At 70.0% G+C, this 47042-nt stretch carries 39 protein-coding genes; 20 read left to right on the top strand and 19 right to left on the bottom strand.

Annotated elements, in window-relative coordinates:
* Positions 1-10 precede the first annotated feature (10 nt).
* A complete protein-coding gene (trpD, locus tag VJ976_RS06850; RefSeq protein ID WP_414693586.1) occupies positions 11-1093 on the top strand; it encodes an anthranilate phosphoribosyltransferase in 1083 nt (360 codons plus the stop codon).
* On the opposite strand, the gene VJ976_RS06855 is transcribed toward trpD, so the two are convergent.
* Positions 1074-2786 (bottom strand): DEDD exonuclease domain-containing protein, encoded by a 1713-nt coding sequence (locus VJ976_RS06855; RefSeq protein ID WP_324099375.1) that lies wholly within the window; start codon positions 2784-2786, stop codon positions 1074-1076. The two genes, trpD and VJ976_RS06855, sit on opposite strands and share 20 nt — an antisense overlap.
* Before the next feature lie 166 nt (positions 2787-2952).
* On the opposite strand from VJ976_RS06855, the gene VJ976_RS06860 reads away from it, so the two are divergent.
* Complete coding sequence (locus VJ976_RS06860; protein ID WP_324099376.1) at positions 2953-3219, top strand: hypothetical protein; 267 nt, start codon at positions 2953-2955, stop codon at positions 3217-3219.
* 148 nt (positions 3220-3367) lie between these two features.
* The gene (locus VJ976_RS06865) at positions 3368-4162 is read left to right on the top strand and encodes a hypothetical protein (protein WP_324099377.1); all 795 of its coding nucleotides are present in this window, start codon (positions 3368-3370) and stop codon (positions 4160-4162) included.
* On the opposite strand, the gene VJ976_RS06870 is transcribed toward VJ976_RS06865, so the two are convergent.
* Positions 4147-5985 carry a long-chain fatty acid--CoA ligase gene (locus VJ976_RS06870; protein ID WP_324099378.1) on the bottom strand — a complete coding sequence of 613 codons (1839 nt, stop codon included), beginning with the start codon at positions 5983-5985 and terminating at the stop codon, positions 4147-4149. The genes VJ976_RS06865 and VJ976_RS06870 overlap by 16 nt on opposite strands.
* Before the next feature lie 104 nt (positions 5986-6089).
* On the opposite strand from VJ976_RS06870, the gene VJ976_RS06875 reads away from it, so the two are divergent.
* Together VJ976_RS06875 and VJ976_RS06880 are read left to right on the top strand one after the other, a co-directional pair.
* Positions 6090-7055, top strand: coding sequence for an ROK family glucokinase (locus tag VJ976_RS06875; protein ID WP_324099379.1), 966 nt, complete (start codon positions 6090-6092; stop codon positions 7053-7055).
* Positions 7045-8028, top strand: coding sequence for an ROK family protein (locus tag VJ976_RS06880; protein ID WP_324099380.1), 984 nt, complete (start codon positions 7045-7047; stop codon positions 8026-8028). Before VJ976_RS06875 ends, VJ976_RS06880 begins: the two co-directional genes overlap by 11 nt.
* A gap of 7 nt (positions 8029-8035) precedes the next feature.
* On the opposite strand, the gene VJ976_RS06885 is transcribed toward VJ976_RS06880, so the two are convergent.
* Positions 8036-8386 (bottom strand): hypothetical protein, encoded by a 351-nt coding sequence (locus tag VJ976_RS06885; protein ID WP_324099382.1) that lies wholly within the window; start codon positions 8384-8386, stop codon positions 8036-8038.
* A 126-nt stretch (positions 8387-8512) separates the two neighbouring features.
* On the opposite strand from VJ976_RS06885, the gene VJ976_RS06890 reads away from it, so the two are divergent.
* The 3 genes from VJ976_RS06890 to VJ976_RS06900 are packed head-to-tail and all read left to right on the top strand — an operon-like array spanning position 8513 to position 11924.
* A complete protein-coding gene (locus VJ976_RS06890) occupies positions 8513-9475 on the top strand; it encodes a lysophospholipid acyltransferase family protein (RefSeq protein WP_324099383.1) in 963 nt (320 codons plus the stop codon).
* Entirely contained in the window at positions 9472-10872 is a 1401-nt protein-coding gene (locus tag VJ976_RS06895; RefSeq protein ID WP_414693584.1) for a class II 3-deoxy-7-phosphoheptulonate synthase, read from the top strand. The genes VJ976_RS06890 and VJ976_RS06895 overlap by 4 nt, the downstream gene beginning before the upstream one ends.
* On the top strand, positions 10869-11924 hold the full coding sequence (locus VJ976_RS06900; RefSeq protein ID WP_324099385.1) for a threonine aldolase family protein: 1056 nt from the start codon (positions 10869-10871) through the stop codon (positions 11922-11924). The genes VJ976_RS06895 and VJ976_RS06900 overlap by 4 nt, the downstream gene beginning before the upstream one ends.
* A 38-nt stretch (positions 11925-11962) precedes the next feature.
* Here the strand turns inward: VJ976_RS06900 and pknB are convergent, their stop codons facing one another.
* Positions 11963-13912: a Stk1 family PASTA domain-containing Ser/Thr kinase gene (gene pknB / locus VJ976_RS06905; protein ID WP_324099386.1), complete on the bottom strand. Its 1950-nt coding sequence runs from the start codon at positions 13910-13912 to the stop codon at positions 11963-11965.
* A 51-nt stretch (positions 13913-13963) separates the two neighbouring features.
* On the bottom strand, positions 13964-15187 hold the full coding sequence (locus VJ976_RS06910) for a LysM peptidoglycan-binding domain-containing protein (protein WP_324099387.1): 1224 nt from the start codon (positions 15185-15187) through the stop codon (positions 13964-13966).
* Positions 15188-15389: 202 nt separating this feature from the next.
* Between VJ976_RS06910 and VJ976_RS06915 the strand changes: the two genes are divergently transcribed.
* Positions 15390-15713, top strand: a complete 324-nt coding sequence (locus VJ976_RS06915; RefSeq protein WP_324099388.1) for an Rv2175c family DNA-binding protein — start codon at positions 15390-15392, stop codon at positions 15711-15713.
* Positions 15714-15721: 8 nt separating this feature from the next.
* Here VJ976_RS06915 and VJ976_RS06920 read toward each other — a convergent pair whose 3' ends face one another.
* The gene (locus VJ976_RS06920) at positions 15722-16852 is read right to left on the bottom strand and encodes a polyprenyl synthetase family protein (RefSeq protein WP_324099389.1); all 1131 of its coding nucleotides are present in this window, start codon (positions 16850-16852) and stop codon (positions 15722-15724) included.
* A 180-nt stretch (positions 16853-17032) separates the two neighbouring features.
* On the opposite strand from VJ976_RS06920, the gene VJ976_RS06925 reads away from it, so the two are divergent.
* The 5 genes from VJ976_RS06925 (at position 17033) to VJ976_RS06945 (ending at position 23395) form a co-directional block, all read left to right on the top strand.
* A complete protein-coding gene (locus VJ976_RS06925; protein WP_324099390.1) occupies positions 17033-17374 on the top strand; it encodes a DUF6504 family protein in 342 nt (113 codons plus the stop codon).
* A gap of 64 nt (positions 17375-17438) precedes the next feature.
* Entirely contained in the window at positions 17439-17852 is a 414-nt protein-coding gene (locus tag VJ976_RS06930) for an SAV_6107 family HEPN domain-containing protein (RefSeq protein WP_324099391.1), read from the top strand.
* Positions 17849-21613 carry a DNA polymerase III subunit alpha gene (locus tag VJ976_RS06935; RefSeq protein WP_324099392.1) on the top strand — a complete coding sequence of 1255 codons (3765 nt, stop codon included), beginning with the start codon at positions 17849-17851 and terminating at the stop codon, positions 21611-21613. The genes VJ976_RS06930 and VJ976_RS06935 overlap by 4 nt, the downstream gene beginning before the upstream one ends.
* Entirely contained in the window at positions 21610-22839 is a 1230-nt protein-coding gene (gene dinB / locus VJ976_RS06940; protein WP_324099393.1) for a DNA polymerase IV, read from the top strand. The genes VJ976_RS06935 and dinB overlap by 4 nt, the downstream gene beginning before the upstream one ends.
* A gap of 124 nt (positions 22840-22963) precedes the next feature.
* On the top strand, positions 22964-23395 hold the full coding sequence (locus VJ976_RS06945) for a DUF3040 domain-containing protein (protein WP_324099394.1): 432 nt from the start codon (positions 22964-22966) through the stop codon (positions 23393-23395).
* A 9-nt stretch (positions 23396-23404) separates the two neighbouring features.
* Here the strand turns inward: VJ976_RS06945 and VJ976_RS06950 are convergent, their stop codons facing one another.
* Both VJ976_RS06950 and VJ976_RS06955 read right to left on the bottom strand, forming a co-directional pair.
* Positions 23405-23887 (bottom strand): DUF456 domain-containing protein, encoded by a 483-nt coding sequence (locus VJ976_RS06950; protein WP_324099395.1) that lies wholly within the window; start codon positions 23885-23887, stop codon positions 23405-23407.
* A 51-nt stretch (positions 23888-23938) separates the two neighbouring features.
* On the bottom strand, positions 23939-24154 hold the full coding sequence (locus VJ976_RS06955) for a DUF7455 domain-containing protein (protein ID WP_324099396.1): 216 nt from the start codon (positions 24152-24154) through the stop codon (positions 23939-23941).
* A gap of 148 nt (positions 24155-24302) precedes the next feature.
* On the opposite strand from VJ976_RS06955, the gene sigK reads away from it, so the two are divergent.
* The 4 genes from sigK to VJ976_RS06975 all read left to right on the top strand — a co-directional run bounded on the left by sigK (position 24303) and on the right by VJ976_RS06975 (position 30205).
* Positions 24303-24863: an ECF RNA polymerase sigma factor SigK gene (gene sigK, locus VJ976_RS06960; protein ID WP_324099397.1), complete on the top strand. Its 561-nt coding sequence runs from the start codon at positions 24303-24305 to the stop codon at positions 24861-24863.
* Positions 24860-25687, top strand: a complete 828-nt coding sequence (locus VJ976_RS06965; protein WP_324099398.1) for an anti-sigma factor — start codon at positions 24860-24862, stop codon at positions 25685-25687. Before sigK ends, VJ976_RS06965 begins: the two co-directional genes overlap by 4 nt.
* Positions 25688-26325: 638 nt before the next feature.
* Entirely contained in the window at positions 26326-28350 is a 2025-nt protein-coding gene (locus VJ976_RS06970; RefSeq protein ID WP_414693585.1) for a DNA gyrase/topoisomerase IV subunit B, read from the top strand.
* Positions 28351-28858: 508 nt separating this feature from the next.
* Positions 28859-30205, top strand: a complete 1347-nt coding sequence (locus VJ976_RS06975) for a DEAD/DEAH box helicase (RefSeq protein WP_324099399.1) — start codon at positions 28859-28861, stop codon at positions 30203-30205.
* Here the strand turns inward: VJ976_RS06975 and VJ976_RS06980 are convergent.
* From VJ976_RS06980 to VJ976_RS07010, 7 genes are all read right to left on the bottom strand, one after another.
* Positions 30202-31287 carry a LacI family DNA-binding transcriptional regulator gene (locus VJ976_RS06980; RefSeq protein ID WP_324099400.1) on the bottom strand — a complete coding sequence of 362 codons (1086 nt, stop codon included), beginning with the start codon at positions 31285-31287 and terminating at the stop codon, positions 30202-30204. The genes VJ976_RS06975 and VJ976_RS06980 overlap by 4 nt on opposite strands.
* A gap of 31 nt (positions 31288-31318) precedes the next feature.
* Positions 31319-32299, bottom strand: a complete 981-nt coding sequence (locus tag VJ976_RS06985; protein WP_324099401.1) for a carbohydrate ABC transporter permease — start codon at positions 32297-32299, stop codon at positions 31319-31321.
* On the bottom strand, positions 32296-33279 hold the full coding sequence (locus VJ976_RS06990; RefSeq protein WP_324099402.1) for a sugar ABC transporter permease: 984 nt from the start codon (positions 33277-33279) through the stop codon (positions 32296-32298). The genes VJ976_RS06985 and VJ976_RS06990 overlap by 4 nt, the downstream gene beginning before the upstream one ends.
* A gap of 111 nt (positions 33280-33390) precedes the next feature.
* Positions 33391-34779, bottom strand: coding sequence for an ABC transporter substrate-binding protein (locus VJ976_RS06995; RefSeq protein ID WP_324099403.1), 1389 nt, complete (start codon positions 34777-34779; stop codon positions 33391-33393).
* 165 nt (positions 34780-34944) lie between these two features.
* Positions 34945-37059 (bottom strand): choline BCCT transporter BetT, encoded by a 2115-nt coding sequence (gene betT / locus VJ976_RS07000; RefSeq protein ID WP_324099404.1) that lies wholly within the window; start codon positions 37057-37059, stop codon positions 34945-34947.
* The gene (gene betA, locus VJ976_RS07005; protein WP_324099405.1) at positions 37056-38849 is read right to left on the bottom strand and encodes a choline dehydrogenase; all 1794 of its coding nucleotides are present in this window, start codon (positions 38847-38849) and stop codon (positions 37056-37058) included. The genes betT and betA overlap by 4 nt, the downstream gene beginning before the upstream one ends.
* Before the next feature lie 81 nt (positions 38850-38930).
* Positions 38931-40424 (bottom strand): aldehyde dehydrogenase family protein, encoded by a 1494-nt coding sequence (locus VJ976_RS07010; protein WP_324099406.1) that lies wholly within the window; start codon positions 40422-40424, stop codon positions 38931-38933.
* 134 nt (positions 40425-40558) lie between these two features.
* Between VJ976_RS07010 and VJ976_RS07015 the strand changes: the two genes are divergently transcribed.
* Entirely contained in the window at positions 40559-41968 is a 1410-nt protein-coding gene (locus VJ976_RS07015) for a GH1 family beta-glucosidase (RefSeq protein WP_324099407.1), read from the top strand.
* Positions 41969-42006: 38 nt separating this feature from the next.
* The gene (locus VJ976_RS07020; RefSeq protein WP_324099408.1) at positions 42007-42360 is read left to right on the top strand and encodes a GntR family transcriptional regulator; all 354 of its coding nucleotides are present in this window, start codon (positions 42007-42009) and stop codon (positions 42358-42360) included.
* A 21-nt stretch (positions 42361-42381) separates the two neighbouring features.
* Here VJ976_RS07020 and VJ976_RS07025 read toward each other — a convergent pair whose 3' ends face one another.
* The 4 genes from VJ976_RS07025 to VJ976_RS07040 form a co-directional block, all read right to left on the bottom strand.
* Positions 42382-43170: a 3-oxoacyl-ACP reductase gene (locus VJ976_RS07025; RefSeq protein ID WP_324099409.1), complete on the bottom strand. Its 789-nt coding sequence runs from the start codon at positions 43168-43170 to the stop codon at positions 42382-42384.
* A gap of 27 nt (positions 43171-43197) precedes the next feature.
* Positions 43198-44556, bottom strand: coding sequence for an aldehyde dehydrogenase family protein (locus VJ976_RS07030; RefSeq protein WP_324099410.1), 1359 nt, complete (start codon positions 44554-44556; stop codon positions 43198-43200).
* Positions 44553-45935 (bottom strand): glutamine synthetase family protein, encoded by a 1383-nt coding sequence (locus tag VJ976_RS07035; RefSeq protein WP_324099411.1) that lies wholly within the window; start codon positions 45933-45935, stop codon positions 44553-44555. The genes VJ976_RS07030 and VJ976_RS07035 overlap by 4 nt, the downstream gene beginning before the upstream one ends.
* A gap of 54 nt (positions 45936-45989) precedes the next feature.
* Positions 45990-47042, bottom strand: a 1053-nt coding sequence (locus VJ976_RS07040) for an amino acid permease (RefSeq protein WP_324099412.1), incomplete at its 5' end; no start/stop codon positions are given.

Raw genomic sequence — 47042 nt, forward strand, 5'->3', positions numbered from 1 at the left:
TCGCCCCACGGTGACCGGCTCGAGTCAGGCCCCCGCACCAACCTGGGCCCAGGTCACCGAACGGCTGATCCGCGGGGAGGACCTGCCCGAGGAGTACATCCGGGAGGTCATGGACCGGGCCATGGAGGGCTTGGCCACGCAAGCAGCCCTGGCCGGCTTCCTGGTGGCACTCAGGGCCAAGGGGGAGAGCATCACCGAGCTGCGGGTGATGTCGGAGCGGATGCTGGCGCACGCCGAGCCGTTCGCGGCCCCCGAGCTGGCCGACCAGGCTCTGGACATCGTCGGAACGGGAGGGGATGGCTTCGCTACGGTGAACGTCTCCACCATGGCCTCGGTGGTGGCCGCGGGAGCAGGTAGCACGGTGATCAAGCACGGCAACCGCGCCGCCTCGTCGCCGGCCGGTTCGGCGGACGTGCTCGAGCGCCTGGGTGTCGCCGTCGACCTGACCGCCGAGCAGGTGGCCGAGGTGGCGCGCCGTTGCGGCATCACCTTCTGCTTCGCCCGCACCTTCCACCCGGCGATGCGCCACGTGGCGCCCGTGCGCGGGGCCATGGGCATCGTCACGGCGTTCAACTTCCTCGGGCCCCTGACCAACCCGGCACAACCGGGGTTCTCGGCGGTGGGCGTGGGGTCGGCGAGGATGGCTCCCATCATGGCGGGGGTCTTCGCCGAAAGGGGTCGTCGCGCGGTGGTCTTCCGCGGCGACGACGGGTTGGACGAGGTCACGCCGGCGACGACCACCTCGGCCTGGTGGGTCACGCCCTCGGGGGTGGCCCCGGTCAGGCTGGACCCTCGCCGGGTCGGTTTCGACTACCGTCCCGTCGACGAGCTGCGCGGCGCGGACCCGATGGCCAACGCCGACGTGGCACGGTCGGTCTGCGGCGGCCAGCCCGGGCCGGTCCGCGACGCAGTCGTCCTCAATGCAGGACTGGCTCTCGCCCTGCAGACCGAGGACACCGAGCGGCCGGTGGACGCGGAGGAGCTGCACGCGCGGTGGGCCGACGGCATCGCACGCGCTCGAACGTCCATCGACGAAGGGCGGGCGCAGGCCACGCTCGAGAAGTGGGTCGAGGCTACCCAGACGTGGTCGTGAGCTCTTCCCGGGACACCGGTGGGGCGCCCAAGAGCGGGCTGTCCGTTCGGGAGGCTGCGCCCCCTACAGGACAGGTCCACTGACCCTCGACGTCCACCAAACGGGTGCCAGGTGTCTCCAGCCAGTCCAGGATCAGCTCGCTCTCCTGCGGCAGTGCAGCACCACCGACCGCTCCCGGGTCGGGGACCGCCTCGGCGCTGCGCCGCAGCGCCTCGATCTGCGGCATCGGGTCACGGCCGGGGGTGGTCCGGCAGACGCCGGCGAGCCGGCCGTAGCGCACACAGACCACCTCCCAGCCGCCCTCGGGGTGGCGACGAGCGGCCACGATCTCGGGGCTGGCGCAGACCGGTCGCAGCCGCTGGGTGCGGGCGGCCCCCGTCATCAGCGCGGCCGCCCGGTCCCGTGTGGTCGCGGCCTCCTCGTAGCGTTGCGCCGCGGCGAGGCCCTCCATCCGAGCTCGCAGTCGCAGCACCACCTGTTCGCCGTTGCCCACGAGTGCCGAGCGTGCCTGGTCGGCGACGGCGGCGTACTCGGTGATGCTCTGCCGACCCGCGCACGGGGCACCACAGCGCCCCAGCTGCTCCAGGATGCAGGGCACGGAGTCACCGCGCTTGCTGAGCCGCGACGTGCACTGGCGGATCGGCACCACCTCGTGGACGGCCGCGATGGCCAGCTGTGCCTCGTCGCGGCGCGCGAAGGGCCCCACATAGTCCGCGCCGTCGCTGCGCGCGGCTCGCACGATGGACAGACGGGGGAAGGCCTCCCGCGTCAGCTTGACCCACACGGCCCGCTCGGGATGCCGTGAGCGCTTGTTGTAGGCAGGCTTGTGCTCTGCGATCAGCCGCAGCTCGCGCACCTGGGCCTCCAGCCGCGTCTGGCAGACCACGGGGGTGATCGACTCCGCCAGGCGCACCATGTCGCGCATGCGCCGCCGGGTCTCAGAGGCGGTGAAGTAGCTTCTCGTGCGACGGCGGATGTTCACCGAGGTCCCGACGTACAGAGCCCGACCTGCGTGGTCCTTGAACACGTAGACACCGGGAGCCTCGGGCATGGTGTCGGCCAGGAAGCGCTTGCGCCGGGTAGCGCTGGGGACGCGGCTGGAGTAGCTCACCAGCTCCTCGATGGTGCGGACCCCCTGGTTGCCGATGCGTGCGATCAGCGCGTGCAGCACGTCCACGGTGGCGCGGGCGTCGTGCAGCGCGCGATGGTCGGGAGCGGTGTGGGCGCCGAACAGGCGCGCCAGGGTAGCCAGCCGATGGTTGGGCGCTTCGCCGCCGCCCACCAGCTGTCGGGCCAGGGCTACGGTGTCGATCACGACGAACGCGGGCCACGGGTACCCCGACCGGCCGGCGGCGACCTTGAGGAACGAGACGTCGAAGGCGGCGTTGTGGGCCACCAGGACACTGCCGCGCGCGAACTCGAGGAAGGCAGGCAGCGCGGTCTCGATGGGCGGTGCCGAGGCGACCATGCTCGAGGAGATGCCGGTCAGCACCGTGATGAAACCGGGGATGGGGACGGTGGGCCGCACCAGGGACTGGAACTCGGCGAGGACCGCCCCACCGCGCACCTTGACGGCGCCGATCTCGGTGATCTGGCACTCCGAGGCCGATCCTCCCGTGGTCTCGAGATCCACGACCACGAAGGTGACGTCGTCCAACGAGGTACCCAGGTCGTCGAAGGTGGGCTGAAGCATGCCTTCACGCTAGGAACGACCCCCGACAGAAGTGGTGCCCGCGCAGGTGTGTCGGTGCCTGCTCCTACCGTGGCACACGTCACCAGCACGACGACGCGACCGCCCACGCGGCGGGAACGCCGGTGGACCGGTGACGACACGCTGAACTTCGACGGAGGTGAGCCCGATGACGATCATCGACTGCCACACGTGTCCGGTGCGCGGGCAGCACTGCGCCAGCTGCTTCGTGCCGGTGGTGGCCGCGCCATGGCTGCAGGCCGAGGGCGTTCAGGTGCGTGAACGCCCGGCCGAGGGGCCGACGCGGCCGCTCACCGATGCCGAGTGGGACGCGGTCGACGTCTTCGTCGCCGCCGGGATGGTCAACCCGCTCGACGTGGTGGACCTGGTCGCGACGGCTGAGGTGGCACCAGGGCCTTGGGGTCAGGTGGGTTGAGCGCGACGTCGGCTGCTACCAGCAACCATCCGACCCGCTCGTATGCTCGTCGCGTGTTCACTCCGGCCGAATGTGCCAGGGTCTCGGGGCCCCAGCACAGTGCTGCCCAGCGGCGGCGGCCGTGACCGTGGTGACGCGCCGCAGCGTCGTGAGCTGGACGTTAGCGGCCACGGCCGGCGGGGCCACCCTGGGGGTGACCGGCTGCTCCGACCGGCGGACGGTGGTGGTGACCGGCCAGGTGGACCCCTCCCGGGCCGCGGCATACCGCGCGGTGGCCGTGCGCGGTGTGGAGCGGACCCGCCAGCTGTGGGGACGCGACCGTGTCTCGCTCCCCGTGCGGTTGCATCTGCCGCGCTCGGTGTCGCAGTGGGCAGAGGCGACCGGAAACCCGGCTTCGGCGTCCGGCTACGCCGGCAGCACGGTGCGCCGACCAGGCCGCGAGCCGGTGGTGGTGCTTCACCCGAGCGCCTGGCAGGCCCTCACCCCGGAGGGGCGGGCGGGGGTGGTCACGCACGAGATCGCTCATCTGGCCATGGGACCCGACCGGGCCGCGCCGTGGTGGCTGACCGAGGGCCTCGCCGAGTACACAGCTCACCGCGGCGCCGATGACCGCCCGGGGCGCATTGCCGGGTCCGCGTTGCCCCGCCTGCGGGCCGACCCGCCCGACGGTTGGCCCCGGGCACCGGCCGACGCCTCCCACTCACCCTGGCCGAGGTATGCCGCCGCATGGCTGGCCTGTGTGTTCCTCGCCGACGAGGTCGGGGAGCGCGCCCTCCTGCAGGCGTACGCGGCGACCCGGGCCGGCAGCTCGTGGGAACGGGCCTGCCGGTCCACACTCGACCGACCCGCCTCCCGGCTGCACCGGCACTGGCTGCGCTGGCTCGAGGATCTCGATGAGCCGACCACCGAGGCAGCGGCCACGGAGCGTCAGGACGGCGTGTAGAGGGTCTCCACGTCGTCGGCCATGTCGGCCAGCACCCGGCCGCGGCGGAGCTTGATCGAGGGCGTCAGGTAGCCGTTCTCCTCGGTGAAGTCACCGGCCAGGATGTGGAACTTGCGGATCGACTCGGCGCGGCTCACGGCCTGGTTGGCGTGGTCGACGGCGCTCTGAACCTCGGCGCGGACGGCTTCGTGGGTTCGCGCCTGCTCCACCGTGATGCCCTCGAGGTCGTGGTTGGCGGCCCAGATCGGCAGCATCTCCTCATCCAGGGTGATGAGCGCGGCGATGAACGGCCGCCCATCGCCGACCACGATGCACTGGGAGACGAGCGGGTTGGCCCGCAGACGATCCTCCAGGACCGCCGGCGAGACGTTCTTCCCGGCCGCCGTGACCAGGATCTCCTTCTTCCGCCCGGTCACCTTGAGGAAGCCGTCGTCGTCCAGCTCACCCAGGTCACCGGTGTGAAACCACCCGTCCCGCATGACCTCCTCGTACGCCTCCGGGTTGTTGTGGTAACCGCCGAAGACGTTGTTGCCCTTGATGAGGATCTCCGAGTCCTCGGCGATCTTCACCGCCACGCCGGGCAGAGGGCGGCCTACGGTGCCGATCTTGATCAGGTCCGGGGTGTTGACGTTGCTCGGTGCGGTCGTCTCCGTGAGCCCGTACCCCTCGAGCACCACGAGGCCGACGCCGCGGTAGAAGTGACCGAGGCGGTCCCCGAGGGCCGCGCCGCCGGAGACGGCGTACTTGCACCGTCCCCCGAGGGCCTGTCGCAGCTTGGAGTAGACGAGCCGGTCGGCCAGGGCGTGCTGCGCGTTGAGCAGCGGGTGTGCGCCCCCGGTGTCCTGCGCGACGCTCCACCGATGCGCCACCGAGGCCGCCCAGCGGAAGATCCTCCCTTTGCCGCCGGCCTCGGCCTTCTGCTCGGAGGAGTTGTAGATCTTCTCGAAGACGCGAGGCACCGACAGCAGGTACGTCGGTTGGAAGGTGGCCAGGTCGTCCAGGACCGTCTTGGGGTCGCAGGTGTGTCCCATGGCGGAACCGGCCTGGAGGGCGAGCACCTCGATGAACCGGGCGAAGACGTGAGCCAGCGGTAGGAAGACCAGTGTGCTGGCGCCCGGTTCGGCGACGACGTCCTTCAGTCGTTCCACCGTGTTCTCGGTAAGGGCCATGAAGTTGTCGTGGCTCAGCTCGCAGCCCTTGGGCTGCCCGGTGGTGCCGGAGGTGTAGATGATGGTGGCCAGGTCGGCCCGGTTGGTGCCGGCGCGACGCCGGTCCACCTCCTCGTCGTCGACCTCCGCACCGGCGCTGGTCAGCTCGTCGACCGCGCCGGTGTCGATCTGCCACACGTCATGCAGGTCGGGCAGATCCTCACGCACGTTCGCCACGGTGGCGGCGTGCTCACCGCTCTCCACGAGGATCGCCACTGCCTGGGAGTCCGAGCAGATCCACTTCACCTGCTCGGCGGAGGACGTCTCGTAGACCGGGACCGGGACGGCGCCGGCCGTCCACAGGGCGAAGTCGGCGAGCGTCCATTCGTACCGAGTCCGGCTCATGATGGCCACGCGCGACCCGGTCTCGATCCCGGCGGCGATGAAGCCCTTGGCCAGCGCGCGCACCTGGTCCCAGAACTCCTGGGCGCTCACGTCCCGCCAGAGCTCACCTTCCTTGATCCGGATCAGCACCTTGCCCGGCTCCCGCTGTGCCCAATGAGCGGCCACGTCCGAGAGGTTGCCGTCGGTGGCACGGGGGATCAACGGGGGGACGGCGATGTCCTGCACGATCAGGCCTCCTGCGGCTGACTCGGCGTGTTCACGATGCGTCATGCTAGCGCGAGGTCGTGCCGGTCCCGTGTAGAAGGCGGTACGGCCGCGTTCACGGGTAGGGTTTCCTCGTTCGCCAAGGCAGGCGGACGAGGAAGGCGAGTGTCGTGACACTGAACATCGGCGTGGATGTCGGAGGGACCAAGATCGCCGCGGCCGCGGTCGACGAGGAGGGAGTCGTCGCCGGACGGGCCCTGCGCGAGACGCCTGCGCAGGACGTTGATGCGATCGCGGACGCCATCGCCGACATTGCGGACGAGCTACGCGACCGGGCCGAGGACAACGGGGAGGAGATCGCCGGTGTCGGTCTCGCCTGCGCTGGCTTCGTCGACGCCGAGGGCGCGAACGTCGTCTTCGCTCCCAACCTCGCCTGGCGCGACGAGCCGTTGGCAGCCCGGATCAAGGAACGCACCGACATACCGGTGGTCCTGGAGAACGACGCCAACGCCGCGGCCTGGGGCGAGTTCCGGTTCGGCGCGGCCCGCGACGCCGACCACATGATCATGGTGACCCTGGGCACAGGGGTGGGAGGGGGGATCATCGACCGCCACCAGCTGCTGCGGGGGTCACAGGGTATGGCCGCCGAGATCGGTCACCTGCGTGTGGTTCCGGACGGTCATCTGTGCGGGTGCGGCAACCGCGGCTGCTGGGAGCAGTACGCCAGCGGCTCTGCGCTCGTCCGCGACGCCCGCGAGGTCGTCCGGGTGGACACCAGCTACGCGAAGACGCTGCGAGAGCGCTGCGGGGGCGACCCGGACGAGCTGGACGGTGTCATGGTCACCGAGACGGCGTTCGACGGCGACGCGGCGGCGGTCGAGCTGCTCGAGGACATCGGCCGGTGGACCGGCATGGGTATCGCCTCTCTCGTGGCGGTGCTCGACCCGGAGGTGATCGTCGTCGGCGGCGGCGTGGCCGCCGCGGGGGACCTGGTCCTGGGGCCGGCACGTCAGGCCTTCGCGCGGAACCTCACGGCCCGCAGCCACCGGCCGACCCCGCCCCTGGTGCTCGCCGAGCTGGGCAACGACGCCGGGATGATCGGCGCGGCCGACCTCGCCTCGGTACGTGCCGGATAGCGAGGACCTCACGCTTCGCCCGTCCGACGACGCCGTCGGGGTGGATATCGGGGGGACGAAGATCGCCGCCGGTCGGGTCGACGGCCAAGGTGTCGTGCACGAGCAAGTGCAGCGACCCACGCCCCCTCGGACAGCCCCGCCCCGCGACGTCGAGGACGCCATCGTCGCCGCGGTCGGTGAGCTGCGCGTCGACTCCCGCGCCCCGGTCGGCGTCGGTGCGGCAGGCTTCGTGAACGCCGCCGGCCGGGTGGTGCGTTTCGCTCCGCACGTCAGCTGGCGCGAGGAGCCCCTGGCCGACCGGCTGGAGGCGCGTCTGGGCAGGCCGGTGCACCTGGAGAACGACGCCAACGCGGCAGCGTGGGCCGAGTACCGCTTCGGTGCCGCGCAGGATGAGCCACGCGTGCTCATGGTCACCGTGGGCACTGGCATCGGGGGCGGGCTGGTCTACCAGGGGCGCCTGGAGCGGGGAGCCCAGGGTATGGCCGGCGAGTTCGGGCACATGGTCGCCGTCCCCTCCGGTCGACCGTGCGAGTGCGGCAACCACGGCTGCTGGGAGCAGTACGCCAGCGGGGCGGCCGTGCGCTGGGAGGCTCGCGCGCGGCTGCAGAGGAGATCCGGGCCGGTGAGCGCCTGGGTGCGAGCGGGGATGGGTGACCCCGCGGCGGTGACGGGGGAGCGCGTGAGTCTGCTGGCTCAGACCGGCGACCCGCTGGCCGGAGAGGTCTTCGCTGCGGTCGGGACATGGCTCGGGCGCGGAGTAGCCGACCTGGTGGCGGCGCTGGACCCCGGCGTCGTCGTGGTCGGCGGCGGGGTCGCCCAGGCGGGCGAGCTTCTCCTGGAGCCGGCCAGGGCTGCGCTGGGGAGCACCCTCAGTGGTCGGGGCTACCGGGAGTGCCCGGCGCTCGTGGCGGGAGCCGTGGGCCCCGGAGCCGGTCTGGTGGGTGCCGCCGACCTCGCCCGGTGGGCCGGGTAGCGCGCACCTAGACCCGGGCCCCGGAGCCGTCGTCCTCCCCGCGACGCCGAGGTGAGCGCAGGACCAACAGGACGAAGCCGGCCACGCTCGACGCCGTCCCGAGCAGGGCCCAGGGGACGGCGGGTAGCAGCGAGAGCCCGGCGCTGAGCAACAGCAACAGCGGCCCCGCGGTCAGTCCGAGCAGGATGGACCAGAAATGCAGGTCCCCCGCCGGCAGAGGCTCGGTGGGGCCGGGAACGAAGTGCTCCTCGGCCTCGTCCGCAGGTTCGCCCGTCCGCCAGGAGGAGACCATCTGCTCGAAACGCCGGTCGATCTCGTCTCGGTCTCGTTCGGGGCCCGTGCCGCCCGGCTCACTCATCAGGCTCACTCATCGGACTCAGCATGAGCGTGGCGGTGATCGGTGCCCATGACACGATCCTGCCACGGCGCCTCTGCGCCTGCCGGCGTGCACTAGGCTGCGCCAGCAGCAGGCGAGGAGGCCGACATGGTGTACTGGGTACTCAAGACCATCGTGCTGGGCCCGATCCTGCGGGTCCTGTTCCGGCCCTGGGTCCAGGGCGAGCACCACATCCCCGCTCGGGGCGGGGCCATTCTGGCGAGCAACCACCTCTCGTTCTCCGACTCCATCTTCCTGCCGCTGATGGTCGCGCGCCGGATCACCTTCCCGGCCAAGAAGGAGTACTTCACGGGGACGGGTGTGAAGGGGTGGGCCATCCGGACCTTCTTCACCGCCACCGGCCAGATCCCGATCGACCGGGCCGGCGGGCAGGCCAGCATGACCGCGATGCTCCAGGGGCTGAAGGTCCTGCGCCGTGGTGAGCTCTTCGGCATCTACCCGGAGGGGACCCGGTCCCCGGACGGGCGGCTGTACCGCGGCAAGACCGGCATGGCTCGCCTGGCGGTCGAGGCTGGTGTCCCGATCATTCCGGTGGCCATGGTCGACACCGACAAGGCACAGCCGACGGGCCAGAAGATCCCGAACCTGCACCAGGTGGGGGTGCGCATCGGCGCCCCGCTGGACTTCTCCCGCTACGCGGGTCAGGAGGAGGACCGGTCGGTGCTGCGCAGCATCACCGACGAGGTGATGGGGTCGCTGGCGCGGCTGTCCGGGCAGGAGTACGTGGACGAGTACGCCTCCGTGGTCAAGCAGCGGATCAGCGCGGAGAACCGGGCGCGCAAGAGCGCCGCCACCCGAGCGGCGGTCGAGGAGACCAAGGCCAGGGTCGGGGACGCAAGGGCCAGTGTCGGGCGGGCCGGTGACCAGATGCGCGGGCGTACGGTCGACGCCGCCGCCGGCTTCTCGGAGCGGATGCGCCGCAACGGGGGCGAGGCGACGCAGGAGCCCGACGCAGCGGAGCAGGCGGGTCAGCATGAGGAGCGCGAGCGCGGTGAGGCAGCGAGCGGGTCGGAGACCAGGGGTCACGGCGGGAGACCTGACGGGGCATGACCTCAGCACCCCCGCGACCCTTCTACGATGGGTCGGTGCCCTCCGATGTCACCGCTGTCCCCGTGGGTCACGTGCTCGACTGGCCGGACAAGCGCGCCCGCCAGCAGCCGACGTGGTCCGACCCTGCCGCCCTGGCCGAGGTGTTGACGACCCTGTCGAACTATCCGCCGCTGGTCTTCGCCGGTGAGTGCGACATGTTGCGCGACCGGCTGGCTCTGGCGGCCGCGGGGGAGGCCTTCGTGCTGCAGGGCGGCGACTGTGCCGAGACGCTGTCGGGGGTGACCGGGCCCAACATCCGGGACCGCATCAAGACGATTCTGCAGATGGCCGTGGTGCTGACCTACGGGGCCGGGATGCCGATCGTCAAGATCGGCCGGATCGCGGGGCAGTTCGCCAAGCCGCGCTCCGCGGACGAGGAGACCCGCGACGGCGTCACGCTGCCGGCCTACCGGGGCGACATGGTCAACGGGTTCGAGTTCACCGAGGCGGCCCGTCGCCACGACCCCGACCGGCTGCTGCGGGCCTACCACGCCAGCTCGGCCACGCTGAACCTGGTCCGTGCCTTCACCGAGGGCGGCTTCGCCGACCTGCGCAGCGTGCACATGTGGAACAAGGGCTTCCTCTCCGGCCCGGCGCAGGCCAAGTACGAGGCGATGGCGTCCGAGATCGACCGCGCCGTGCGCTTCCTCGAGGCCTCCGGCGTGGCCGACGCCGAGCAGATGCGGCGAGTGGAGCTGTACTCCAGCCATGAGGCCCTGGTGCTGGACTACGAGCGGGCGATGGTGCGGCGCGACTCGCGTACCGGCCGGCCCTACACCACCTCCGGGCACTTCGTCTGGGTGGGCGAGCGCACCCGCGACCTGGACGAGGCCCACATCGACTTCGTCTCCCGCGTGCACAACCCCATCGGGGTGAAGGTGGGACCCACCGCCACCCGCGATGACCTGCTGCGCCTGATCGACACCTTGGACCCGCACCGCACCCCGGGGCGTCTGACCTTCATCACCCGGATGGGCTCCGGGCGCATCGAGGATCTGCTGCCCCCCTTGCTGGAGTCGGTGCGGTCCGAGGCCGAGGGGGTCACCTGGGTGTGCGACCCCATGCATGGCAACACCTACACCTCCCCCGGTGGGTACAAGACCCGTCACTTCGAGGACGTGGTCGGCGAGGTGCGCGGCTTCTTCGGCGCGCACCGGCAGGTCGGCACCTGGCCCGGCGGCATCCACGTGGAGCTCACGGGCAACGACGTGACCGAGTGCGTCGGCGGGTCGCACCCGGTCGACGTGGAGGATCTCGGGCTGCGCTACGAGACCCTCTGCGACCCGCGGATGAACCATCAGCAGTCCCTGGAGCTGGCCTTCCAGGTCGCCGAGATGCTGGAGCAGGGCGCTCGTTGAACATCCTGGCCGACCTACGGTCGGACACTCTGACCACGCCGACTCCGGCGATGCGTGAGGCGATGGCCGCGGCCGAGGTCGGGGACGACGTCTACGGCGAGGACCCCACCGTCGCGCGGCTGGAGGAGCACGTGGCGCACCTGCTCGGCAAGGAGGCGGCCCTGTTCACCCCGACCGGCACCATGGCCGGTCAGCTGGGGGTGCGCGAGCACGTCGCCCCGGGCTCGGAGCTGATCGCCGACTCGCAGTCGCACGTGCTGCGGGCCGAGATGGGAGCGGCCGCCGCGCTCTCGGGCGTCACCACGCGCAGCTGGTCGGCCCACCGGGGTCGCCTGGAGACCTCCGCCGTGGCCTCGCTGATCGCGCCGGCCACCAGCCCTTACCTCGTGGCCACGCGGTGTGTCGTCGTGGAGAACACGCACAACTTCGGTGGCGGCACCATCCAGTCCCTGGAAACCATGCGCGAGGTCGCCGACCTGGCCCACCGTCACGGCGCCGCCGTACACCTGGACGGTGCTCGTCTGTGGAACGCCCACGTCGCCACGGGGGTGCCGCTCGCGGACTACGCGGCATGCGCCCAGACCGTCGCGGTCTGCCTGAGCAAGGGCCTGGGCGCACCGGTCGGCTCGCTGCTGGCGGGGTCAGCGGACGCCATCGCGACGGCCCGGGTGTGGCGCAAGCGCTGGGGCGCCGGGATGCGTCAGGTCGGGGTGCTGGCCGCCGCGGGGTTGTACGCGCTCCGGCACCAGCTGGCGGATCTGGGCCGTGACCACGAGCTCGCCCATCAGGCGGCCCAGAGGGTCGCCGGTTCGGCACCGGAGATGGTGGATCCCAGCGAGGTCCACACCAACATCGTCGTGCTGCGTGTGGGCGCCACGGGGTGGGCGAGTGCGGACTACGTGGCGGCTGCCGCTCGCCGGGGTGTGCTCGGCTTTGCCACCGACGGTGCCCACGCGAGGTTCGTCTGGCACCGCGACATCACACCGCACGCCAGCGAACAGGCGGCCGGGGTGCTGGCCGAGCTGGCAGCGGCTCCCCCTGGCGGCGGCTGACCAGGAGGGCTCAGCGGGCCGACCTCAGGTGGCCGGGCTCAGATGACCGTGAGCACCACCTCGCTGCCCTCGGGCACCTTCTCACCGCCCTCGACGCTCTGCTGCCGGACGGTACCGATGAGCTCGAGGGCGTTGTCCTGCTTACGCACCTGCAGGCCCAGGTCCTTCAGCAGACGTTCGGCCTCGTCGAACGGCATGCCGATCACGCGCGGAACCACCACCTGGGCCGGCCCGTCGGACAGGGTGAGCCGGACCGTCTCCCCGGGCAGAGCCTGACCGGAGGAGGGCTCCTGGCCGACCACCGACCCCTCCTCGATGTCAGGGTCGTTCACTCCACGTGCGTCCGTCTCGACCTCGAAACCGGCATCGACGAGCTCCTGGACGGCTTCGTCCTCGGTCGAGCCGGTCACATCCGGAATGTCGACCGGCTCCGGACCAGCACTGACCACGAGGTCGACCGTGGTGTCCGGGGCAACCTCCTCGTCACCAGGTGCGGGGGAGGAGCTGACGACCTGCCCCTGGTCCACGTCGCCGTCGTAGGCCTCACTGACCTGACCGACCGCCAGCGAAGTCGCCTCCAGCTCCTCGGTGGCCTCGGCCACCGTCATCCCGACCAGCTCGGGCACGGCGTAGCGCTCCGGCCCCCGCGAGACGTCGAGCTCCACAGTGGTGCCGTGGCGCACCGACGCGCCGGCCTCCTCGGACGCGGCGACGACGTCCGTCTCGTCCGCGGTCTCGGAGTAGACCCTGCTCACCTCGGCGCGCAGGTTGGCATCCTCGACGGCGCGCACCGCACGCTCTTCGGGCATGCCGACCACGTCGGGCATGGCCGAGTAGGTACCCGGCCCGGTGGTGAAGTACCACGCCGCGGCGGCGCCGCCCGAGCCGAGCAGAAGCAGGACGAGCACCACCGCGGACGCCACGCGGCGTCTGAGCCGGGAGCGCGCTGCGCGCTCGCTCGAGGTGGGGGCCGCCGAGCGCCGACGCCCGCCACCGTTGGTCCGGGCGTAGGTAGCCTCGCTCCCACCGCCGGCCGCACTGACGACCGCGGTGGCGTGGTGTACGGGGCGGGTGGCCTCCTCCTGGGGCTGGCCCTGCGAGCCCAGCGGTGACGAGCGTGTGCCACCGATGTCCAGCTCGGCTTCGGACAGCTCGGCCACGGTGGCGGTCAGTCTCTCCCGGAGCAGCCCGGCATCCTGGGGACGTTCCGCCGGGTCCGTGGCGGTAGCGCCGGCGATCAGGGCGTCGATCCCGAGGGGAGTCTCGGGCACCAGGTCGGCTACAGGGGGGACGTTCTCGTGGACGTGCCGGAACGCGACGTGGATGGCCGAGGCCCCGTCGAACGCCTTGCGCCCGGTCAGCAGCTCGTAGAGCAGCAGGCCCACGGCGTAGACGTCGGTCCGGGCGTCGGCCGCGCCGCGCTGCACCTGCTCCGGTGACAGGTATGCCGTGGTGCCCCACATCACGTCACTGGTGCGGCTGGACGTCCCGGCCGTGACCGCTCTGGCCAGCCCGAAGTCGGCCACCTTGACGTTCCCGTCGGCGTCGGTCAGCACGTTCTCGGGCTTGATGTCCCGGTGGACGAACCCGGCGCGGTGGGCCGCGCTCAGAGCGGCGAGGATCTGGTCGGTGATGGCCACGGCGCGCCGCAGGGTCAGTGGGGCGTCATGGTGGATGATCTCGCGCAGGTTGTGCCCGGTGACCAGCTCCATGGCCAGGTACACCAGCCCGTCGTCCTCGCCCTGGTCGTAGACCGAGACGACGTGCGGGTGGGACAGCTTGGCGGCGCTGCGCGCCTCGCGCTGGAAGCGCGCCACGAACTCGGTGTCACGGGCCAGGTCGGGCCGCATGACCTTCAGCGCGATCGGCCGGTCCAGCCGCAGGTCGTGGCCGCGGTAGACCGAGGCCATGCCGCCCTCGGCGAGGTGCGCATCCACCCGGTAGCGTCCGTCGAGGACCTGGTCGACCAGGGGCGGGGCGGTGCTCACCGCTCGATTCTACGAAGGCAGATCCGTCATTCCTGGGATCTTGCTGTGCGTCTAGAGACGTGAGCGCAGCGCCGTGATCGACTTCACGTAGGCGCGGGTGTCCGAGAACAGACCCTGACGTTGGACGCTGCCCAGCCCCTGGTAGTAGCCCCCGACTGCCTGCTCCTCGTTGTCGGCAGAGCGTTGGAGCGCGCGCATGATGACCACGCCGGCGGTCACGTTGTCCTGCGGGTCGAGCAGGTTGAGGTCGCGCCCGACCAGGCCGGAGGCCCACTGCCCGGAGGAGGGGATGACCTGCATGACCCCGATCGCGTTGGCGGGGGAGACCGCGCGCTGGTTCCAGCCCGACTCCTGGTAGGCCAGCGCCAGCATCAGCGAGGGGTCGACGCCGTGGCGGCGTGCCGTCGCGACGACCATCGACCTGATCCGGTCGCTGGAGGGTACGGGCACGGAGGCCAGGTAGTCACGGTTGGCCGCGGCCGAGCGCGCGACCTTCGAGGAGTAGGTGTAGCTGCCGAACGTGTCCTCGACCTCACGGTCGGAGTAGCGGTCCGCGATCGTGTCCTGCGTGTACGGCTCGTCCATCGGTCGCGAGGAGGAGCCGCCGGGCATGCGCACCGTGGTGCCGACCCCCAGGGCGCGGGGACGGATGCCGGGGTTCGCCTCGATCAGCGCGTCGACCGAGACACCGTGGGAGGTCGCGATCCGGTACAGCGTGTCTCCGGCCCGCACCCGCACCGAGTGGGAGGAGGCCGTGCCCGATGCCGTGGACGCGGTGCCCGGCCTCGTGGGTGCCGAGGACGTGGCAGACCCGGACGAGGAGTGACCCGAGCCGCTGATGGTGAGCTTCTGTCCCGGGTAGATCATCCGGGTGTTGGTGATGCCGTTCGAGGAAGCCAGGGCGGTGACGGAGACACCGTGCTTGGCGGCGATGCCGGACAGGGTGTCCCCCGGTCGCACCGTGACCGTGCGACCGGCCGCTGGAGCGTGGGAGGGCGTGGCAGCCGTCCCGCCGCCGGAGCCGGCCGAGAGCCGCAGCTGCTGACCGGGGCGGATCCAGCGACCCCCGTCGCTCAGGCCGTTGGCGCGCACGAGGGTGGCCACCGTGGTGTCGTGCCGGGCGGCGATGTCGTAGACGGTGTCTCCCGGGCGGACCGTGTAGGTGCGGGCGCGCCTGGTGGTCGTGGTGGGTGCAGAGCCGGCGCTGCCCAGCGTCGGCATCCCGAAGGCGGTCACGGACGGCGCCGGAGGCACGTCGGCAGGCATCGGACTCATGATTCCCCTCCCCAGAGATGGAGCCGCGGGGGCTCCTGACACAGATGTGGCGCTCAGCCATCAAAGAGATGAGCGATACTGATGTGACGCGTGGGACAGTACGCGAGAAACGAAGACACGTCTAGATCGACGGCGTGTCGCTAATTGTGGAAGACTCATGAATGTGCTAAACGCCACGAATGTCATTTACGCGGGTGACTGGATGACCGTCCCCGACGTCATGACGCTGACCGGTGCCTCACAGGCCAGGGTCCGGACCTGGCTCAGCGATCGCGAGATCATCGGCACGCGGCGCGGCCCGAACGGGGCGCTCATGGTTCCGGCCGCCTTCCTCACCGGTGAAGGGCCCCTGAAGTCGCTGCGTGGCACGATCTCGGTGCTCTCGGACAGTGGGTTGTCCGACGAGCAGATCCTGCAGTGGCTGGGTGAGCCTGATGACACCCTGCCGGTGGGGACGCCGATCGGAGCCCTCCAGGCGGGGCACAAGGCAGAGATCCGCCGCCGCGCCCAGGAGACGGCCTTCTAGCAGGGCACCTACAGCGCCCGACTCGTGCTGATCTCGATCAGCGCACCCAGGGCGCGGTGCCCTTCAGGGGTGATGCCCTCGATCTCGTCCAGGGCTCGGGCCGCACGGCCACGACCGCGTTCGATCATCTCTTCCACGTGCTGCACGGCGCCACTGGCCTGGAGGGACTCGCGAACCTCGGCGATGCCGTCCGCATCGAGCGTGGCGTCCCCGAGCCCGCGGGTGACGACGCGCGCCTGCGCCGTCGTGCCGTGGTGCAGCGCGGTCGCGACCAGCACCGTGCGCTTCCCCTCGCGAATGTCGTCTCCGGCAGGTTTTCCGGTGCTTTCGGGATCCCCGAAGACGCCGAGAATATCGTCACGCAGCTGAAATGCCTCGCCGAGCGCGAGCCCGAAGTCGGACAACGAGCCAAGGGCTTCCGGAGGGGCTCCGATAGCGCTTGCACCCAACAGGACCGGGTGCTCGATGGAGTATTTGGCGCTCTTGTAGCGAATGACGCGCATGCATTGGTCGAGACGCTCGGAGTAGGGCAGGTCGTCCCATTCCTGGGCCGAGGTCAGCACGTCGAGATACTGCCCGCCCATGAGCTGGGTGCGCATGGTGTCGAAGACGGGTCGGGCACGGTGCAGCTGCTCGGCGGGCAACCCGGAGCCGGCGAACAGCTCGTCGCTCCAGTTCAGGCACATGTCTCCGGCCAGGGTGGCGGCGGCCAGGCCGAACTCGGTGGAGGAGCCGGACCACTGGGCCTGCGCGTGGCGGGCCGCGAACGCCCGGTGTGCGGTGGGGCGCCCTCTGCGCAGGTCGCTGTGGTCCATGACGTCGTCGTGCAGCAGGGCGGCGGCCTGGAAGAGCTCCATTGCGCCCGCCGCTCGGACCAGTGCCGTGCTGTCTTGGCCACCGAAGGCTCGGTATCCCCAGTACAGAAAGGCCGCGCGTAGCCGCTTCCCGCCGGAGAGCAGGTCCGCGACCGCGTCGACGAGGTCGAGCACCGGCTCGCCGACCACGGCCAGGATCTCGCGCTGGGTGCGCAGGTGGGCATCGAGGATCTCGGCGATCCGCGAGCGCAGCTCAACTCCGTCCAGGGGATGCAGGGTCGAGGTCTCCGGCGCTCCAGGGGAGGCGGGGCGAGGTGCGGGCACGGGGTCCTCTTCGGTGGAGAGCGGCGAGAGCGGGTGCGGGACGACTGGCCGAGTGCCCGTGAGCCTAGCGGCCGGAAGCGGGACCTTGACAGCGCACCGAGCGAATGTCGTACATTTGTTCGATCGAACAGATGTACACCCGGCTGTCCTTACCCGAGCCGGAGACGCGAGAGGACAACGATGGGTCGTCAGTACCACGAGCGCATCGAGGTGCGGTGCGGCGAGCCGATGTGGGGGTCGTGGTCCTCTGCCGCGGCGAGGTCGAGCAGCGGACCGGGCCCGACGGACGCGACACCGACCGCCTTCGTGTGGCGAGGACGGCTGCACGTGGTGCGAGCCGTGGTGGCGCAGTGGACCCAGCGTCTGCCGTGGTGGCAGGCGGCCGGGCAGGACACCACCTCGGCCCGTGCTCTGGAGCAGCAGGTGTGGCGGGTCGAGGCGAGCGTGGGGTCCATGTCGGGCACCGGGGTCTACGACCTGGCCCACGGCGAGCACTGGCGGCTGCTGAGGGTCGCGGACTGACCTCGCCTCGATCTGGGGCGCCCAGCCCGTCCCTTCGTGCCCACCACCGAACCAAGGAGAACCGATGAGTAACGCCGGCACCGTCCTCGACCTGCTCGACCGCGCCCGGGAAGGGCTGGTCCAGGCCTGTCACAGCGACACCTCCGCCGAGCGCTACACCCAGTCGCACCTGGCTGCCCTGCGCGCTGCCGCTGCGGTGATCGCCGCGCGCAGCAGACCCTCCCGGCGCTCCGGGCCACGCAGTGTCTGGGAGGTGTTGCCGGCGGTGGCCCCCGAGCTCACCGAGTGGGCGGTGCTGTACGCCGCGTCGGCACGCCGACGAGGAGCCGTCGAGCGGGGAGAGGCCAGCGTGAGCTGTCGCGAGGCGGACGACCTGGTGCGTGCCAGTGAGTGCTTCCTGGAGGCGGTGCGCGGCCTCTTGCACCTCCCGGTCGCCGACCCGCTGCCCGGTGACCTCGCGGTGATCAGCGGACGATGAGCGGGTCCGCGGGCGCCGACTTCGCTCATCTTCACGTCGCCTCCAGCTACTCCATGCGGTACGGCGCCAGCAGCCCGGAGGCCCTGGTCCGCCGAGCAGCCGAGCTGGGCCAGTCGAGCGTGGCGTTGACGGACCGGGACGGGGCGTACGCCGCCGTGCGGTTCGTCCGGGCCGCCACCGAGGCCGGGGTCCATCCCGTGCTGGGGGTCGACCTGGCCCTCGGCGAGCCGGCGACCGCCTCCGGGCCGGGTGCTGCACGGCGCTCTTCCCCCACCCCGAGCCGGGCGCATCCGCTCAAGGGAGGGCCCAGCCGGGCCGATCGCGAACCCCGGGTCACGGTCCTGGCCCGGGGGCAGCAGGCGGGGCTGGGGCCTGGGCTCGGGTGGTCCCGGCTGTGCCGGCTGGTGACGCACACCCATCTCGCCGGCGACCGCGGTGCTCCGCGCCTCACGGTCGAGCGGTTGGCCGCCGCCGCCGTTCCGAGTGCCGGGACTGCGCCCCTGGTCGTCCTGCTCGGGCCTGACTCCGACGTCGGCCGGGCAGTGCTCTCCCGCCGGCATGCCCACGCCGAGGCGTTGTTGCAGAGGTGGCGGCAGTCGCTGCCCCCCGGGTCGCTGCGGGTGGAGGTGGTCGTGCACGGAGGGCCGGCGCACACCAGCGGCAGTCTCACTCACGCCGCACGGATGTGGATGCTCGCTCGGGAGCATGCCGTGCCGGTCGTGCTGACCGCCGCAGTGCGGCACGCCGAGGTCTCCGGGGCGCGGGTCGTCGACGTCCTGGACGCGGCTCGCAGGATGGTCCCCCTGCAGGAGCGGCACCTGGACCGCGTCAGCACCGCCGGCCATCTGGCCGACACCCCGACGATGCTGGCGACCGCCGACCGGCTGGCCGCCGCCATGGGTCACCACCGGGTCCGTGGCGGCGACCTGGTGGCGGCGACCCTGGAGCTGGCCGGACAGTGCCGCCAGGACGCCCGATCCGACCTGGGGATCGGCTCGGTGCAGCTCCCGGAGCCGGAGGTGCTCGGCGTCAGTGGGCTGGGGCAGGCCCAGCAGGTGCTGACCGAGCGGTGTCGAGCAGCCGTGCACCACCGGTACCCCCCGGCTTCGGGTGGCTTGCTGCACCAGGTTCAGGAGCGGCTGACCCGTGAGCTCGAGGTGATCTCCGGGCTGGGATACCCGACGTACTTCCTGACCGTGGCCCAGGTGTGCGACCTCATCCGTGAGCAGGGGGTGCGCGTGGCCGCCCGCGGGTCGGGAGCGGGCAGCCTGGTGTGCTACCTACTGGGGATCAGCGGCGTGGACCCGATCCGGCACGACCTGCTGATGGAACGCTTCTGCTCTCCGCTGCGGGCCGAGCTGCCCGACATCGACATCGACGTGGAGTCGGCCCGGCGCACCGAGATCTATGAACGCATCCTGGAGCACTTCGGTTCCGAGCGGGTGACGTGCGTGTCGATGATGGAGACCTACCGGGTGCGGCACGCCATCCGCGACGTCGCCGCCACCCTCGGCATGCCGCCCGCGGAGATCGACCTGCTGGCCAAGGCCTTTCCGCACATTCGTGCCCGGGACGCCGGGGCGGCGATCCGAGACCTGCCCGAGCTGCGCCGGCTGGGGCTGGACGAGCCGGCGATGCGGATGATGTTCGAGCTGGTGGAGAGCCTGGACGGGCTGCCGCGACACGTCGCGATGCATCCGTGCGGGGTCATCCTGTCCCACGCCGGACTGTTGGACCGCACCCCGGTGGAGGCCAGCTGGCTGGGCTTTCCCATGAGCCAGTTCGACAAGGACGACGTCGAGGCGATGGGCTTCCTCAAGCTCGACGTGTTGGGCATCCGGATGCAGTCGGCAATGGCCCACGCGGTGGCCGAGGTCGAGCGGGTGGAGGGTCGGCGAGTGGATCTGGACGACCAGCGACAGGTGCCTCACGACGACCCCTCGACCTTCGCGCTGATCCAGTCCACCCGCACGTTGGGGTGTTTCCAGATCGAGTCGCCCGGCCAGCGGGAGCTGGTCGGCAAGTTCGCTCCGGAGACCTTCGAGGACGTCATCATCGACATCTCGCTGTTCCGGCCCGGCCCGGTCAAGTCGGACATGATCCGTCCGTTCCTGCAGGCACGCCAGGGCTGGGCCGAGCCGGAGTACCTCCACCGGAGCCTGGTCCCGGCTCTGGCCAGCACCTACGGCGTCGTGGTCTTCCACGAGCAGGTGCTCCGGATCGTGGCCGAGACCACCGGGGTCAGCCTGGCCCAGGCGGACGAGGTGCGGCGGGCGATGGGCTCAACGGTGGGCCGGGAGCAGGTCGAGCACTGGTGGCGTCCGGCGGCACGGGCGCGCGGCTACTCCGCCGAGGAGATGGAGCGGATCTGGCAGGTGCTCGCCGCGTTCGCCTCGTTCGGTTTCTGTAAGGCCCACGCGGCAGCCTTCGCCCTGCCGACCTACCAGTCCGCCTGGCTGAAGGCCCACCACACGGCGGCCTTCCTGGCCGGAGTGCTGACCCACGACCCGGGGATGTATCCCAAGCGACTGATCCTGGACGAGGCGCGCAACATGGGAGTGCACGTGCTCGGGCTGGACGTCAACGTCAGCGGGTCGACCTACCGGGTGGAGAAGGTGGCGCCGGAGGCGCAGGGCCCCGAGCCACTCGAGCCGGGAGCGGACAGGGTCGAGCAGGAGATGGCCCGGATCACCCGTGCGGCGGGGTGTGCGGGCATACGGATGTCCCTGGCGGAGGTCAAGGGCATCACCGACGCCGAGGTCGAACGGATCGTGGCCGGTCAGCCCTACACCTCGGTGACCGACTTCTGGCGCCGGGCCGCCGTCTCCCGGCCGGTGGTGGAGCGGCTGGTCATGGTGGGCGGGTTCGACTCCGTGCACCGGCTCGGCGAGGAGCTGACCCGGCGGGACCTGTTGTTGACCGTGCGTGAGCTGGACCGTTGGTCCGGGGCTCGTCCCGCGCGGTCTGCCTCCGTGACGGGGCGGCCTGGGGGCGACAGCGCAGGAGGTGCCGGGGTGGTCGCTGCACGTACCCGGGCGCAGGCCCGAGGTGCGCGCTCCTGGCATCCCCGGCCCCCGGTGAGCACTCAGCTCACTCTCGACCTCGACAACGAGCCGAGAGCTCTCGCCGCGAGCGGGCTGCCGACGATGACGACCCACGAGGAGACGATGGCCGAGCTGGACGTCCTAGGGATGGACGTCAGCGGTCATGTGACCAGCACCTACCAGCCGTTGTTGCAAGCGCTGGGAGTGACCGCGGCCAACCGTCTGCTGGAGTGCCGCAACGGGGCCCAGGTGCTCATCGCCGGGGCCAAGGTCGCCACCCAGACCCCACCGGTCCGCTCGGGCCGACGCGTGGTGTTCCTCACCCTCGACGACGGGACCGGGCCCAGTGATGCCACGTTCTTCGAGGACGTGCAGGGTCCGTACGCCGCCACGGTCTTCCACTCCTGGCTGTTGGTGGTCCGTGGGGTGCTCCGCCGGACGGGGCCCCGCGGGCGGTCGGTCCGGGCCGAGGCAGCGTGGGAGATGACCCAGCTGGACCATGTCTTCCGCACCGAAGGGATCGACGCGGTCTGGGAGACGATGGAGCGCTCCTCCCGCGACGCCGAGCAGCTGACCCAGCCAAGGGCGGGAACGGGCGAGCAGCGGCGGGTTCTCGTACATGCTTCGGGGTTCACCCAGTCCCCTTACGCCGACATCGGGCCACCGGGCAGCGACCGCAAGCTGTGGCACTCCAGCCCGGGAAGCTCCGGCCGATGAGCGGCCTCGACGACGGCCGGCAGTGCACCGTGCTGCACGTCGACATGGACGCGTTCTATGCCTCGGTCTCGCTGGTCGACGCCCCTCACCTGCGGGGCCTGCCGGTGATCATCGGGGGAGGGTGGCGCAGTGTGGTGCTCTCGGCGACCTATCCGGCACGCGCCTTCGGGGTGTGCTCCGGGATGCCGATGGCCAAGGCACGCCGCCTCTGTCCGCAGGCCACGGTGCTCGCCCCGGACCACGAGCAGTACACGCGGGTCTCCGAGGCGGTGATGGCGGTCTTCGCCGAGGTCACCCCGCTCATGCAGCCGGTCTCGATGGAGGAGGCGTTCCTGGACGTGTCCCGGGCAGGGCGCCGGATCGGCTCGCCGGCCCGCATCGCCGCCTGGATCAAGGACACCGTGGCCGACGAGCAAGGCATCCCCTGTTCAGTGGGAGGCGCTCAGACCAAGGCGGTGGCCAAGATGGCCTCACGTGCGGCCAAGCCCGACGGGGTGCGGATGGTGCCCCCGCACGATGTGGTCTCCTTCCTGCATCCGTTACCCGTCGGCGCGCTCTGGGGGGTGGGCGAGGCCACGGAGACCGAGCTGCGGCGGTTCGGGCTGCACACGGTCGCAGACATCGCCCACCTGCCGGTGGCCACGCTGGCGCGGATCGTCGGCCAGGCTCAGGCGCAGCGGTTGTCCACCTTGGTCTGGGGTGGTGACACCTCCGAGGTCGTGACCCCGACCCCGGTCGAACGCAGCGTCGGATCGTCGCAGACCTTCGCCCACGATGTCGACGACCCGGTGGAGCTCCACCGTCACCTGCTGCGTCTCAGCGAACGTACGACCACCAGGCTCCGGCACGCCTCGATGATGGCCCGGACCGTCGTGCTGACGGTGCGTTTTTCGGACTTCACCACGATCACCCGGTCCCGCACCATGAACCGGCCGACCGACGTGACGCGCGACGTCTATGCCACGGCGTCGCGGTCGTACGAAGCGTTGGGGCTGCAACGAGTCCGGGTTCGGCTGTTGGGAGTGCGGGTGGAGGGTCTGAGCCCCCGTGAGCTGACCCCGGTGCAGGCCCGCTTGGACGAACCGCTGCGCGGCTGGCGGGAAGCCGAGCACGCCGTCGACCGGGTCGCCTCACGGTTCGGCACGCGAACCGTGCAGCCGGCCAGCTTGCTGCTCGTCGAGCGGCGCGGGGACCCGCCCGCCGACCTGCGCAGCCGTCCCACGTAGAATCAACATCGACAACGGTGTCGGGAACCCGGGGTAGTACTTCCTTCGTTCACGACTTATCCTGATAGAGGATGCTGGCACCGGCCCCGTGCCCGCACACATTTTTCAGTCCGGGAGGTTCCCCGTGCCGCTCTCCGAGCACGAACAGCGCGTACTCGAACAGATGGAGCACGCGCTCTATGCCGAAGACCCCCGGTTCGCGTCGAACCTGAAGAAGCAGAAGGGGCAGACCCAGTCTCGGCGCCGTGCCGTGCTCGGGGTGGCCCTGGCCGTTCTGGGGCTCGCTCTGGTCGTCCTCGGTGTCACCGTCAGTCAGATCTGGATCGGCGGGATCGGGTTCGCGGCCATGGTGCTCGGCGGCGTCCTGGCCTTCACGCCCAGCAGCAAGAATCCGCCGTTGTCGGTCGTCGGCTCCGGGGCGCCTTCCGGCGGCTCGGGCCGGGGAGCGTCCGTGAAGGGTGCTGCGGGGTCCAAGAAGAAGTCGCAGAACCGTCGCGGTGGCTCCTTCATGCAGCGCATGGAAGAGCGCTGGGACAAGCGACGCGAGCAGGACTGAAGCACTCGCTCACGTCCACCAGGTGAGGGCCGCTACCCAGATCGCCACGATCACCAGCGCCGTCGCCAGCTCGATCAGGATGTTCAGCCCGATCGCGCGCAGTGCCGACACGGTCGAGCGCCAGGCCGCCTGGTGCTCATGTCGCCGGACACGCTGCACCGCATAGATTCCCAGCGGAAAGCCCACCACCGCACCCACCACGGGAACGGCGATGCCGCACAGGATGGCGACCACCACCCCAGCGACCATCGTCGAGGTCTTCACCCCGGCGGCGCGCATCCGCTGCCCTGGGATCAGGTACTGCAGCACGATGCCGGCCGCGCCCACGACGGTGACCGCGGACAACACCGCCCACCCGGTCGCAGAGGTCTCGCTGACAGACCACAGCAACACCCCCAGCCACACGAAGAACAGCCCCGGTAGCACTGGGACGACGATCCCGACGATGCCGACGAGCATGAGCAGCGCCGAGATCACCGCGATGGCCGTCATGGGAGGCAGTGTGCCAGGACACCGGGCTGCCTCCCGCGGCCGGACGAACCGCTAGAGGGCGGCCGAGTGCTCCTCGTGCAGTCGCTCGGACTCGTCCGTGATGGTCACGCCGTCCAGGTTGCGCAGCTTGTCCAGGTGCTCACGCCCGTGGTGGGCGCAGAAGTGCAGCTCGAGCCCATCGGCCAGACGGGCACGCACGTAGGCTTGGGCGCCGCACCGGTCACAGCGGTGGGCGGCAGTGATCTGCGGGCTCAGGGTGGCGTTCACGCGCTCGCTCCTCTCGACTGGCACCACGGGCACCATCGGGTGACCGTAGGACGCCCAGTGAAGCACGGGGCGCAGAAGGCATAACGCCAGCCGCCCGCCACGTGTGTCCGGTTCTGCCGAGGGCGTAACGGTAGGTCATGATGGCTCGGTGGACGACCTGGACCCTCCCTCGCTGGAGGAGCTGATGCGACAGACCGCGTCAGGGGACCAGGAGGCGTTCGCCAGCCTGTACGACCAGGTCGCTGCCCGCGTTCACGGGCTGGTCGTGCGCATCCTGCGGGACCAGGCGCAGTCCGAGGAGGTCACTCAGGAGGTCTTCCTCCAGGTCTGGAGGAGTGCGCCCTCCTTCGATCCCGCCCGCGGAAGCGCCTTGTCCTGGTTGATGACCCTCGCTCACCGGCGTGCGGTGGACCGGGTCCGCTCGGCACAGGCCCAATCCGTGCGTGACGCGGACTACGAATCGCTTCGCGACAAACCGCTGCAGGACCCGACGAGCCAGGAGGTGGAGGATCGGTGGCAGGCACAGACGGTGCGTTCGGCTGTCACCGAGTTGGGGCCACCGCACCAGGAAGCGGTCGAGCTGGCGTACTTCCAGGGCATGACGCACCGTGAGGTCTCGCTCGCTCTCGGCGTGCCGCTGGGCACGGCCAAGACACGGATTCGGGATGGTCTGCGCAAGCTACGAGAGACGACGGGAGGTGCACGATGACCGCCTCCGACCGGCACGTCGATGACCTGATCGCGTCCTTCGCCCTGGACGCGGTCGACGACACCGAACGCCGGCTCGTGCAGGCCCACCTCGAGGGGTGTGAGCGCTGCCGTGCCGAGCTGCGCGAGTTCTCCGAAGCGGCCGTGCACCTGATGGACGGGGCGGAGGTAGAGCCGCCGCGCTCCCTGCGGTCGTCGGTGCTGGCCGCGGTGGCCAGCGAGCCCCAGAACACGGTCGAGGACAGTGGTGACGGCGAGCGCGAGACTTCGCCCGAGACGTCCACCGAGCATGTTCAGCAGCCGCCGCCGGAGTCAGATCCCGCGCCGGAGTCGGGCGCCACCGCGTCCTCCGGCCAGCGCAGCGGCGAAGCCCGCTCGAGGCGGCACGGCACCACGGCCTGGTGGTCCTTGGCCGCAGCCGGCCTGCTCGCGGTCGGAGGCTGGGGTATCTGGCAGAGCCTGGAGGAGGATCTCTCGCCCGCCGAAGAGGTCATCCAGGCCGAGGATGCGCAGCGCTACCAGACCGAGTACGAAGGAGAGGCGGTCACGGTCGTCGCCTCCGCGGAGCTCGACCGCGCGGTTCTGGTGACCGACGAGCTGCCCGAGCTCGGGGACGACGAGGTCTACCAGGGCTGGTGGATCGACGACGAGGGGACCATTACCTCCGCAGGCGTCCTTCAGGATGCCGCCGGTGCCGCTGAGGCGCAGACGGTGCTGCAGGGCGACCCAGATGCCGTGAGCAACTTCGCGCTCAGCGTGGAGCCCGACGAAGGCTCGGAGCAGCCCACCACCGAGCCGGTCCTCGTGCTACCGCTGGAGAGCTGAGCTCACCGACCCGGGGGAAGGCTGGCCTGGCGAAGGCGTCCGCGGCATCGCAAAGAGGAGACCGTGGGCGCTCCCCTGAACGCCCACGGTCTCCGGACGGGTCGGTGCCGACCTCAGCGTGGAGCCGAGACTCCACGCGTGACGAGCCGCCACCGGTCCGCTCTCCGGGCCCGGGACATCGCGGGGCACACCGGCCCAGCCGACCCGGAGACTGGCGCGGAACCGCTGAACCACGGTGAGGTGACAGGACGGCTCCGTGACGACGCCTGTCGTGCCGTGGCGGGCGCACTCGTGGTGACCAGCACCACCCGTGACGTCGCCGGCCATGGCGTGCGCGGCGACGACAGGGGGCAGGGCGCGGACGTGGTGTCCAGTTCGCCGGCTCGTCCCGAGAGGATGGCGGGAGGCAAACCGGCTGCTGCGCACTGCATGTCCGACATTCGGCGCCCACGACGGGCCGGATGGGCAAAAACTTGTGACCTGTGTCACATTGACCCCTCCCGAGCGGCTGCCCCGCTCTGGGTTAGCCTGCGAGTCAGCCCATCCGCGCGGTTATCCGCGCCCGCTTCCCGTCAGGAGCCGTCATCGCCACCGACTACTCCGCCCGCCACCTGCAGGTGCTCGAGGGACTCGAGGCGGTGCGCAAGCGCCCCGGAATGTACGTCGGGTCCACCGACTCGCGCGGGATGATGCATTGTCTCTGGGAGATCATCGACAACTCCGTGGACGAGGCCCTCGGCGGGCACGCCACCCGGATCGGCATCGACCTGCTGCCCGACGGCTCGGTCCGGGTCACCGACGACGGCCGAGGCATCCCGGTCGACGTGGAGCCGCGCACCCAGCTCTCCGGAGTGGAGGTGGTGTTCACCAAGCTGCACGCCGGCGGGAAGTTCGGCGGCGGGTCCTACGTGGCCTCCGGTGGCCTGCACGGCGTCGGGGCCTCGGTGGTCAACGCGCTCTCGGCCCGGTTGGACGTCGAGGTGGACCGTGCGGGCAAGACCTACGCCATGAGCTTCCGCCGTGGCGAACCGGGAGTCTTCGACGACTCCGGCGGCATCTCGCCCCGGTCGCCCTTCACCCCCTTCGAGAAGACCTCCGATCTGCGCGTCGTCGGCAAGGCCAAGCGCGGTGTCTCCGGCACCCGGGTGCGCTACTGGGCGGATCCGCAGATCTTCCTCACCCAGGCTCGGTTCGAGGACGACGAGCTCGCTGAACGGCTCCGTCAGACATCCTTTCTCGTGCCGCGTCTGCAGCTGAGGCTGCATGACGAGCGTGGTGCCCAGCCGCGAGAGGAGCTCTTCGTCCACGACGGCGGCATCGCCGAGTTCGTGGACTTCCTTGCCAGCGACCCCGCGGTCACCGACTGCTGGCGCCTCGAGGGCGCGGACACCTTCACCGAGACCGTTCCGGTGCTGGACGCCGCCGGGCAGATGAGCTCGAAGGAGGTGGAGCGCGAATGTGTGGTGGACGTGGCGTTGCGGTGGGGCACCGGGTACGACACCCACGTGCGCAGCTTCGTCAACATCATCGCCACCCCGAAGGGTGGGACGCACCTGGCCGGGTTCGAGCAGGCGATGGTCAAGGTGCTGCGCAAGCAGGTGGAGCAGAACGCGCGCCGGCTCAAGGCGGGCAACGACAAGGTCGACAAGGACGACGTCCTGGCGGGTTTGACCGCGGTGGTCACGGTGCGGCTGGCTGAGCCTCAGTTCGAGGGCCAGACCAAGGAGGTGCTGGGCACCCCCGCGGTGCGCCAGATCGTGGCCAAGGTCGTCGAGCGCGAGCTCACCGCTCGGCTCACCTCGTCGGCACGAGCGGACAAGGCGCAGGCCTCGCTGGTGCTCGACAAGGTCGTGGCCGAGATGAAGTCCCGCATCTCGGCTCGGTTGCACAAAGAGACCCAGCGCCGCAAGAACGCCCTGGAGTCCTCCACCCTGCCGGCCAAGCTGGCCGACTGCCGCACCCAAGAGACCCAACGCTCCGAGCTGTTCATCGTGGAGGGGGACAGTGCACTGGGGACCGCCAAGCTGGCCCGGTCCAGCGACTACCAGGCGTTGCTGCCCATCCGCGGCAAGATCCTCAACGTGCAGAAGGCGTCGGTGTCGGACATGCTGCACAACTCGGAGTGCGCTGCCATCATCCAGGTCATCGGGGCCGGCTCGGGTCGTTCCTTCAACGTCGACCTCGTCCGCTACGGCAAGGTCATCATCATGACCGACGCTGATGTCGACGGCGCCCATATCCGAACCCTGCTGTTGACGCTGTTCTTCCGCTACATGCGACCGATGGTGGAGGCCGGGCTGGTCTACGCCGCCATGCCACCGTTGCACCGCCTCGAGGTCAGCGCTGCGGGAAAGGCCAAGCGCGAGCTGATCTACACCTATACCGAGGCCCAGATGCGCACGACGTTGGCGTCCCTGCAGCGTCGAGGCCGCAGCGTCAAGCAGCCGATGCAACGGTACAAAGGCCTGGGCGAGATGGACGCCGACCAGCTGGCCGAGACGACGATGGACCCTGGACGGCGCACTCTGCGACGAGTCACCCTGGCCGACGCCGAACAGGCGGAGCGGGTGTTCGAGCTGCTGATGGGCTCGGCAGTGGCACCGCGCAAAGACTTCATCGTCGACTCCGCCGACTCCCTGGACCGAGAGCGCATCGACGCCTGAGGCCCGGGAGGTCTGCTACCGTTGACGGCTCACTCACTTCCGCCACCGCGGACCAGGGGTAGGTCGGTCACGCAGCAAGCGATGAGGCGAACCCACCTCAGACGACACGAAGCGAGACACCCCGGTCATGGCCCCCAAGTCATCGCGCTCCGGCGCGCCCTCGAAGCGTTCCACCCCTTCAGCGAAGAAGAAGCCGCGGCACTCCAGTGCCCAGAAGAAGGCCGCCCGCCTCGCGCGTGAGCAGGCGCAGCGCACGGCGACACGTTCGTCGAAGGGCAAGCAGGCGGGTGCCGGCGCCCCGCCGCCCCGCCACCACAGCCCCGCGCCCGCAGGCCAGCGATCGCAGCGGACAGAGAAGCCGCAGCGCACCGCCCAGCCACCGCGCTCTCGGCGTCCCGACGCCCCGCGCCGCCCCTCGACCGCGCCCGGGGCGGGGTCGGCCCGCCGTCCCTCCTCCCAGGACCGGGCCAGGCACGAGGTCCACCGTCCTCAACGACGCACCCCGAACGTGGACACGGCGTCGGCCCCGGCCGGGGCCGACAGCGACTTCACGCAGCTGGGAGTGGATGGGCGCCTCGTCGCCGCACTCGCGCGTCAGGGCATCACCGCCGCCTTCCCGATCCAGCGGGTCACCATCCCGGATGCGCTCGCAGGTCGCGACGTGCTGGGACGGGGACAGACCGGCTCGGGCAAGACCCTGGCCTTCGGTCTGCCGCTGCTCCACCGTCTGAGCAACGAGCCGCCGGCACCAGCCCACCGGCCCCATGCCCTCATCCTCACGCCGACTCGGGAGCTGGCGATGCAGGTGCTGGAGGCGCTGGCGCCGCTCGCCTCGACGCTCCATCTGCGGCACCAGCTCGTCGCCGGAGGCATGCCGTACGCGCCACAGCTGCGGTCGCTGGAACGAGGCGTCGACGTGCTCGTCGCGACGCCGGGCCGGCTCTGGGACCTGATCGAGCGTGGGGCGGTGGACCTGTCAGCGGTGCACGTCACCGTCATCGACGAGGCCGACCACATGGCCGAGATGGGCTTCGTGGAGGTGTTGACCCAGCTGTTGGACCGCACGCCTGCCGACGGGCAGCGCCTGCTCTTCTCGGCCACCCTGGACCACGGGGTCGACGCGGTCGCGGCTCGCTACCTGCACGACCCGGTGACGCACTCGACCGACCAGGCCGGTGCGAGCGTCTCCACGATGGAGCACCATCTGTTCCTGGTTCACCCGCACGAGAAGAAGACGGTCACCGCGGCGATAGCCAACCGTCCGGGGCGCACCGTGGTCTTCGTCCGGACGAAGCTGGGAGCGGACCGGGTCGCGATCCAGCTTCGTGAGTCCGGCGTGTTCGCAGCCGCACTTCACGGCGGTCTGAACCAGGCTCAGCGCACTCGCGTCCTGGCTGCTTTCCGCTCCGGAGAGCTTCCGGTCCTCGTGGCCACGGACGTTGCCGCGCGCGGTATCCACGTGGACGACGTGAGCCTGGTGCTGCAGGCCGACCCCCCTGCCGACCACAAGGACTACCTGCACCGCTCCGGTCGCACCGCGCGGGCGGGCAGTGCCGGCGCGGTGGTCACCTTGGCGCTGCCGCACCAGCGCAAGCCGGTCCAACGGCTTCTCACCGCGGCCGGTGTGCACACCGAGGCAACCACGGTGGGGCCGCAGGACGAGGTGGTCATGGTGACCGCCGGCGGCGCCGCGCCCTCGGGTGAGGCTGTGCCCCAGTCACGGGTGGATGCCGTCATGCGCCCCCCGCGGGCCTCGCGCAGGCCGCGGCAGGGTGGGCCGAGCCGCGGTTCCGGGCCTCGTCGCCAGCCGACTCGCCGCGGAGAGGAGAGGCCGGCGCGCCGGCCCTCCTCCTAGCTCTGCGAAGGGCCGCCCAGCAGCGGCGGGCCCACGTCGGTGCACTGCCTCAGCGGGCTGGTGGTGCGCCGGGGCACGAGCTGGGTGGGCAGCGTCAGCACGCCGTCGGCCAGACCGTCGGGCAGCGGGGGTGCCGGTTCTTCGGTGGACCCGCCGAGCAGCTCGTGCAGCAGGATGTCGGCCGCCGCCTCGCCTTGGCCCACCACGTCCTGCCGCACGGTGGTGAGCTTGAGCACGTCGGACAGGGCGTAGTCGTCCACGCCGATCACGGACAGGTCCTGGGGTACACGCAGGCCCAGCTGGGCGGCCACCGCCATCACGCCGATCGCGATCTCGTCGCTCGCGGCCACCACGGCGCTCGGCATCCGGTCGGAGAGGAAGAGCTTCATCGCCTGCTTCGCGGCATCCTGCGCGGACCAGTCGCAGGTCAGGATCCAGTCGCTGTTCAGGACGAGACCGTGCTCCAGCATGCGGTTGCGGAACCCGGTCAGACGGCCCCAGGGCACCAGCCGGTGTTCGGCATCCGCGGGCACCGCGCCCGCGTAGCCGATCATCGTGTGACCGAGGTCGACGAGGTGGTCGACCGCGGTCCGGACGGCCTCCTCGTCGTCGATGCGGACCAGCGGGCGGCCAGGCACCGGGTTGCCGATGGCCACCGTGGGCAGGTCGAGCTTGTCCAGGAGCGTCAGCTCCGCGTCGCGCAGTGGCACGTTCAGCACCACCAGGCCGTCGAAGCGCTTGTTCAGCATCTGCGGCGTCAAGGGGAGGCGGTCGAACGCCGAGTCGGCCTCGAGATCGACCAACAGCGCCAGGTAGTCGTGTTCGCGCAGGGTCTTCTCGATGGCGCTGACCGCGGAGGCGAAGAACCACCGTGTCATGAACGGGGTGACAATGCCGACCACCCGGGTCCGCCCCGAGGCCAGAGAGGCGGCGGTGGGGGAGGCGACGTACTCCAGCTCCTCGGCAGCCCGCAGGACCCGCCCGCGGGTAGAGGCGCTCACCGAGCTCACGCCGCGAAGGGCGCGGGAGACCGTAGCCGCCGAGACGCCGGCCGCCCGCGCCACGTCGGAGATCGTGCTCATTGACTCGACTCCTTTGTCGCCGTGGGCCGTCTCAGCCCTTGACGCCGCCGGCGAGCAAGCCTCGCACGAAGAATCTCTGCAGCGCCAGGAAGACCACCACCGGCACGACCATGGCGATGAACGCACCGGCCGAGAGCAGCTGCCACTCGGCGCCGCGGCTGCCGGCCAGGTTCTGGATCTTCAGCGTCAGCGGCTGGATGTCTGGGCTGGCGAAGGTGAGGGCCACCAGCAGGTCGTTCCACACCCACAGGAACTGGAAGATCGAGAACGAGGCGATCGCGGGCACGAGCAGGGGCAGGAGCACCGAGAAGAAGATCTTGACGTGCCCGGCCCCGTCGACCCGCGCCGCCTCGATGAGGCTCCGCGGGATGTCCATCATGAAGTTGTGCAGCAGGAAGATGGCCAGCGGCAACGCGAAGATCGAGTGCGAGAGCCACAATGTCCACAGCGACCCGTCCAGCCCGAACGAGACGTACTGCTGCAGCAACGGGATGAGCGCGATCTGGATCGGCACCACCTGCAGCGCGAAGACCGCCACGAACAGCATCCCGCGTCCCTTGAAGTCGATCCAGGCGAACGCGTAGGCCGCCAGGAGGGCGAGGCTCACCGGGATGAACACCGCCGGCAAGGTGATGACGACGGTGTTGAGGAACGCTCCCGCGAAGTCGGTGGACGGGTTGTAGAGGACCCCGTTGTAGTTGTCGAGGGTGACCTCGGGGTTGCTGAAGAAGGTCCACCAGCCTTCGGTCTTGATCGTGGCCTCCGGACGGAACGAGGTCACGAGCAGGCCGAAGGTCGGCACCGACCACAGGATGGCCAGGACGATAGCCACCCCGGAGGCCCAGGGAGAGGCCAGCCGGGTCTTGGCGTCGACCGCGCGCTGCTCGGCGCGGGTCAGCTTGCGGGGGGTCTTGCGCTCGGCGACGTCCGAGCCCTCGGGGGTGGCCTTGGCGGCCGGGTCCCCGTGGTGCTCCCCGCCGGGGGTGTCTGGGGTGGTCGGCGCCTGGCTCATCGCTGCTCCTCCGAGAGTCGCATCTGACGGATGTTGTAGAGAATGATGGGAATGACCAGGATGAACAGCAGCACCGCCAGGGCGGCGCCGATGTCTGGCCGTCCGAAGACGAAGCTCTGGCTGTAGAACTCGTTGGCCACGATCGAGGTGTTGAACTGGCCACCGGTCATGGTGCGGACGATGTCGAAGACCTTCAGCGTGGCCATGGCGATGGTCGTGAGGACCACGACGACGGCGGGCCGCACCGACGGCAGGGTGACGTAGCGGAACATCGGGAAGCCCGACACGCCGTCCATCCGCGCGGCTTCGATGATGTCGTCCGGGATCGACTTGATCGCCGCGGACAGGATGGTCATCGCGAACCCGGCCTGGATCCACACCATGACCGCGATGAGGAAGAAGTTGTTGAGCGGCGGACTGATCAGCCACTGCTGGGGCTCGAACCCGACGAGGACGATGAGCTGGTTGAGCAGACCGATCTGGTTCACACCCGGCTGGTCAGGACGGAACTCGTAGACGAACTTCCAGATGATGGACGCACCCACCATCGAGATGGCCATAGGGAGGAAGACGAGTGTCTTGGCGAACTTCTCGCCGAACGCGCGGTCGACCAGCACCGCGTACATCAGCCCGAAGCCGGTCGCGAACAACGGCACCAGCACCACCCACAAAGTGGTGTTGAACAGCACCGTGCGGAAGTTCGGCGTGGTGAAGATCGTCTGGTAGTTGTCGAGCCCGACGAGGTCACCCGACGTGTTCTGGAACGAGGTGATGATGGTCAGGATGGCGGGATAGATCAGCCCACCCACGATGAGCAGCACCGCCGGCCCGAGAAAGCCCACGATGGTGACCCACTTGGGCACCTTGGGCAGCTCGGCGATCCAGAGCACGGCGGCCATCACGAGCAGGAAGAACCCGAACACCATGACCATGAGCAGGATCTTCTGCCCCGGTGTGGTGGCGTCGACGAGAAAGTCCACAGCAGTACCTCTACTTCTTCAGTCAGGTCGTTCGAACGCTCGGAGGACGACAACGGGCGGCGAGGAGCCGATGCGGCACTCGCCGCCCGTTGCGGTCACTCTGCGTCGCGCCTAGTTGTTGGGCCAGCTGTTCTCGACCGTGGTCAACACCTTCTCGGAGTCGGTGCCGAGAGCGATCCAGTCGGTCATCGCGGTCCACAACGTGCCTGCCCCGACGGCGGCCGGCATGAGGTCGGAGCCGTCGAAGCGGAACTCGGTCTCCTCATCGGTCAGCAGCTCGAAGGCGAGCTGGTCGATCGGCGAGGCGTAGTTGTCCGGGTTCATCCCGTTGTTGGCCGAGAGCCATCCGGGGCCGGAGAGCTGGGCCTTGACGTCGGACCACTCCGGGCTGGTCAGGTAGGCCTGGAAGGCCGCCACCTCGGGCCGGTCGGCGAAGGCCACCGTGAACTCACCGCCACCCAGCATCGGCTTCTCCTCCTCGGTCACGGCCGGGAGGTAGAAGGCGAACACGTCGCCGTCCTCGGCGACATCCGTGCCGTCCGGCCAGTTGGCCTGGTAGAAGGTGGCCTGCCGGTGCAGCCAGCAGTTCCCATCCAGGATGGGTAGACCCGCATCGCTGAAGCTCGTGGTGGCGATCGACTCCACGCCACCAAGGCCGCCGTTGACGTAGTCCGGGTTGCGCAGGATGTCGCCGACCTCGTTCAGCGCGTCGACGACCTGCGGGTCGTTGAAGGGGATCTCGTGCTCGACCCACTGGTCGTAGACGTCCACGCCGGCGTTGCGCAGCATGTAGTCCTCCAGCCAGTCCGTCGCGGTCCACCCGGTAGCGGTACCGGACTCGATCCCGGCGCACCACGGCTTGGTGTCGGGGTTGTCGGCGACGATCTGCTCGGTGAGCGCGCTCATCTCTTCCAGCGTGACCGGGATCTCGTAGCCCGCCTCCTCCATCATGGAGGGGGAGTACCAGACGAAGGACTTGGCGTTCGCGCCCAGCGGGGCCCCGTAGTAGGTCCCGTCGACGGTGCCGTACTCCTTCCACTGCGGGTTGTAGTACTCGTCCACGTTGGACTGCGCGGGGTCGGAGACCTCGACGATCGCGTCCGGGAAGTCGGAGGCGATCGTCTCGATCAGCCCGGGCTGCGGGATGTAGGCGATGTCCGGGGGGTTGCCCGCCTGCAACCGCACCTGGAGCTGGGCTTCGAAGTCACGGGACCCCTCGTAGTTCACGGTGGCTCCGGTGCAGTCCTCGAAGGGCTTGTAGGAGTCGATGTGCGGCTGGTCCTCGGGGGAGATGATCGAGGTGTAGATCGACACCTCGGTGCCTTCGAGATCGCCGTACTGCTCGAAGTCCGCGCAGTCGACATCGCTGGTGACGTCGGCGAGGGCGTCGGACTCGCCGCCGCTACCCCCACCTCCGTCTCCGCCACACGCCGCGAGGGAGATGGTCGCCACGCCGGCGGTCAAGGCCAGCCAGCGACGGGATGTGGTGCGTGAGGGCATGTGCCCGCCTCCGTTTCACGTGGGCGCCGACGGCGACACTTCACCTCGGCGCTGAGGGATACGGAGTCAATGTAAGCGATTGCGAAGCCGTTGTGCGGGCGTCCCAGTCACGAGACCGTAACGATTCCGCCCGATCCGTTTCACATGCGGGGTCGGCTGGCCGGGTTACTCGCTCTCTGCTGAGGCCTCGAGACGCAGGAACTCCAGATGGCGAAGGTAGGCGTCCAGACAGTCGTGAATGATCTGGCTCTGGGTGTAGCCCATCACGTCATAGCCCTGGCCACCCTCCACCGTGTGCACCTCGAGCCGTGCGTAGCGCTCTTCCCCGCGGGGCATGCGTCCTGCGTAGGCCGGCACCGGCGCGTCGTGGAGCTCCACGCGGTAGACGAAGGGGTGGGGGCTGTCCAGGCTCGTCTGCAGATGGACGTTGCGGCGGGCGACGTCGTTGCCCTCGGGCAGGTCGCGCTCCGCCTCGGCCACGGTGTCGACGCTCACGCTCGCCTCGACGCCTTGGCTGCTCAGCTCCTCGGCGACTTCCTCCAGGGCCGGGGTGACCGTGTCGTCGAGGAACCGGCTGCCCTTGTCGACATCGGGGAAGGTCAGCGCGTGCGAGAGCCGTCCTCGCCACACGTGACGGGGCGGGAGCTCGTCGCTCTCGTTGACGATCGAGGAGTCGCGCGCGGAGAGCATCGTGGGAAGCACGTGCTGCCCGCTGTCGACGCGGTAGGCCTCGATCCGCAGGGCCCGGTAGAGCCCCACCATGACCAGCACCATGACGAAAGCGAACGGCAGACCCATGATGACGGTGGCGTACTGCAGCGCCGTGATCCCTCCGGCGATCAGCAGGGCCGACGTGAGCACGCCGGTCCCCACCGCCCAGACGATCCGCAGCCAGGCGTCCGCGTCCGCGTGGGACGTCTTCAGCGTGGAGCTCAGGTTGGCCATGACCAGCGCACCGGAGTCCGCTGAGGTGACGTAGAACAGCAGGCCGACCAGGGTGGCGACGCCGATGATGAACAGGGCGCCCGGGTAGTCCTGGAGCAGGGTGTAGAAGCCACGCTCGGGCTGGTTCATCGCCAGCTCGCCGAAGGCGTCGTCCCCACCGCGCACCCGCGCCAGCGCGCTGTTGCCGAAGATGGAGACCCACATCACCACGTAGCTGAACGGGATGATCATCGTGCCGGCGACGAACTGCCGGATGGTCCTCCCGCGCGAGATCCGGGCCAGGAACAGACCGACGAAGGAGGCCCAGGCGATCCACCACGCCCAGAAGAACAAGGTCCAGAAGCTCATCCACTCCGCCGTGTCGTTGAAGGCGAAGGTCTGCATCGTCAACCCGGGAAAGGAGGTGACGAAGTCGCCCACGTTCATCACGATCGCGTTGAGCAGGAAGGCGGTCTGCCCGGCCACGAGGATCCAGGCGGCCAGGCCGATCGCCAGCAGGACGTTGATCTGTGAGAGCAGCCGGATGCCCTTGTCCACGCCGGTGGTGGCCGAGATGGTCGCGATGACGACGGCCAGGGCGATCAGGCCGACCTGGGCGGCAGTGCCCTCCGGCAGGCCGAAGATGAGGTTGAGGCCGAAGTTCAGCTGCACCACACCGATCCCGAGGCTGGTGGCCACCCCGAAGATGGTGCCGAGCACGGCTGCGGTGTCCACCGTGTGGCCCAGCGCACCGTCGATGCGTCGTCCGAACAGCGGGTACAGCGCCGAGCGCACCGCCAGGGGCAGGTTGCGCCGGTAGGCGAAGTAGCCCAGCGCCATTCCCATCAGGGCGTACATCCCCCACCCGGTGATGCCGTAGTGGAACAGGGTCCACACGGTGGCCTCCCGGGCGGCCTCGACGGTCTCACCGCTGCCTACCGGCGGCGCCAGGTACTGGGTGACCGGCTCGGCGACCGAAAAGAACATCAGGTCGGTGCCGATTCCGGCGGCGAAGAGCATCGCGGCCCAGGAGAAGGTGGAGAACTCGGGCTTGGAGTGGTCGGGCCCGAGCTTGACACTGCCGTAGCGGGAGATGGCCAGGAACAGCACGAAGACGAGCACGAGCGTCGCCAGCGCGATGTAGAACCACCCGAACCACGTGCCGGTGTACCCGACCAGCGAGCCGATGGTGGACTCCGCCTGCGAGGGCCAGATCATCAGCCACACGGCCACCACCAGGGTGATGGTCAAGGAGGCGCCGAACACGACGGTGTTGACGGTCGTCTCTTTGCGGGGTGACGCGGCGGAGGCCTCGGGTGGTGGTGGGGCCGCGCCCTTCTCGTTGTCGATGCTCATGCTGGCTCTCCTGCGTCTTCGGGCCGCATCTGCGGCAGGCCTTCCCGGGCACCGGCTGCGCTCGGGGGGTCGGTGGTGGCGTCCCAGGCCTCGTTGCGCGGGTCGCCCGGTGGCCAGAGGGGCATCCCCTCGCCGTGGCGGTAGTACGGAACCTCGGTCGCCGGCAGCGGGGTGTTGCCCGCGATGAGGTCGGCGGCGCGCTCCGCGACCATCATCACCGGGGCATAGATGTTGCCGTTGGTGATGTAGGGGAACACCGACGCGTCGACCACACGCAGCCCGCTGACGCCGTGCACTCCCATCGTCGCGGGGTCGACCACCGCCATGTCGTCGCCCGCGTCACCCATCTTCGCCGTGCACGAGGGGTGCAGCGCCGTCTCGGCGTCGCTGGCCACCCAGTCCAGGATCTCCTGGTCGCTCTGCACGGCGGCACCGGGCGAGATCTCACCGCCGCTGAACGGAGCGAACGCGGGCTGCTCGAGGATGTTCCGCGCCGCCCGCACCATCTCGATCCACTCCCGCCGGTCGGCCTCGGTGGACAGATAGTTGAACTGCACCGCCGGATGGACGAACGGGTCGTCGCTGGTGATGTGGACGGTGCCGCGGCAGTCGGAGTACATCGGGCCGATATGCACTTGGTAGCCGTGCTCGCTGGCGGGGCGCGAACCGTCGTAGCGGATGGCGATGGGCAGGAAGTGGAACATCTGGTTCGGGTAGGGAACCTCGTCGTTGCTGCGGATGAACCCGCCCGCCTCGAAGTGGTTCGAGGCGCCGACTCCGCTGCGCAGGAAGAGCCATTCGGCGCCGATGCGCGGCTTGTGGCGGTGACGCAGCCACGGGGCGATCGAGATCGGCTGGGTGCTGGCGTGCTGGATGTAGACCTCGAGATGGTCCTGCAGGTTGGCCCCGACACCGGGCAGCTCGACCCGCGGGGTCACTCCGGCGGCCTGCAACACCGCCGGGTCGCCGATCCCGGCCAGCTGCATCAGCTGCGGGGTGTTGAACGCACCGCCACACAGGATGACCTCACCGGCCGTGGCGCTGCGCCGTACCCGGCGGCCGATGGTGTAGTCCACACCGGTGACCCGGGTCCCGTCATCGCTCGTCCGCAGTCCGGTCGCCTGCGCCAGCGTGCGGACCGTGAGGTTCGAGCGTCCCATGACCGGGTGTAGGTAGGCCCGCGCAGCGGAGAGACGACGACCGCGGTGCACGTTGCGGTCGAACTTGGCGAAGCCCTCCTGGCGGTACCCGTTCACGTCGTCGGTCAGGGGGTAGCCCGCCTCTTGCACCGCCTCGAGGAAGGCGCCGAAGATAGCGCGCGTCGCCGGGCCGCGCTCCAGCACCAGCGGGCCCGAGCCACCTCGCCAGGTGTCGGAGCCGGCCAGGCAGGTCTCCATCCGCTTGAAGTAGGGCAGGCAGTGGGCGTAGTCCCAGTCCTGCATCCCCGGCTCCCGGGCCCAGCGCTGGAAGTCCAGGGGGTTGCCGCGCTGGAAGATCATGCCGTTGATGCTGCTGGAGCCGCCGAGGACCTTGCCCCGCGCATGCTCCACCCGCCGACCGCTCATGAACGGCTCGGGCTCGGTCTCGTACTTCCAGTCGTAGAGCTTGCTGCCGATCGGGAACGGAAGCGCAGCGGGCATGTGGATGAAGGCGTCGAACCGGAAGTCGCTTCGGCCGGCCTCCAGCACGAGGACCGAGACGCTGGGGTCGGCGCTGAGCCGGTTGGCCAGGGCAGACCCCGCTGAACCCCCACCGACGATGATGTAGTCGTAGAACGGATCGGTCGGCATCGGCGACTCCTTCACGAGCGAGAACGAGGTGACCCGTGGCGGGTGACTCAGACTGTAGCGAACCCGTTCGCGCCCAGGGCCTCAGCCGCGGTCACGGAACCAGTCCGCCCGGGCGGGGCGGGTGTTGTGCCAGATGTGCTTGGTCTCGCGGTACTCCTCCAGGCCGGCGCGTCCCAGCTCACGACCGATCCCGGACTGCCCGTACCCACCCCACTCGGCTTGCGGCACGTAGGGATGGAAGTCGTTGATCCAGATCGTGCCGTGTCGCAGCCGAGCCGCGACCCGCTCGGCTCGGCCGGCGTTCTGGGTCCAGACGGCGCCCGCCAGGCCGTAGACGGTGTCGTTGGCGATGGCGACCGCGGCCCGCTCGGCCTCGAGGTCGTCCTCGCCGCTGAAGGTCTCCACGGTCAGCACCGGCCCGAAGGACTCGTCGTGCACGCACGCCATCTCCTGGGTGCAGCGGTCGAGGATGGTGGGCAGGTAGTAGGTGCCCGAGGTCAGGTCACCCTGGGAAGGCGCGCTGCCGCCGGCGAGCAGCTCGGCGCCGTCGGCGACCGCCTGCTCGACGTACGCGTGGACCTTGGTGCGGTGGTCCTCGCTGATCAGGGGACCACTCTCGGCCTCCTCGTCGAACGGACCACCCAGGCGGATGCCCTCGGCCCGGCGGACCAGCTCGGTGACCACCTGGTCGTGGACCTCCTCCTGGACGATCAGTCGCGAACCGGCCGAGCACACCTGCCCGGAGTCGAGGAAGATGGCCGTCAGGGCGTTGTCGATGGCGGCGTCGAGGTCGGCGTCGGCGAACAGGACGAAGGGGTTCTTCCCGCCGAGCTCCAGAGCGATGCGCTTCACCGTCCCGGAGGCGGCGGCCATGATCGCCCTCCCGGTGTGCAGCCCGCCGGTGAACGAGACCAGGTCCACCAGTGGTGACTCGGTCAGGGCCGCCCCGACGTCGGCGCCCGTCCCCAGGACCAGGTTCCCCACCCCGGGCGGCAGTCCGGCGCGGGTCAACGCCTCCATCAGCCAGATGGAGGTGGACGGCGTGAGCTCGCTGGGCTTGAGCACGAACGTGTTGCCGGCGGCCAGTGCCGGGGCCACCTTCCACGAGGTCTGCAGCAACGGGTAGTTCCAGGGGGTGATCAGCGCGCACACCCCCACCGGCTCGTGGACCACCCGGCTGGCGATGTCCGGCATCCCCGTGTCCACCACGCGCCCGGCCTCGGCGGCGGCCAGATCGGCGAAGTGGCGGAAGACCGCGACGATGTCGTCGACGTCGATCTGGGACTCCACGAAGCGTTTGCCGGTGTCGCCGGACTCCAGCCGGGCGACGGTGTCGCGCTCGCGCTCCAGGTCGTCCGCGAGCGCGCGCAGGACCTGCGCGCGGGCCACCGCGGGGGTGGAGGGCCAGTCGCCTCGGTCGAAGGCCGCCCGGGCGGCTTCCACGGCCCGGACCACGTCCGCGGCCGTGGCCTCGCTCACGGTCGCCACCTCCCGGCCGTCCGCGGGGCAGGTGATGGTGCGGGTACCCCCGGCCTCGGGGGAGCGCCACTGTCCGTCGATGAAGAGCTCAGCCATGAAGGCAGCCTATTGCGGGTGAGCCGCGCGTGTGCAGCCGTGAAGGACTACCCTTTCCGACGTTCGCCCACGCTCGTGCGCGTCCGTGCTGAGTTCGGTCACTCGGGCGCCGCTGGCCTCACGATGGAGTGATGATGGCTCGTTCGACCGCCTTTCCTGCCGGCTTCCTGTGGGGCTCGGCCACCGCCGCCTACCAGATCGAGGGGGCCAGCCACACCGACGGGCGCACCGACTCGATCTGGGACACCTTCGCCCGCGTCCCGGGGGCGGTGTACGAGGGCCACGACGGGTCGGTGGCCTGCGACCACTACCACCGGTACGGCGAGGACGTCGAGCTCATGCGCCAGATCGGCCTGGGTGCCTACCGGTTCTCGGTCTCCTGGGCCCGGGTCTGTCCAGACGGCGGCGGCGTCAACCAGGCCGGGCTGGACTTCTACTCGCGTCTGGTCGACGCCCTGCTCGAGGCGGACATCGTGCCGTGGCTGACGCTCTACCACTGGGACCTGCCGCAGGCCCTGGAGGAGTCCGGGGGGTGGCCCGCCCGGCAGACGGCGGAGCGGTTCGTGGAGTACACCGGCGTGGTCCACGATGCGCTCGGGGACCGGGTCAAGTTCTGGACCACCATGAACGAGCCCTGGTGCTCGGCGTTCCTCGGCTACGGCAGCGGCGTGCACGCCCCTGGGCGTACCGACGGAGCGGACGCCCTGCGTGCCGCCCACCATCTGATGCTCGCCCACGGGCTGGCCGTCCGGGAGCTCCGCGACCGGGACTCCTCACTGGATCTGGGACTGACCCTGAACTTCGCCGACGTCGAGGCGGCCAGCGACTCTGCCGGGGACCAGGACGCCGAACGCCGGATGGACGGCCTGATGAACCGCTACTTCCTCGAGCCGATCATCAACGGCGCCTACCCCCGCGACGTGATGCAGGACGTCTCGGAGGTGATGCCCGAGGACCTCATCCAGGACGGTGACCTCGACGTCATCTCCACCCCTATCGACGTGCTGGGGGTGAACTACTACTTCGGGCAGGCGGTCAGCGGCGTGGAGCCGGAGGAGGCGGCGCAGGCCGCCGCCGACGCCCGGCAGCGGGGGCCGTCGGCCAACGTGGGATCGGAGCACGTCGAGGTCGTCTCCCGCGGCCTCCCGGTCACCGATATGGGCTGGGAGGTGGTGCCCGACGGGCTTCGCCGGCTGCTTGTCAGGCTGGACAACCACGTCACCGGACCGGTGGGGACCGGCCTGTACGTGACCGAGAACGGTGCCGCCTATCCCGACGAGCCGGACGAGGACGACTTCGTGGACGACCAGGACCGGATCGCCTATCTCAGAGCGCATCTGGAGGCATTGCACGAGGCCGTCGAGTCGGGGGTCGACGTACGCGGCTACTTCCTGTGGTCGTTGATGGACAACTACGAATGGGCCTTTGGCTACAGCAAGCGGTTCGGTATGGTGCGTATCGACTACGAGTCCGGGACGCGCACTCCCAAGGCGAGCGCCACCTGGTACGGCCACGTGGCGAGCCACGGTGAGCTTCCGGACTGAACCGGCGCCGATCCGACGCCCGCGAGATGAGGGCCTGAGTGCGCATCGAGATCGACCCGGAATCCGGCACACCGGTCTTTCAGCAGATCTGCGACGCCGTGGTGGGTGGCATTGTCACGGGGTCGATCTCGCCGGGGTCGCACCTGCCGCCGGTGCGTCACCTGGCCACGGAGCTCAGCGTGGCGTCGAACACGGTGGCCAAGGCCTACCGCCAGCTGGCGCTGGAGGGCCACGTGCGAACGCAAGGGCGCAACGGCACCGTGGTGCTCTCGCCGGCTCAGGCGGACGGTGCCGACGAGTGCACCGCCTCGGCCAGGGCGTTCGTCGAGGCCGCTCGTGGGCGCGGCCTGTCGGTGACCGAGGCGGTGGGGGTCGTCCGCCGGCTGTGGTGACGAGGCCGCCGGCGACGTCGGCTACTCCAAGGGCGTGACGTAGGCGCTGCTGATCCCGCCGTCGATGACGAACTCGTTGGCCGTCATGAAGCTGGAGTCGTCGCTGGCCAGGAAAGCCACCGCGGCGGCGATCTCCTCGGGCTCGGCGAACCGACCCAGCGGCACGTGCACCAGGCGGCGCTGCGCCTGCTCGGGGTCGGCGGCGAACAGCTCCTGCAGCAGCGGCGTGTTCACCGGGCCCGGGCACAGTGCGTTCACCCGCACCCCCGTGCGCCCGAACTGGACGCCGAGCTCACGAGAGAGCGCCAGCACGCCGCCCTTCGAGGCGCTGTAGGAGATCTGCGAGGTGGCCGCACCCATCAGAGCCACGAACGAGGCCACGTTGATGATCGAGCCACGACCCTGTTCCAGCATGTAGGGCAGGGCCTTCTGGCAGCACAGGTAGACGCTGGTCAGGTTGGTGTCCTGGACCCGGCGCCAGGTCTCCGGGTCGGTGTCCAGGATGGAGGAGTCGGCGGGAGGGTTGATCCCGGCGTTGTGGAAGGCGATGTCGATCGAGCCGTAGCGCTCGTGCGCCGTGGCGTACATGGCGCTGACCTGGTCGGCGTCGGTCACGTCGGTGCGGACGAACAGCCCGCCCACCTCGGACGCTGCGGCCTCACCGGTCTCGGGGTCGCAGATGTCGCCGATCACGACGTGCGCTCCCTCGGCCGCGAGTCGTCGGGCGGCAGCCAGGCCGATGCCACTGGCTCCTCCGGTCACGACGGCGACGCGATCGGTCAGGCGGGAGCAGGCAGAGATGTCAGACACGGGGGAGTGCCTTTCGGGTTGGGTTCGTCAGTGCGCTGCGAAGAATACGGTCTTGACCTCACTGAACGCATCCAGCGCATCGGGGCCGAGCTCCCGCCCCAGGCCGGACTGCTTGAACCCGCCGAACGGGGTGTTGTAGCGCACCGAGGAATGGCTGTTCACCGCGAGGTTCCCGGCCTGCATTCCTCGGCTCACCCGCAGCGCCCGCCCCATGTCCCGGGTCCAGATCGACCCCGCGAGACCGTACGTGGTGTCGTTGGCGATCTCGATGGCCTCGTCCTCGGTGTCGAAGGGCAGCACCGAGATGACGGGCCCGAAAATCTCCTCGGTGAAGCCGGGGTCGTGGCGGTCCCTCGCCCGGACGAGGGTGGCCGGCGACCAGAAGCCCGGGCCTTGCGGGCAGCTGGCTTGGGCCAGCACGTCCGCCTGCTCGACGTAGCCCGCCACCGAGTCGCGCTGCGCGGCCGAGATCAAGGGCCCCATCAGGGCGTCCTCACGGCTCGGGTGGTCCACCACCACCGACTCGACGGCCCGCGACAGCTCGGCGACGAAGTCGTCCATGACCTCGCGCTGCACCAGCAGACGCGAGCGCGCACAGCAGTCCTGCCCGGCGTTGTCGTAGGCGCCCCCGGGCGCGGCGGCCGCAGCCGCGGCCAGGTCGGCGTCGGCGAAGACCACGTTCGCGTTCTTCCCCCCTAGCTCCAGCGTGACGCGCTTGATCTGTTGCGCGCAGCCGGCCATGATCGTCCGCCCGACCTCGGTGGACCCGGTGAAGACCACCTTTCCCACGTCGGGGTGACTGACGAACCGAGCGCCCACGACCGAGCCCTTGCCGGGCAGGACCTGCAGGAGGCCTTCGGGGAGTCCGGCCTCCAGCGCCAGCTCCCCGAGTCGAATGGCGGTCAGCGGGGTCAGCTCGGCGGGCTTGAGCACCACGGCGTTGCCGGCGGCCAGCGCGGGCCCGAAGGCCCAGCCCGCGATCGGCATCGGGAAGTTCCACGGCACGATCACGCCGACGACACCGATCGGTTCGTGGAACGTGGCGACCATGCCCCCGGAGACCGGGATCTGCTGGCCCAGGTGACGCTCCGGTGCGCCCGCGTAGTACTGCAGCACGTCAGCCACGTTCTGGGCCTCACCCCGGGCGTTGCCGATGGTATGGCCGGCGTTGCGCACCTCGAGCTGGGCGAGCTCCTCGTTGTGGTCCTCCACCACCGCGGCGAACCGGCGCAGCAGGCGCGCCCGGTCGCCCGCGCCGACGTCGCGCCACTGCCTCTGGGCCCGGCTCGCGCGGTCGATGGCGGCGTCGGTGGAGTCCGCGTCGTGCAGCTCCAGGGTGGTGATGACCTCCTCGGTCGAGGGGTCGAGGACGTTCGTCGAGGTCACAGGCGCTCGAACCCGCGCACGAGCTCCCAGTCCGTGACGGCGGCTTCGAAGTCGCGCAGCTCGATGTCGGCCATGTGGACGTAATGGTCCACGACCGCGTCACCGAAGACCTTGCGAGCGATCTTCGAGCCGTCCAGCAGATCGCGGGCCTCGCGCAACGTGTTCGGGACCTGTTCCTTGTCCGACTCGTAGGCGTTGCCCTCGGTCATGGGTTCGAGCTCCAGCTCGTTCTCGATGCCGTACAGGCCCGCCGCCATCATGGCCGCGAGCGCCAGGTAGGGGTTCGCGTCCCCCCCGGGCACCCGGTTCTCCATCCGCGCGCTGCCGCCCTCACCGACGATCCGCACGGAGCAGGTGCGGTTGTCCATGCCCCAGGCCACGGCGGTGGGCGCGAACGAACCGTGGGCGAACCGCTTGTACGAGTTCACGTTCGGTGCGTAGAACAAGGTGAACTCGCGCATCGTGGTGAGCACACCCGCGATGAACTGGTCGTACAGCGCGGTGCGCTCGTTCTTCTCCTTGTCCCAGAACACCACCTCGTCGTCCAGGCCCCGCAGCGAGAGGTGGATGTGGCACGAGTTGCCTTCGCGGTCGTTCGGCTTGGCCATGAAGGTGATGGACTGCCCCAGGCCGGAGGCGATCATCTTGGCGCCGTTCTTGTAGACGCTGTGGTTGTCCGCGGTGGTCATCACCTCGTCGAAGAGGAACCCGATCTCGTGCTGGCCGAAGTTGCACTCGCCCTTGGCCGACTCCACGACCATGCCGGCCGCGTACATGTCGTTGCGGATCTTCTGCACCGTGGGCTCGACCCGCCCCGAGCCCATGATCGAGTAGTCGATGTTGTACTGGTTGGCCGGGACGAGGTCCTTGTACCCCTGTTTCCACGCGTCCTCGTAGCTGGTCTTGTACAGCACGAACTCCAGCTCGGTCCCCGCGACCGCCCTCCAGCCGTGGGACTCGGCCCGCTCCATCTGGGCGGTGAGCATCGAGCGCGGCGACATCGGCACGGGTGAGCCATCGGTCTGCGCCAGGTCGCACTGGACCATGACGGTCCGCTCGAGCCAGGGGATCCAGCGGATGGTGTCGAGGTCGAGCTGGAACTCCATGTCTCCGTAGCCGGCCTCCCAGGAGGAGATGGCGTACCCGTCCACCGTGTTCAGCTCGACGTCGACCGCCAGCAGGTAGTTGCAGCCCTCCACACCTTCACCGAGCGCCTCGTTGATGAAGTAGTCGGCGTGCAGGTACTTCCCGGCCAGGCGCCCCTGCATGTCGGTGAAGGCGACGATGACGGTGTCGATCTCGCCGGACTCCACCGCAGCGCGCATGGCGTCCACGGAGAGCATGCGCGGGTTGCGGGGGTGTTCGCCGGGTTCGGCCATGAAGGGCTCCTTTATTGAGGCGCCCGCTGGCGCCGGATCAGGTGGTATGGCGGGTCAGCGCAGGTCGGACTCGGCCTCGTCGATGCTGGAGAACTCCTCCTCGGGAGCGTTCGTCACGACGTGGTGCCGGCTGTAGAACTGGAAGTAGGCCAGGAAGGCGAGGAAGACGGCGGCGGTGATGGCGGCGGCGCGGATGTCGACGAAGAAGGTCGCGATCACGGCGATGATGCTCAGGACCAGCGCCACTCCCGTGGTAGCCGCACCGCCGGGGGTGCGGTAGCCGCGCTCCAGGTCCGGCTCGTTCCTGCGCAGCATGATGTGCGAGAGGTTGAGCAGCACGTAGGACATGGCCGCGCCGAACACCGCGATGTTGATCAGCAGGCCACCGTCCTGCAGGATCGCCGCGAGCAGGAACCCGAGGGTCCCGGGCACGATCAGGGCCACGTAGGGAGTCTTGCGCTTGCCGGTGAGCGAGAGCACCCGGGGCAGGTAGCCGGCTCGCGAGAGCGCGAACAGCTGCCGCGAGTAGGCGTAGATGATGGAGAAGAAGCTGGCGATGAGTCCGGCCAGCCCGGCGTAGTTCACGAAGCTCGCCAGCAGGGAGTTGTCACCGTAGGCGACACGGATGGCCTCCGGCAGCGGGTTGCTGGAGGCCCCCACGGTCTCCGCGCCGCCGGCGCCGGGCACCAGGGTGAGCATCAAGGCCGCGGTGACCAGCAGCACCATCATGGCGACGATGATGCCGCGGGGCATGTCCTTCTTCGGGTTGCTCGTCTCCTCGGCCGCGAGCGGCACGCCCTCGACGGCCAGGAAGAACCAGATGCCGTAGACGAACGCGGCCAGCACCCCGGTGATCCCGAACGGCAGCAGGGCGCTGGACATCGCCGAGCCGTCGGGGTCGATGTCGGTGAGGTTGGCGGGGTCGAACTGGGGGATGAGCCCCACCGCAGTGGCGATCAGCGCCACCATGGCGATCGCGGTGATGGCGAACATGACCTTGAGGGCCTCACCCACCCCGTACAGGTGCAGCCCGACGAAGATCGCGTACATCGCCAGGTAGATCCACCAGCCGTTGGTGATGCCGAACAGCCCCAGCGCCTCGATGTA

The organism is Ornithinimicrobium sp., assembly GCF_035267225.1.
Classification (GTDB): Bacteria; Actinomycetota; Actinomycetes; order Actinomycetales; family Dermatophilaceae; genus Ornithinicoccus.

Bases quoted from the DNA above. Each gene is read 5' to 3' on its own strand.
- betT (WP_324099404.1), bottom strand. From the start codon at position 37,059: ATGAGCATCGACAACGAGAAGGGCGCGGCCCCACCACCACCCGAGGCC.
- VJ976_RS06980 (WP_324099400.1), bottom strand. From the start codon at position 31,287: ATGAGCACGATCTCCGACGTGGCGCGGGCGGCCGGCGTCTCGGCGGCT.
- VJ976_RS06910 (WP_324099387.1), bottom strand. From the start codon at position 15,187: ATGAGTCCGATGCCTGCCGACGTGCCTCCGGCGCCGTCCGTGACCGCC.
- VJ976_RS06870 (WP_324099378.1), bottom strand. From the start codon at position 5,985: ATGACGCATCGTGAACACGCCGAGTCAGCCGCAGGAGGCCTGATCGTG.
- VJ976_RS06915 (WP_324099388.1), top strand. From the start codon at position 15,390: ATGACCGTCCCCGACGTCATGACGCTGACCGGTGCCTCACAGGCCAGG.
- VJ976_RS06925 (WP_324099390.1), top strand. From the start codon at position 17,033: ATGGGTCGTCAGTACCACGAGCGCATCGAGGTGCGGTGCGGCGAGCCG.
- dinB (WP_324099393.1), top strand. From the start codon at position 21,610: ATGAGCGGCCTCGACGACGGCCGGCAGTGCACCGTGCTGCACGTCGAC.
- VJ976_RS06860 (WP_324099376.1), top strand. From the start codon at position 2,953: ATGACGATCATCGACTGCCACACGTGTCCGGTGCGCGGGCAGCACTGC.
- VJ976_RS06895 (WP_414693584.1), top strand. From the start codon at position 9,472: ATGACCTCAGCACCCCCGCGACCCTTCTACGATGGGTCGGTGCCCTCC.
- VJ976_RS06950 (WP_324099395.1), bottom strand. From the start codon at position 23,887: ATGACGGCCATCGCGGTGATCTCGGCGCTGCTCATGCTCGTCGGCATC.
- VJ976_RS07035 (WP_324099411.1), bottom strand. From the start codon at position 45,935: ATGGCCGAACCCGGCGAACACCCCCGCAACCCGCGCATGCTCTCCGTG.
- VJ976_RS06855 (WP_324099375.1), bottom strand. From the start codon at position 2,786: ATGCTTCAGCCCACCTTCGACGACCTGGGTACCTCGTTGGACGACGTC.
- VJ976_RS07010 (WP_324099406.1), bottom strand. From the start codon at position 40,424: ATGGCTGAGCTCTTCATCGACGGACAGTGGCGCTCCCCCGAGGCCGGG.
- VJ976_RS06885 (WP_324099382.1), bottom strand. From the start codon at position 8,386: ATGAGTGAGCCGGGCGGCACGGGCCCCGAACGAGACCGAGACGAGATC.
- VJ976_RS06985 (WP_324099401.1), bottom strand. From the start codon at position 32,299: ATGAGCCAGGCGCCGACCACCCCAGACACCCCCGGCGGGGAGCACCAC.
- VJ976_RS06890 (WP_324099383.1), top strand. From the start codon at position 8,513: ATGGTGTACTGGGTACTCAAGACCATCGTGCTGGGCCCGATCCTGCGG.
- VJ976_RS06995 (WP_324099403.1), bottom strand. From the start codon at position 34,779: ATGCCCTCACGCACCACATCCCGTCGCTGGCTGGCCTTGACCGCCGGC.
- VJ976_RS07015 (WP_324099407.1), top strand. From the start codon at position 40,559: ATGGCTCGTTCGACCGCCTTTCCTGCCGGCTTCCTGTGGGGCTCGGCC.
- VJ976_RS06965 (WP_324099398.1), top strand. From the start codon at position 24,860: ATGACCGCCTCCGACCGGCACGTCGATGACCTGATCGCGTCCTTCGCC.
- VJ976_RS06930 (WP_324099391.1), top strand. From the start codon at position 17,439: ATGAGTAACGCCGGCACCGTCCTCGACCTGCTCGACCGCGCCCGGGAA.
- betA (WP_324099405.1), bottom strand. From the start codon at position 38,849: ATGCCGACCGATCCGTTCTACGACTACATCATCGTCGGTGGGGGTTCA.
- VJ976_RS06935 (WP_324099392.1), top strand. From the start codon at position 17,849: ATGAGCGGGTCCGCGGGCGCCGACTTCGCTCATCTTCACGTCGCCTCC.